The sequence below is a fragment of the Leptospira hartskeerlii genome (assembly GCF_002811475.1).
GTDB classification, from domain to species: Bacteria; Spirochaetota; Leptospiria; order Leptospirales; family Leptospiraceae; genus Leptospira_B; species Leptospira_B hartskeerlii.
Map to the genome: position 1 here is coordinate 1 of NZ_NPDL01000006.1, position 57,671 is coordinate 57,671.

Here is a 57,671-nt window from a genome sequence, read left to right on the forward strand (position 1 = left end):
TTTACGAAAGACTATGATGAAGTAGTTTAACAATGACCTTACTTCGTCTAACTATCGGCTTGGCGTTGCGCTTCGAGTTCGCTTCGCGACTCTCGCTCCAGGCTTCGCCACATTTCGCTTTGTCACTCGCCTTGCAAAGCAAGTCTCGCGCCAAGTCCTTCGGACGCGCGAAACGTCTGCTAGGCTTGGTCGTTAGACGAAATTGGGCAAATAAATTACCTTCAAAGCATGGGAGAAACAATATATATCCGATTGACAGATATATCTGTAATACGAATATATGGGTAAATGATCAAATCTTTCGGAGATAAAGAAACTGAAAAGATCTTTCACCAAGAATTTTCAAAGAAAATACCTCCAGAAATACAGAGTAGGGCATTAGTCAAACTTCTCATTTTAGAAAATGCTGAAAGAGAAGAGGATTTAAAGAGTCCTCCGGCTAATCGATTTGAACATTTAAAAGGAAACTTAAAGAATTATTGTTCAATCAGGATAAATGACCAGTGGAGAATTACATTCAAATTCTCTGAGGGAAATTGCTTTGATGTATCTATAGTTGATTATCATTGAGAGGGCTTATTATGAAAACGAAGAGAATTCCTACACCAACAGTCTCTCAAATCCTCCGAGAAGAGTTTTTGGATCCATTAGAGGTAACACCATATAGACTTGCAAAAGAGCTACATGTTTCAACCTCTACAGTGTTGGAGATTTTGCACGATAAGCGTAAAATCACAGTAGATATGTCTTTAAGATTAGCTAAGTTTTTTGGTATGTCAGATAAATTTTGGATCAATCTCCAGAATGATTTAGAAATAAGAAAACAGAAAGAAAAACTAAAACTCAAATTAGATAATATCCAAACACTTCAAAGAACTGGCTAAGTTCCTTGCCCAACTTCGCATAACTATCGCCTCAGCCGCTACGCTTCGAGCTGCTTCGCACTCTCGCTCCGGCCTGACGGCACATTTGCTTCTGTCACTTCGTTTGCATGAGCAAACTCGTGCCATCGCAAACGTCGGCTAGGCTTGGTCGTTAGGCGAAAAGCCTTAAAATCTTCATTACATTTGAAAAAATTCTATTAGAGTAATAAGGTAATGTACGTTTATAAGTATCGTGGAATTAATGCTAATACCAATAAAATTTTAACTAACAAAGTTCTATGGTTTTCACAAGCAAAAGACTTTAATGATCCATTTGATTGTCGAATCATATCAATATATAGCGGGAGTCAAGAAGAATGGATTTCATTATTGGTTAAGTATGGAGTAAATCGTAATGAAGCAATTTCATTGGCAAAAAAATTAGAAAATAGAAATTTAACGGACGAAGATTTAAAGACAGAATTACTCCATTATCATGCGGGCTTAACAGAAGATATTAATAGAATTTTCTGTCTTTCAAAAAGGCCTGATAGCATTTTAATGTGGAGTCATTACTCGCAAGATCACAAAGGATTATGCTTTGCATTTAATGTTGAATTGGTTAGCAATTCAAAGGGAATTAAAGTCTTACCTAACCAGTTGAATCTCCCAGATAACTTAAAATTTCTAAATGAATTTGTTCCCTTTTTTGATGTGATTTATCAAGAAGATATGCCCCCTACGCATAATGGTTTAAAATCTTCGGGTGAAGCAATAATTCCATTTATAAAAACTAAATATAAAGACTGGGAATATGAAGAAGAAGTAAGGTTACATCTTATTTCAAATTGGCTGCCCGGTAATGCTCTGAATTACGAGGATAGTTCATTTGCAGGTGTAATTTTTGGCATGAAAATGGATGCCAAAGAAGAACGTAAGATATACGAACTGATTAAAAATAACTTCTCTACTAAGAAATGGTTTAAGAAATGTTATCCTCATCCTACAAAATATGAGGTAGTTATTAATGATATTCCCGACATTGATGAGTATTTGAAGCAGAAAGGAGTATAACTTTTTTACATCAGGCTCAGCCGCTGCGCTTCGGGCTTGCTACGCAACCCTCGCTCCGGCCTCCGGCACATTCGCTTCCATCACTGCACTTGCTTACGCAAGTTCGTGCTGTCGCAAACGTCGGCTAGGCTTGGTCGTTATCCGAACATCCGATAGATTTTTTCTTTTTTATTTAGGGTTAAATATTATTTATATAGAGCCATGTGAAATTTTCTGTCGGTTGGGTCCGCTCCTGAGATAATCTGGTGCCGAGCATTTAGGTTTCATCCTGATAATTAGTTTGCAGGTAATGATTCCGACTGGTGCCGTATTCGGAGCGGGGATTTGGCATCTGAAAGAAGGATGCTACAGTAATGACAATTTACTGAATTAGGGAATTGCAAAGAATTGAATGCACCGTGTTTGGATCAGACGTCGGATAACTTCCGGTGCCTCCGCGCCGCTCGGGGCTTGCTTCGCAACCCGCTCGCTTGGGCTTCGCCACATTTGCTTCTGTCACTTTGTTTGCATGCGCAAACTCGTGCCATTGCAAACGTCGGCTAGGCTTGGTCGTTAGGCGAACAGCTCTGCATGACGCTCCTTTAGGCCCTCGCGGGCTTCCGTGCCCGCCTTTATCCACGAGTTTTTAATTATTGAATATGCATAAAAATATGTATAATTATATGTATTGACAAAGATTTGATCACCGTCTATTTTCTATATAGATGGAGTTTGAATGGGATCCTACAAAGAATGAAGAAAATTTGCGGAAACACGGAATTGATTTCTTTGAGGCTCAACGAGCATTCTTGGACCCAAACAGGGTTATTACTTTAGATGTTACCCATTCCTCTGAATTTGAAAAGAGATATTATTGTTTTGGTCTCATTGATTCGCATGTTTCTACAGTAAGATTTACTGTTAGAAATAATAAGATCCGAATCTTTGGAGCAGGTTATTGGAGACAAGGTAAGAAAGTTTATGAAAAAGAAAATAAAATACACTGATGCGCCAGTATCTATATCATCTTCTATTAAATCTTCTACAGTAGTTGATGATTTTCTACCGCCTCCGAGCAAGCTCGTTTTGAAAGAGGACAATTCCAGAATAACTATAGTCTTAAGTAAAAAGAGCATTTCTTTCTTTAAAAAGGAATCTAAAAGATCTGGTGTTCCTTATCAAACTATGATTAAAAAGGTTTTGGATTTATATACAGAGCATTATACTCATAAATAATTCTTAACGCCATCCATGGCTCAATTTTGTTGTATTAGCTGCAGAGCCGTCGCCTAACTATCGGCTTGGCGTTACGCTTCGGGACGCTTATGCGCCCTCGCTCCAGGCTCCGCCAAATTTCGCTTTGTCACTCGCCTTGCAAAAGCAAGTCTTGCGCCAAGTCCTTCGGACTCGCGAAACGTCGCCAATCCTTGGTCGTTATACGCCATGCCTAAATGATTTTCAAAATTGAGAACTCAAAATGACAAAAGATGACTTCAAAGTAGATCTACTGAGTCTAGATGAGCATTATATAGTATCGAAGTGGGTGACGGAAAGAATTCCTCACATTTTCAACGGAAATATAGAAGAGTATATGAAGTGGAAAATCACATTATCGCACTTACTTGAGATTGACAGTAAGGAAATAATTTTCACAGGGAGTAGCTGTCTTGGTTTTAGTATGAATCCGAATAAAAATTTCAAAGACTTTGATCAGAAGTCAGACGTTGATATTGCAATAATATCGCACTATCATTTTGATATGTCTTGGTTTACGTTAAGACATTTAGGTACAAAATTTTATGATCTAAATTACGTAGAAAAAGCTTCTTTAGACGACCATAAGAATAGATTAATTTATTGGGGTACTATTGCTACAGATAAAATTTTGCAATTATTACCATTTAGTAAACAATGGATGGAAGCAGTTTCGAAGTTACAAAACTTAATGCCTATTGACGGAAAAGAAATCAACTTTAGAATTTATAACGATTTTGATTCTTTTAAATCATATAATATAAATACCATTCGAAAGTTAAAAGATATTGTGCTTCAAGGAATGTAAAATGAAAGATTATTTAAGCACTACACATAGGAAAGTAGCCTGGTTTAAAAATTCGCATGAGAAATCAGAACTGGATATGAAGCCTCCTTATCAGCGAAACCCCGTTTGGGTCAATAGGCAAAAAAGTTTTCTTATTGATTCTATTCTTAGAGGATATCCGATCCCGGAAATCTACATGCAAGAAATTGTTAATGAAAAGGGAGAGATGAAATTTATTGTAATCGATGGACAACAGAGAATCCGCGCAATTTTGGATTTTCTTTATGATTCGTTTGAAATTGACGAAGTTGATTCTCCTGAATGGGCTAATCTTAAATTTAGTGAACTTAAGGCGGAAGAGAAGAAAAGAATATATGAATATAATTTCATAGTAAGAGTCATCCCTGATATCGAAGATACCGAAATTAGATCTATATTTCAAAGATTAAACAGAAATGTGATTTCTCTTAATAAACAAGAACTTCGTCAATCTACTTATTGGGGGCCTTTCATTCAAACAATGAATTCCATCGCTGAATTTGAAATTTGGGGGGAATTAGGAATATTTACATCGAACGATATTAGAAGGATGCTTGATGTTGAATTTATTAGCGAGTTAGCAATTGCGGTAATGCACGGTGTTCAAAATAAAAAGGAGACATTGGATAAGTATTATTCAATCTATGAATCAGAATTTGAGGAGAAGGATAGCGTAAAAAATCTCTTTAATATATTGTTAGGTGAGGTAAGACAAGTATTACCGAATATATCTAATACTAGATGGAGCAAAAAAACAGATTTTTATACTCTATTCGTTTATTTCTCCAAAAACATAAAACAATTTCCGTTGCCTCGAGAAAAACGAGACAATTTGAATTCATTATTAATTTCCTTTGGAAATTACATTGATACTGAAGTTTCTGCTGATGAAGATAATAAATTAGATAGTAGCATAAGCATATTGGATTCCATTAAGCTTTATGCATCGAATGTACGGGCATCCTCCGATTTGGGATCAAGAAAGAGGAGAGAGGAGGCATTTGCCAACGTTGTTTCTACTATTTTTTCATAGGCACGGCGTATAACTATCGGTGCGTCCGCGCCGCTCGGGGCTCACTTCGTGACCCGCTCGCTTCGGCCTCCGGCACTACACTTGCACGCGCAAGTTCGTGCTATTGCGAACGTCGCCAAGCCTTGGTCGTTAGCTGAACATCGAGCACAACAGTTGTTCTTTTTTAGAAAATCTTCTATTTCAGTTGTTTTTAGGTCTTTTAAAAGATAAAATACTTGCAATTAATATAGTTATTACTATTGTTATAACATGGATACTTCATCAGTAAAAAAGACAACAATTCGGGCAATCGGGAATTCCGCTGGTGCTACAATTCCTAAGGTGCTTCTGGAAAAGTATAATTTCCATGAAGGTGATACTGTCTTTCTTTTGGAAACTGAAGCTGGCATTCTCTTATCTCCATACGATCCTGATTTTGAAGAGGCTATGGAAATTTACCAAGAAGGTTCTAAAAAGTACCGTAATGCTCTAAGAGAATTGGCTAAATGAAGAAAGAGCCTAGATGGTTAAATAAGAAAATCGTCGGAGCAATTCATTTAGATCAAGTTAAACAGCATGGTGGATCTCAGGGAATCCGAGACCAAGGACTTCTGGAATCGGCTCTTGATCGTCCAAAGAATAAATGGGCATATGACTCTTCTTCTAATATTTTTGATTTAGCTGCTTCACTATGTATAGGAATAGCAAAGAATCATCCGTTCATTGATGGAAATAAACGTGTAGCTTACATGGCTATGTATGTATTTCTTGGATTAAATAGATATAGTATAGAAGTATCAGAAGAAGAAGTCGTTTCGATTATGCTTCGAGTTGCAGAAGGAAGCATAGATGAAATCAATTTATCAACTTGGTTAAAAGATAGCTCACATCCTCGCAAGTAGGTGCTCGACGTCGGCTAACTTTCGCCTCAGCTGCTGCGCTTCGGGCTGCTCCGCACCCTCGCTCCGGCCTCCGTCACTTTGTTTGCATGTGCAAACTCGTGCCGTTGCGAACGTCGGCTAGGTTTGGTCGTTAGGCGACATTTCTGCATAAAATTTTGTAAATAGGAAAAAATAATGTTCAAAAACTTAACTGATTTTTCTTTCCAACGTAATTGGAAAGAAGCTCTTATTTTCTACATAGTATGGTTATTAATTATAGTAATATCCTCTGGATTAATTTCTGGTATAGGGATAGGACTATTAAGTATAGTAGGTCTAAAGTTTTTGCCAGACGAGAGCTTTCAACTAGGAGCAAAGATTGGGAACATAGTCGCTGTAGTAGGTTGTCTTTTTATATCATTTATTATCCTGAAGAAGAAAAACCTTCAAACTCATATAGGTTTTATATTGGTTGGCCTCCTTGCAGGTCTTTTGGCGGTCTTTATAGGTGGATTTGGGGGATTAATTCCATGCTCGTATTTAAGCACGTTACCCATCAGCAAGGGAAGTGACCAAGTTTAATTTATCAAGTGCAGAAACGCCGCCTAACTATCGCCTCAGCCGCAGCGCTGCGGGACCGCTTCGCGACCCTCGCTCCAGGCTCCGCCACATTCGCTTCTGTCACTGCGCTTGCTTGCGCAAGCTCGTGCCGTTGCAAACGTCGGAGCACCTCGGTCGTTATGCGTAAAGCTCGCTAAAACTTACATTGATAAAGTGAAATTGATACAATTCTGATTTTCAATGCACAAGAGCAGGACATTGTGGCATTGAATGCAGAAAGAAAGATCGATATTGAACACACTTCCTCCTAACCTAGTAGAAGTTAATAGTTTATTCTCTGAAAATTGTAATATAAAAATTAAAGACTATCAGATAGAAAAGGAAAGCTCTGATTATAATGCCGCTCTCTTTAATTTAGATAAGAAACAAGTTATCTTTAGATTAGCGAAAATCACGCCTAAAAAAATTGGTATGTTTGTTACTCTTTGGAAAAGAAATAGAAAAGGAATTACGAGTCCCTTTCATAAAGGAGATAATATCGACTTAGTTATAGTTGAAGTTAGAAAAGCTAACCAAATTGGGCACTTTGTTTTTAGCCAAGCAATTCTTATTGAAAAGGGCATTATCACTTCGAATAAAGAAGGCAAAAGGGGATTTAGGATATATCCTCCGTGGGAATTACCTTCTAATAATCAAGCTGCTGCATCCCAGCTTTGGCAATCACACTATTTCTTTGAGCGTTCAAAAGTGAATAGAGATGATAGTTTACGTCTCAAAGAATTGATTAATCTCTAATTTTAATAAAGCGAGCCTTCGCATAACTATCGGCTTGGCGTTACACTTCGAGCTCGCTTCGGCCTTGCGGCACATTCGCTTCCATCACTGCACTTGCTTTCGCAAACGTCGGAACACCTTGGTCGTTAGACGACATCAAATAAAAATAAGAGTAATAAAAATGGACGTATTTAAAATCATATTAATACTTTTTATAAAGTTCTTTATTATAGAAAATATATCAGCTGAATCCCAATTTAATGGTAATTACTCATCGGAACCTTACAATGAAAACTCGAGAATAAGATTAGAAATCGATGATGATCGGGCAACGATTAAGTTCTATCAAATTCAGCAGCTTAATACTTGCTACGAGAGTATAAGTAAAAAATCAGCTGTGCTTACTTTTTCAGAGAATAAAGCGCTAAAGAGTTTGAATTCAGGCGAATGTCCGCAAAATTCATTCTTTGATACTTGCGAAATTAGTTCTTCTGATTTTCTTTATCTAGGGGAAAGAAAATTAATTTGCTCAATTCGAAATAATCAAAAACAAATAATTTTATATTCTACAAACCGAAATCGTTTAGTTGGAAAGTCGGCAGTAATAGGACATGTAGACGGGATATTGGTTGGTGGTAGAAATGCCGTTGTAAAAGAAGCAGTTAAATTTCGTGAAGAACCTTCTATTCTTAGCAAGAATATCACAATTATAAGAAAACTTGAAAGTTGTTGCTCAAAATCTGAGGATGAAAAATTTACATCTCTCCAAAAAGATTGGAATATTGTTGTAATTGCTAGGACAAAAGAAAGAGAGAAAATAGAGAAATGGGAAAATTATTGGTATTTTGTAGCAGTTTATGAATCGGAATTTTCTCAAGTGTATGGATGGGTTTTTGGCCAATTCATTAAAATAGAAGGAAAGTAGGATAGCTCATTCAATCTTGGTTATATTGACGTCGCATAACTATTGCCTCAGCCGCAGCGCTTCGGGATCGCTAAAGCGACCCTCGCTCGGCCTACAGCACATTCGCTTCTGTCACTTCGTTTGCATTGGCAAATTCGTGCCGTCGCATTACGGCCGAAATAAACCTCTATCTTGAATAACCTCAATCGAACCCTTTGGAGAACAACACATGATCGTCGAAGCACAAGTAACAATCAACGCCCCTATTACAAAAGTCTGGGCTACAATGACTAATATCGAGAACACGGCAGGGATCATCAGTGGGATCCAGAGGATCGAGGTGGTTGAACGACCCGCCGACGGACTCGTCGGACTTAAGTGGCGAGAGACACGTATGCTGTTTGGGAAGCCGGCCACGATAGAAAAGTGGATCACGGAGGAAAAGGAAAATGCGTTTTACACGACTCGGGCAGAAGACGGTGGTTTTGTGTTCCTTACTACAAATCGTATTTCAATGGGCAGCGCTGGTATCACATTGAAAGGTATTCATCAGACTCTACCACAAGGAATTGCTGCGCGGCTGAAAGCGTTGCCACTGGTCTTATTCAAGACTACAATCAAGAAGGCGATCATGCAAGACCTCAATGATATCAAGTCAGCCGTTGAACGTCCGTAAATAACAAATAATGGTCGAGTTTTGATTGCTCCCAACATAAGGCCGGGAACGGAACGTCGGAACACCTTGGTCGTTAATCGAAATAAAGTCAGTTAAATGTATTTGCTTGCGAAATATAAAATAGTAAGAGTTTGCAGTTGTTTGCTAATACTTACAGGATGTTACTCATACTTTTCCGTTGAGCAAACAAATTTAAGATTCCCAAAGACATTCGACAAGAATCAGGTCGAGAAGAAGAATATTGCTCTCATTGGTTTCAATCAATATGAATACTTTCAAGACTACTTTGATGTTGTTCATAAGCCAAAAAATGCCGTTGTTCTGCCTGGACGTCGCTATTATTACCCATCCAGATTTTTATATAGGGTTCCAGTAGCTTTCAAAGAAAGATATCTTATGAGAAACTTTGGGGTAGGAAAGGATTTGTCATTATTCCCGATAAGCGGGTATTACGATGAATCTTTGAACTATTACTTAATGAAAAATTATCTAATGATGGAAAAGGAGTTTTTAAATAAAACGCAACAAGAATCTTTTTATCAATCTTCAGAATTTTATGATCAATATGGTCGGTTCTATAATCGGGGAGTGGATTGTTATATTCTTGCAATTAATTATTCTCCTTTTCAGGCGACGGATTTAATAGGAGTCTCTACGATAGTTGGTTCGTATTTCACATCTCTATTTTCATTAAATTATCTGCCGATAGTCGACCACCAATATTCGAACTCCAAATTTCTAATTTATAACAAATATTTCGTATTGATTGATGAATTTGAAATTGAAAAGCGATACTTCGTCTTTCATACTTTTTGGGAAAAGAGCGGATACGATTGTTCAATTAAAGACAATACTCCAAACGCATTTGCTCGAAAACAGCCGGAATGTCTTTGGTCAAATAATATTTTATTAGGAATGGACTTTGCTATTCAATCATTACTAGATAATATGAAGTTAGTTGACTGACTTTACTTCTGCTACTCTTCGGGCTTACTTTGTTTGTAAAACAAACTCGTGCCGTTACAAACGTCAGAACGCCTTGATCGTTAGACGTCACAAATCGATCGATACTGTCGATAAGAGGATTTACTATGCGATTTATTTCAGTATTATTAATCGCGGTATTAACTACTAGCTGCACAATTAAGATGAATAATGAAATATTAAAGAAAGATGAACGAATAAAAGACTATCTTACAAAGAAAAACAGGTCAGGCGATTATCCGGGGATACAATATATCGTTACTTCTTCAAATTCAATACTGTATAATTTTAACATTGGATTGGCTGACATAAAAGAAAAACGACCAATAAGCGAGTCGACTACAATGATGATATATTCAATGACTAAAACATTCACAGCGGCTGCTGTACTTAAATTAGTTGATGAAAATAAACTCTCTATAGACGATTCCGTTGAAAAATATCTTCCAGAAATTCCATACGGAAATCAGTTAACAATACGTCATTTATTATGCCAAACGTCGGGAATCCCAAATCCTATTCCATTGAAATGGGCTCACTTGGTTGAGGAAGATTCTAGTTATAATGAAGACGCTACATTAAAATTGATTTTGGCTAAGTATCCGAAATTAGATTTCGCTCCTGGAAAGAAATACTCTTATTCAAATATATCTTATTGGATTCTCGGTAAAATAATTGAAGTAGTTTCAGGAATGTCCTATAAGGAATACATGAAATCCCAAATTTTTGCAAAACTAGATTTGCCTAAAAATGATGTTGATTTTGTTATATCGCTGGAATCAAACCATGCCAAAGGTTATCTGAAGAGAATTTCTTTTATGAATCTACTTAAGATATTTGTAATGGATGCAAAATATTTTGGAGATTACGAGGATAGTTGGCTGCATATCAAAAATCATTATTTAAACGGATCCGCTTTTGGTGGAATAGTTTCTTCAGCACAATCGGTGAGTGTTTTTCTCCAAGATCAATTAAAGACTGATTCTGTGTTATTCTCAAAAAAAACAAAAGAATTATTTTACGAACAACAAAAAGACAATGACGGCAAGTTAATTGAAATGGCGCTTGGGTGGCATATTGGGATTATTGATTCTAATAAATTCTATTATAAAGAAGGTGGTGGTGGCGGTTTCCACGGGGAGATGAGAATTTATCCTTCAAAGGGGATTGCTACCGTGGTAATAGCTAATAACACCGAATTTAATGCACGTGCATTTTTGGATGTAGTCGATAGAGAAGTTTTTGAGAAATAATGACAAGTCGCATGAGCATCGCCTCGGCCCTCTACATTCGAAGTCATTTCGCGCTCTAGTTCGGGGCCTATGGCTGTCACTTCGGTAGCATACACGGCTTGTGGCCGCCGTTGACGTCCCCAATGCTCGGCCGTGGAGCGGCATTGAATATCGAAAAATAATTCTTTATTACCTTTAAACTTGAGCTAAAAGGTTCTTGTCTGAAATTGCCTATCAAAATAAAATGGCATAAAAGTTCTTTACTCGTTCTGTTTTAATTGCATAGCCCGTAACGACCTAATTTACTATCATACAGATTATTTAATTTACCTGTATAGAACGAGGATAAAATTCATGTCATCTAAATTGTTTGTAGGCGGACTTAGTTGGTCAACAACTGATCAAACCTTACGTCAAGTATTTGAAGCTCATGGCGCTATTCAAGAAGCCAATATCGTAGTTGATCGCGAAACAGGAAGATCTAGAGGCTTCGGCTTTGTCACTTTTGCTGATCAAGAATCCGCAAAGGCAGCTATTTCAGAACTTAATGGTAAAGAAGTAGATGGACGAAACATCACAGTTTCGATTGCCGAAGAAAGATCAAGATCTGACCGTAATCGAAATAACGATAGGAAGTTTCAACGCGATCGTTGGTAGACTTTTTTCTATACTAATAATTTGATTAATTCTCTTGCACTGTTATATGCAAGCTGCAAGAGAATTAATTTGTAAAACATTTCTTCATTTCGCATAAACAATTGCTTTTCTTGTAAAAGCCTTCATTGCTTGCTCAGCGTTTAAGACTTCTCCAGCACATTTTCTATTTTCACTCGCCGCCGACCGTTATGCAGAAGATATTTGGACCTGCAACTAATCTATGAATTTACTAGCTTCACATATCGATTCTCTTGAAAAAATCCAAATTGGAAACTCTGAGCAATGGATTGCTATTAGATCAAAGAAAGTAGAAAATCCAATTTTATTGTTTTTACACGGCGGTCCCGGAACTGCTCAGATCTTCTTTTCTCGAAAGCCTCAGAAAGAATTGGAAGATCATTTTATAGTAGTAAATTGGGATCAAAGAGGGGCAGGAAAATCATTTAATAGTCATGTCCGAAAATCGGACATGACTATAGACACTTTCTTACATGATGCACAAGAGCTAATTGAATATCTAATCAAGAGATTTAGTAAGAAGAAGATTTTCTTAGTAGGGCATTCCTGGGGGAGTATTCTTGGCATAAAACTATCTGCCGCAAGACCCGATTTAATATTCGCATATATTGGAATTGGCCAAATAGTGGATATGAAAGAAGGCGAAACAATATCATACAATTATACTCTTCAAGAAGCTATAAAATCTAAAAATAATAAAGCAATTAGGGAATTAAGAAAGATTGGGCTACCACCATATCAGGATTTAAACTCTGCGGGAATTCAGCGAAAATGGTTATCGGCATTCAAAGGAACGATGCGAAAAGGAAATATATATAAGACAATCTTCATGAATATGACTTTGTCCGATGTTAGCATTTCATATATTATTCAATTTGTTAAAGGGATAATCTTTTCATTGGAAAACTTAGAAAGTGAACAGATGAATATAAATATTATGCAGGAAAACCCGAGACTTGATGTGCCGGTATATTTCTGCGAAGGTAGATATGACTATACGGTTCCTTTTGAGCTTGTGGAAGAATATATGAAAATATTAGAAGCTCCACAAAAAAAGATAATCTGGTTCGAGAATTCTGGTCACCTTCCGAATTTCGAGGAAGTGAAAAAGTTTAACGATTTTTGTATATCGTTGCTATAAATATTGCAGAAGTAATGCGAATTCCTTTGTGACACTTGCTTGCTCTATTGCAAATGTCAGGCCATTATGCGAAATTCTGTTCGACCTTATTCATCATTCTTTCTATTTTTGATCATCATATGAAAGATTATATTAAGTCATTATTCTTGTTCTTTTTCTTAAGTTATTTTATCTCTTGGGTGATCTGGCTACCTTTATATTTACCAAAATTTGGAATCAATTCTTTACCCATCTTTCCTTTTCATCATGCATTTGGTGCAATTGGACCGGCTTCTGCGGCATTTATTGTTAGTAAAATTGATCAAGGAACTTTAGGTATAAAAAATTTGTTTTCAAAAATGTTCAGATGGGAATTCGATCTCATCTGGTATATTGTCGCTCTATTCAGCCCATTTATTCTTCTTGCACTGTCTGTTCTTGCGAGATATTTCATATCATCCGAGATAAAATTGGCAGGGATTGGCGTAAGTAGAGAGTTCCCAAATTTTAACTTCGCTTTATTCTTTTTTTATAATGTTATTACATTTGGTTTCGGAGAAGAGATCGGTTGGAGGGGGTATGCTTTGCCGAAATTACAGAAACATTTCCAAGCATTTACTTCAACTATGATTTTGACCTTGGGCTGGGCTGTTTGGCATATTCCTCTTTTTTTCTATCGTCCTGGTTATATTGAGATGGGATTCTTCGGCATTATTGGTTGGGTAATGTCTTTGTTTACCGGAGCAATTCTTTTGACGTGGCTTTTTAATTCTACGCGTGGAAGTATACTCATTGTCGCTATATTTCATGGTACAATAGACATTGTCTTTACTTCTAACTCTATCGACACAATCATTATGAATATTACCGGTTTCCTTCTGGTTGTATTTGCTATTTGTATCCTTCTGTTTAATGACTTGAAAAATCTGTCTCAAGTGGATCGCCAAACAGATTAAGTGGATCCAGACGTGATTTCAACTAATCGTTTACGCTCCCGCGATGATCTCGATTGAAACTTCAAAATATCGGAGAACTTTGATTGTTAGGCGAAAGAAAAAGCAAAAGTATATTATTATTTGGAGCGTTTTTTAGCATATTCGCCCTACTAGGTATTTCAATAGATATTATAGTAGGAAGTTTTAATGGGGGTGGTTTATTGAAGTTATCTCAAACTGCTGTCGATAGATTTAATGAACTGCATTCAAATACAGTTTTGGGCCTATATAATCTCGATTTATTGAATATAATTATTCAAATATTATTAATTCCTTCTTACTTCGCATTATTCTTTGCCCAGAGAGGAAGGGATTTTGCTTTTAGTTTATTCGCTTTTGTTCTTTTCACTTTTGGAACAAGTATCATGGTATCAGCTAATGTTGCATTGTCGATGTTGGAATTGAGTGAAAAATATTTTAATACGAATAACGAATCTCAACGGTTATTGTATTCAGCAGCCGGAGAGGCACTGCTTGCGCAAGGAAAACATGGAAGTCCCTCTGTATTCCTGGGTTTCTTTATTCCTACATTAGCAAATGTACTAATGTCAATAGTTATGTTGAAAAGCAAAGTATTTGGAAAGTTAAATGCATGGATAGGAATAGTTGGTAGCGTATTCATGTTAATTTATATCATCCTGATTAACTTTAACTTTGGTATTAAGAATGTAGCGGTGTTTCTTGCTATGCCGGGAGGTTTATTGTTAATGTTATGGATGTTGCTATATACAATTCGACTATTTAAGCTATCAGTATAAACGCTTTTCCTATCAGCTAACTTTTTGCTTCCGCTACTTTCGTAATTTTTATTCCAACCCAAAATTACCAGTCTTGATTTGTAGTGTCCCAATTTCTCGGAGCCAACCAAAGTGCTTCTGCGATTGCCATTAATCTTTTTGAGTCAGATTTAAAAATAGCAGTCATGACCTTAAAGGCTCTTGACATCTTCTGCAGTCGCCAGCTCACCACTGTATAGTTTTCTCCGATTTTCGGACGCTCTATAATCTTACCTCGTATTTTGCTTAATACGATTAACTGAGGCTCATCTAATACAGCCGAAAATCCACCGGGACAGTCCAAAGCACCCCAAATCGCCGCGTCTCTAACAAGGCCATTCTCCGATGCAACCGTTTCGTCTGGAAGCCAATGTCCTGCCATAAGATTTTCAAATCCTATTTGTTCGGGAGCTGGGCCGACAAATATTCTCATTCCATCGCTTATTTCTCGCTTTGGACCGCATACAAAACATGTTGGAAATGGATGAGTTGTAAATCCCGGATAAAAGGCTGAGATCTTTTTTGTATCGTCCAAATCGGGAACTAAAGGTAATTTATATTCAGGAAAATCCTCGTACGTAATTGATTTCAGTGTTGCTAGAACTTTCTTCGAGTCGTCGTAGATTGCTCCTCGTTGTCCTTTTTCGGATTCTATAATAATGGATGTCTCAACAGGAGTTGGATTTAATAAACGTATTTCAGCTGCATTTGTTCTTACTGCTTCAACCAAAATGCCCGCAGTAAAACCACCGTTACCTGTTTTTGGTGGACCACAGAATCTTTGGGACAATACTGTATTATCAACTTTCATATTTCTTTCTCCGATTTAATATTTTGCTTTAGCTTAATAAAAGGTAAAAGTATAGGAACTGCTCGTTTATATTGCAGATACTTCTCTCCAAATATATGGACCAAATCTCTTTCTTCGAAGAATGTTCCTATAATGATGTAAAGTGTCAGGCCTGAAGAGAGAATGAGATGGCCTATATTCATAACCGGCGTACTCCATAGAACCAAAATTATTCCGAGCATCATTGGATGGCGCACTAACTTATAAAGTGAAGGTGTAACGAACTCCGCAGCGTGTGGTTCGGTTTTTATAAGATAATTCCAGGCTTGCTTTAGTCCAAAAAGTTCAAAGTGATCAATCAAAAAAGTAGAGACAACTGCCAAGAGGATCCCTATTAAAAAAATGAAATGGATCACATACATCCAGAAGTTAGTTTTAATATTCCAAATCTCAAAATTGATCGGTTGCCATAGACATGAAAGTGCGATCAAAGTAATACTAGATATGAGAACGTAAAAACTTCTCTCGATCGGCAAGGGTATTATTCGACTAAAATATTTTTTGAAACCAGCCCTAGCCATAACGCTATGCGGGATCCCAAACATTGCTATTAAAGCAATATCTAAATAAATCGACCATACTAACTCGATCTGAAATTCGATTGCAATGACCTTCAAGAATTGAGTGGCATCAAGTAATCTGAGAATAAAAACCGTCATAGCAAAAAGGTAGATCATATAAGAAATCAAAGCGAATATTATATAAGTGATCCGTTTGAGCGTATTATCTGAAGACAAATTCACCTCCAAAATGCTTGGCATTCAAAGCATTCTAAAAATTCTCAATTAAGCTAAAAAACGGTTAACCGTCATTGTAAAGAATAAATTATAGAAACTTTCTCGTTGATTGAGAATATTGCTTGGTATTCAAAGTAATATTTTGATATATAAAACTGTTCAGTATGAGCAGTTAAGGAGAATGGAAAAAGAATGAAACAAGACAGACTGTTAGTCTTAATTACGGTATTACGAGATCAAATTTTAGACGAAGTGAAAAAAGATTATTTACGTTTCGGACTGACGAATATTACCCCTGCGATGGGTGCTGTTCTTTGTGCTCTCAAAAGCGATCGTCCGCAATCTATGAAAGAAATAGCAAAACAGATTTTTAGAGACCAGTCTAGCGTTACCCCGTTAGTACAAAAGCTGATCGATTTAAATCTTGCGATTCAAGAGCGCTCATCCATCGACGCAAGAGAGTCCCAGGTTAGACTAACGACTTCCGGAAAAAATACACGTTTGAAAATAATTCGTGCGGGCAGAAAAATGAATGCACGTTTATATCGAGGAATGTCAGCAGTTGATAGGAAGAATCTGATTTCGTTGTTGGCTCAATTAAAAAAATAAGTAATCATCATATACTGCCTATTAGTCTAGGGCAGCTCAATATCTCTTTTAAAAACTTCCAGTCTCGACCTTTCCTGCACGCTTATAATTCGCAATAATGACTCCATTCGGAGAGATTTGGCTTTCAGTCACTTTGAACATTGCTGGGATTGCACCATCTACAAATAATTTTTTCCCACTGCCCAATGTTAGAGGGTATATTTTTAGCCAGAACTCATCAACTAAATCATGTTTCATGAGTGTCTGAACGAGGTTTGCACTTCCGTAAACGTGTAAGTCTGGTCCTTCTTCTTGCTTGAGTTTGCGGATTTTTTCTACAATGTCTCCGCTTAAAAATACGGAGGGCTTCCATTCACTAGAAGTCAGAGTATTCGAGGCAACGTATTTCGTTGCTTTCATTACTGGAGGCCAAAAGTCAGAATGTTTCGGCCAGTAGGGTGCCCAAATATCAAAGGTCTTGCGTCCTAATAGCAGATCAAATGGTACGTTCATCTGCTTCTCCATGACTGTTCCAGTAAGATCATCAAAAATCGGAACCTGCCATCCGCCATATGCAAAGCCGTTACTAGTATCTTCTTCAGGCCCGCCTGGGGCTTGTATGACTCCATCGAGAGTTAGGAATTCGAGTACAATAATTTTTCTCATAGCGAAGTTCCTTGTATAGTTTATTGCGCGCAATTTTAAGAAGAAAATTCTTACAAGTCAATATCATTTAGCAACGATCTTCTGTTGTCTTCGTCACGAATATCTTACTGATCGGGACACAAATTTTGTTATGCGGATAGGCCTAGTATGTATAGGATCGGACAAACTTAGTGTTGGAGGTCATCAATGAAACGAGTTACAGGTATCGGTGGGATCTTTTTCAGTGCTAAGGATCCTGCAAAATTAGGTTCCTGGTACAAAACTCATTTGGGCATAGATGTCCAGAGTTGGGGTGGCGCAGCATTTCGTTGGGCTGATGCTTCGGGTAATCCTACAAATGGTACGACTGCTTGGTCAGTTGGAGATGGTTCTTATTTCGCACCGAGTAATTCTACCTTTATGGTTAACTATCGAGTAGAGGATCTACATGGGCTCTTGAAAGTTCTTCGAGAAGAAGGTTGTCAAGTGTTGGAGAAGGTGGAAGAATCCGAATATGGAATATTCGGCTGGGTTATGGATCCGGAAGGAAACAAGGTTGAGCTATGGCAGCCACCGGCAGGTCAATAACTATATCATAATGAAAAGGCAGCAAGTATTCAACCAAATATATGCTGCCTTTGATAGTAAGTTCGAACTACAAACTAAGTCGAGTTAATTAGCCTCAGTATACTTTCTAAAGTTATCAAGTATTGCCTGCCAACCACCTCTTTGCATCTCAACTGGATTTTGTGATTCAGGATCGAAACTTACCGTTACAAGAGTTATATTATCTTTATTCTCAAAGTTGACCGTTGCCTTCCTGCCATCTCCCATCGTATAACTAAAATTTTCCTGATCGACGACTGTGTCGTAAATTGCTTCAAACTCGAAGCCAAAACTCCCATCTTTAGCTTCCATTCTCGCGCTATACTTACCGCCTGGTCTCATGTCATTCTTTGCCCAAGGACATTGCCAATCGTCGGTTGCAAAATTCCATTTGATAATATGCTGAGGGTCAGTGTAGTAGTCCCAGACTTTCTTAGTGTCTGCTGCAATCGTAGATTGAATGGTGATTTGTTTTGAGTCCATTTTAGGGAATCTAACAGATTTCGTACTGTATAGGAAAGCATTTTCGGCATCATTTAATGTCGTTTTGTTGAAAAATCGATTATGGACTTGTGAGCGAATAACCTCAATGATAACCTTAGACAAAGTAAGAAAACTTGCATTAGCTCTTCCCGAAGCAAAAGAAGAACCTCATTTCGAAAAGATTTCTTTCAGAGTGAGTAAGAAAATTTTTGCAACAGTTGATCAGGAGAATAAGAAGATTGTTCTTAAGTTTGATCAGAACGACCAGGACTTTTTCTCCGCAGCATCGAAGGGTTCCGTTTATCCGATAGAAAATAAATGGGGGCAGCAGGGATGGACTTGCGTTGAAATGAAATCAACCGATTTGGCTTTATTCAAAGATATGTTAGTCGTTTCTTATTGTGGTGTTGCCCCAAAAAGACTTGTAGAAGTGGTCCGGCAAAATTCACAATATCTTAAAAAGAATAAATTCAACTTATAAGAGTTACATGAGCATCGAAACTATTTCGAATAATAATTCATATATGGATAAGACAAAAAGCGCATTCAAATCGATTGACGAGTACATCAAAACTTTTCCGAAAGAGGTTCAGTCCATTCTTCAGGAACTTAGAAAAGTGATCCAAGAGGAGGCTCCGGAAGCAAGTGGGAAGATCAGTTATCAGATCCCGACTTTCTATCTAAACGGGAATCTGGTACATTTTGCTGCTTATAAAAACCATATCGGTTTTTATCCTGGGGCAAGCGGCATCTCTAAATTTAAGAAAGAAATTGATAAATATAAAAATGCAAAGGGTTCCGTTCAATTTCCGATCGATCAACCATTACCTTTTGATCTGGTCCGTAAGATTGTAAAATTCAGAGTTGGCGAATTTAAGAAGAAGGTCCCTAAAAAAACAAAAAAGAAATAATTTCCAAGATCCGTCGGTGTTGAGTGGTCGTCTTTGTGACAATTTTGATCATCGCAGAATCGATTTAAAATTCTTGAATTTTTCCACTGAAGATTCCAAAATTGCCCTCTCATTTGGAGGAAATATAGAATGGGATCTGAAAATGTTTCGAAAGGCCAGCTTTGGACCGGTCGAGTACTTAGCGGGTTAGTTATACTTTTTCTGCTCTTTGATGGAGTAATAAAATTTTTCTTAGACAAACTTCCGCCGGAAGCTCAAGCAGAAGGAGCTAAACTTGGCTATCCACCTGAAGTAATGCCTTACTTGGGAACTGTTCTGATCGTAAGCACTTTGTTATATGCTTTTCCTAGAACTGCAGTGCTAGGAGCGACCTTGCTCACTGGTTATTTAGGTGGCGCTGTTGCTACGCATGTTCGTGTCTTAAATCCTTTAGGCTCTCATATTCTATTTCCGATTTATTTGGGAATTATTCTATGGGCTGGCTTGTATCTCAGATTTCCTAAACTGAGAGAAATCACTCCTTTACAGAAATAAATTGAGAAGTCACGATGTAGATAATCTATGAAATGAAAAATTTGCATCGTGACTGTTCTACCGATTTGAAGTATAAATCCTTAATATTCTATTTTCTATTCTTATGTGTTGGTTGTGGTACAACGATACAAGTTGTCCAAGATCCTTTTAGAGATATTATAGTCGTCAAAATGGATATGGATCATGAAGCTAAGGTGGACAACCCGAACAAAAGTGTTTATTCTTACGGCGGTCAATATGCTAAAGAAATTAAGAACGGGGTGATTTCCCAGATCACTTTAATTATTAGGATCCAGGGTTCTGAAACTCTTGCCGCTCTTGGACCTGAGGCTTACATAAAAATTGATCGTAAATCTACGAAACTATTTTTATCCGACTCTAATTATTCAACAAATCAAGTGACTGTTCGCACTCAGGTTCCAGCAAATATGGGACCCGGGATCGGTTTCGGATATGGCTACAGTGCTGTTCCTGCGACTAGTACCAGAACTTCTACCTTAACTACTAATATTCTTTCCGGTAAATTGACTTTTACGAAAGAAATGGAGAACGATATTCTTTCTGCGAAATCACTTCAATATAGATTGTATAGCGCGAATGACGCGATCGATCTATTTGTTTCCGACTCACAACTCGAAATTATCCAAAAGTTTATTAAGAATAGGGGAGAAGTCCAAAAATAAGTTTTTACTTTTGAGAGAATGCCGAGAAGAAATACATCGCTGGTTTATCGTATAATTGATACAACTTTAAGAATATTTCTACTTCTAAAGATATTTTTCCGGATTCTACTTTAGAAATGAAACTTTGACTGGTTCCGATCTTTTGGGCGACCTCTGATTGGCTCAGTCCCGCTTCGATCCTTGCCTGTTTCAGGGACTTTACGAATTTTTTCTTTTGTCGCTCCGTTACTTTCAAGGATCTGCCTGGTTTACCAACTTAGTGATAAATCTAGGATTTTTGCGATTCTAATTTTGATCTTCCTCCGGAATCTTCATTTTCGTTAATATTGCCCTCCGATTTATTCCAAGTTCTCCTTAAAATTTCTTGCCTCAATCTTCCTTTCTTTTTTAACTCCATTACATACAAATCCTAAAACTTTTGGTCCTGAACTATGACCCAAGAATTAGAACTTAGGCTTTTGCCTGAGATCGCCGAACAATCGGATCTGCTCACAGAATATATTTCCAAATCCAAAAAGATCTCTTTGTCGGATATAAAACATATCGAGGTCTTAAATCATTCTATCGACGCTAGACAAAAAACTGTCTTCGTCAATCTCAAAGTTCGAGTTTATATTAACGAAGAATTTGTCGCGGAGCAGATCCATCTACCTGACTATCCGAATGTCGGAAATTCAAAAGAAGTGATCGTTATCGGTGCGGGACCTGCTGGTCTATTCTCCGCATTAGAATTGATCCAATCCGGTTTAAGACCTATCGTTCTGGAAAGAGGAAAGGATGTTAAATCAAGACCGAAAGATCTTCAGAATATCAATGCGCATCATATCGTAGATGAGGATTCCAATTATTGTTTTGGGGAAGGTGGAGCGGGTACTTATTCCGACGGTAAACTTTATACTAGGTCCAAAAAAAGAGGGAATGTCCGTCGTATTTTAGAATTGCTTGTAGGTTTTGGAGCAAATTCTAATATTCTAATAGAGGCTCATCCTCATATAGGGACCAACAAACTTCCAAGCATTGTTCGCAAAATGAGGGAAACGATCCAAGAAAGAGGTGGAGAAGTTCATTTCAACCAAAGAGTGACTGATCTCATCTTAGAAGGAAATTCTATAAAAGGTGTTATCACGAAGAATGGGGATCGTTTTCTTTCCGACAAAGTGATTTTGGCAACAGGGCATTCTGCTAGGGATATATTCGAATTATTACATCATAAAGGAATAGAGATCCATTTAAAACCGCTCGCAGTTGGAGTCAGGGTAGAACATAAACAATCCTTAATAGACTCCATTCAATACAGCTGCGCGGATAGAGGACCTTATCTTCCCCCTTCTCCTTATAGTATCGTAAAACAGATCCAGGGAAGAGGAGTGTATTCTTTTTGTATGTGTCCCGGAGGAGTGATCGCAGCCTGTGCTACAAAACCAGGGGAGATTGTGACTAACGGATGGTCTTCTTCCAAAAGAGCGAGACCAACGGCGAATTCAGGGATTGTTGTCGAACTTCGGCAAGAGGATTTTCTTCCTTTCCAAAAGTTTGGACCTTTGGCTGCGATGGAATTCCAAAGAGAGATAGAACAAAAGGCTTGGATTGCCGGAGGAAAAACCCAGACTGCTCCGGCTACAAGACTTGCTGATTTTGTAGAAGGTAAAATTTCTTCCGATCTTCCTAAAACTTCTTATCCACCTGGGATTATTTCAGCGGATCTTTCTAACGTTCTTCCTAAATTTGTAATGAAGGCATTGCAAGATGGATTCAAAGAATTTAATAAATCAATGAAAGGATATCTAACTAACGAAGCTGTGGTTCATGCTCCTGAGACTAGGACTTCTTCTCCTGTTAGTATTCCCAGGGATCCGGAAACTTTGGAACATATTCGTATCAAAGGTTTATATCCTTGCGGAGAAGGAGCCGGATATGCAGGCGGGATCGTATCCGCGGCGATGGATGGGATCAGATGTGCACAGGCCTGCGCGGTTAGTATTTAGAATATTGGGATGTAGGAGCTCCTACAACGGGCAACCCGAGAAGAATTCATGACTCAAAAAAAGAAAGGTATTCAAAAATTCACTAATTCAGATGTGGCTGAAACATTCTCAAACTATTCTCCTGCTGTACGAGAGAAATTATTCCGTTTAAGAGAACTTATATTCGAAACTGCGAAAGAGATCCAAGAAGTAGGCAGGATCGAAGAAGTTCTAAAATGGGGACAACCCAGTTATATCACTCCGGAATCCAAAAGTGGGACTACGATCCGAATAGACGCATTAAAAGGGGAATCGAAAGAATATGCGATCTTCTTTCATTGCCAAACAGATCTGATCTCCAGATTTAGGAAATTATATCCTAAAACATTTCATTTCGAAGGAAATAGAAGTATTATATTTTCTGAAAATACTAAACTTCCGGAAAAAGAATTAAAACAATGTATTTCGTTCGCATTGACTTACCATTCGGACAAAAAGAAAAAGCCAAACTAAGAAATTCGAACTTACTTATGAATCTTTAATGCTATTAATGAAAAGTAATATACTTTGTTTTAGGCCTTTTCTTCAAAACCAAGATTTAAAAACATCCGGAATATTGCTAACTGTTCGAGTAGAATAATCCATAAACACGAGTCCTGTTTTTGCATTACATACAATTTTGCCGTTAATCGGTCCGTCAGTATGGGTCATTCTATAATATAGATCGCAACCTTTTGCGCTAAAATCCCCAGCTCCGATCTCTACTCGGACTTGGTCCCCGAAAAAAGCCTCTGCTTTATATTCTACTACTAGATCTGTAAGAATGATCCCGTATCCGTTTACATCTAGTTCCGAAAATCCTTTCTCTTTGAATAACCTAGCTCTGGATTCATGTAAGAGGGAGACCACCTTATCATGAGCTAAATGCGCTGCAAAATTTGTATCATAAATCCTGATATTTAAGCTAGTGGACCATGCCAATTTTTCGGGTAGATCCAATTGAACTCTTGCCATTATTTATCCTTTTTGAATATACTTCAGTCTTTATAGCCCTTTTCTTTCCGGGCTTCTTCTAATTTTCGGATTACGTCTTCCGCTTCTTCTATTCTCTCTCTTTCTTCTTCCGGTGTCATCGTTTCCGGCTGGGTAGGAAGAGTCAGATTGTCCATTTGTGTATCATCTTTTAAGAAAAAAATCCCATAAGAGATCAGTCCGATAATCAGACCAAAAGCGATACTGATCCTTTGCCCTGCTTCTAATCCGTAAAATAGGACTAAGACGACTAAGAAGGAAAAGTATATAAAGAATATCAAATATACTATAGATCCAAAAATCCCGGTAAAACCAAAGAATATCAGAAATCCCAAGATCAGAAAAGAATTAGAAAGTTTGGAGCTTAATTCTAATCCTCTATTGGTTTCAAATGGGTAAGAGAAAATTTTAGAAATTCCCCAAAGGACACCTACACCTGCACCGAGATAGATCGAGGTAAAAAGTAATGCGTATAAAGTCCCGAAAAACAAGTCCGGTAGAATGACCCGAGTTAACATATTCAGAATGGATCCGCCTAAGAACACATACTGTAATCCCAGAGCTTTAAAAGAAAGATGTGCGAAAAAATATCCGATCAGGATCGGGATAGAAGTTTGGATAAATAGGGTCGGATATCCGGGGAAGGGCGTTTTCTTTTGAAGTTCTTCTTTAGGAGAACGAAAGAAGCTCCAAAAATTTTGAAAAAAGGATGAGATCAGTTTCATTCGGGTCCCGCAAATATTTACAAGGACCCGACCTAATGCAAGCGATTTAAAAACTAACCGAGTGCAGTGATATTACTCGTATAATCCATCATAGTGCTGAATTTTACGGGAACTCTTTCGTATTCCAAAACTTCGGTCAGGGTCCTGAATTTATTTTGACCCGCTCCGATCTCTATATCGTTCCCGGTGAATTGAAGAGGATGTTCATATCCACATGCATGAGCCACGGATAATAATTCTTTTCTAAATCCTTTGATATAATTTGCAGCCCGTTTTGCTTTTAACTCTACATCCAAACCGCCTTGTAACCATTTACTTTGTGTGGCCACACCGGCAGGGCAATGTCCGGTATGACATTTTTGGGCTTGGATACAACCTATAGACATCATAGTCTCTCTTGCTACATGGATGAGATCGCAACCCATAGCGAATGCAACTATGGCCCTATCAGGAAAGCCTAATTTTCCACTTCCGATCCATACCACTCTGTCTGCGATCTCGTACTTTTGAAAAAGCTTATATACTCTTGCAAATCCCACCTTAAAAGGAAGAGAAACGTGATCGGTAAACGTTAAAGGTGCCGCTCCTGTTCCTCCTTCTCCTCCATCGATCGTGATGAAATCGGGTCCGTGTCCTGTTTCTTTCATCCGACTCGCCAGTTCCTCCCAAAATTTAGATTCTCCCACTGCACTTTTGATCCCGACCGGAAGTCCGGAGACGGATGCTAATTTTTCTATAAATTCGATCAGACTTTTTACGTCGTCAAATTCAGTATGTGCGTTAGGCGAAATACAATCTTGCCCGGGTTTGATCCCTCTAATTTCTGCGATCTCTTTGGTGACTTTTGCTCCAGGCAAGATCCCTCCTTTTCCAGGTTTTGCCCCTTGAGAAAGTTTGATCTCTATCGCTCTTACGTTCGGATTCGCATCCAAACGTTTTAGAAAGGAATCCAAAGAAAATTTACCTTTTTCGTCTCTTGCGCCGAAATATCCTGTGCCTAATTGCCACACAACATCCGCGCCGAAGTTATGATAAGGGGAAAGTCCACCTTCTCCTGTATTATGATAGCAACGCGCTATCTTTGCTCCCTTGTTTAAGGAAGATACTGCTCTTTCTCCCAGAGACCCGTAAGACATAGCTGAGATATTGACTATTGATGCAGGTCTATATAATTTTTTTCTGTTCCTGAATTCTCCCATTACTTTGAGAGAAGGGATCATGGAACTATCACCTTCTATAAACTTTGCTTTGCTGTCGGAGAATGGGAATGCGGAATGTTTGATGATAGGGTAGCCGGCGTCGTATAATAATTCGGTAGTTCCAAAGCCGAAATTATTGTTTTGCATCTTTGCTGTTGCGTAAACCCAGGATCTTTCCGCCCTGTTAAAAGGCATTTCCTCCTTATCATTTGCCACCCAGTATTGTCGTAGTTCCGGTCCTATTTTTTCGAATAGATATCTGATATGACCTACGATTGGAAAGTTATGTTTGATCGTATGTTTTTTCTGGAATATATCATGGATAAAAACGCAGAGTAAAAAAAGGAAAACAATCCCCGACCAGAAAAGCCAAGCGTGCTCATCTATTAAGTTTAGATATTCTGTAAATAGTTCTTCGGACATGCGCCGAAGTATAGCCGACAGGCAAGAAATTGCAAATTAGTTTTTAGTGATCTGGATTCTATACTTTGTGTGATGCGACAATTGCAGAAAACAATCAAACATTTAAGACGAATTCTTTTTTAAATTCTTTCCTTGCGATCATTCGAATTCCGGAAAATTTTTTACCATCCTGGATTACGAAACTATTACTCTTCACCCAGTCTCCGGTATTGATAATATTCATTTTAGGGATACATAAAAAGTCATGGGTATGCCCGGAGATCAAGACCTTCTTATCTTGGTGGGTTAGCTTGGAAAGTTTTTGGTAATAGTGTAATGTCTCTTCTACAGTGCTTGGATCTTGTCTATTTAGATGTTTATGGTAGAAGTTTTCGGAAAATTTGAACATCGCGGGAAATGCGGATGCGAATACATGAAGTATCCTCAAGACCAGAATGGAACCCATCCAAGTAAATTTATTATATTGGCCTTGGTGACCATGGATGGCGATCAGAGTTTCATTCTCCGCCTTCTCACAGATAATCCAACCTCGTTCGATTAGATAATGTTCTACCTTCGGAGTCAACCTCATCAAATAGGAAGTAGTGTCGTGGTTTCCCACTACATAATATTTTTTGCCGTTCCCGGAGGATAGCCTGTCGAGGCGTTCAAAAAGTTTATTAAATCTTTTTTTGCCTTTAACTCTTTGTAACCTTCTATCCGCGCTAAAAAACCAGTTTTCGATAATATCCCCGATAAGGTACAGATTATCAAACCGGACTTCTTTTTTATTCAAATGATCTAGAAGTTGGAATAACTCTTTGTGCTTATGAGATTTGATCTTCTTATTCAGAAGATAATGGATGTCCGAAATGAAAAACGCATCGTAAAGTCTTCCTCTTCGAAATTTCATCTAGTAGAATAATACCTTACTTCCATAAGACGAAATCCCACAAGATTGTCAACGGATTCGAGACTCCGATCGACTCTCTAAAAAATTTCTGAGATGAAAAAACGATTACATTTTTCAGGTCGGAGGCCTGTGGTCCCACTCTAGATTTAGAATAATAATGCAGGAGATAAGTACGCTCACTGCCATTGCGAATAATAGACCTCCGTCATCATCCACCACTATCCCTAAAAATAAAATATGAGATAATACCGCTCCTATCATCAGTCCAAAACCGACTAAGGCTCCCACAAATCTAGACGGTGGAAAAATTAGAAGTGCCGCAACGATAAACTCGACCGAGCCTGTGCCGATCCTTCCCCAGGGTTCTATTCCTAAAGTGGAAAAGATGTGAACCGACTCATCTTGTCCTGTGAATTTAAAAAATAAGGTCTGCAAAAATACAAGAGCCGAAAAAACGGAAAGTATCGTGGACAATCGATTCTTTAATGTTTGGGTCAAAACCGGCATAAAATCTCCTTTATCTTGGATTCGATCCTTTCTCAGATTCGTTACGTCGAATGGAGATTTATCTGAATAATTCATCTATTTGGGTTTTATATTTATCCGAGACAACGTTCCTCTTCACCTTCATAGTCATGGTCAATTCGTCTCCAGGTTCGAATTTTTTCGGAAGGAGGTAGAAATTGGATACTTTTTCGAAATTTTTAAATCCATTTTTAGCGGATACTCTCTCTTTAATTTCTTTTTTGAACAATTCTCTGACGTCCGGATCGGAATTCGGGTCTGCGATTTCTTGTAATAATCTGGATTTCCAATCGCGCAACTGTTTGTCTAACGCTTCCCAATCCGGGACTAAAAGTGCACTTAACGTTTTTTGGTCGTGACCCACTATCATTGCCTGTAGGATCAATTCGCTTTGAGTGAGAGCGAATTCGATCGGCTCCGGTTCTAAATTTTCTCCACCTAAAAGTACGATTGTGTCCTTGGCTCTTCCGGCGTATTTTAATTCTCCTTGAGAGGTCCAAAGAAGAAGGTCCCCTGAATTTAACCATCCGTCTTTCATGGTCTCAGCAGTTTTTTCAGGATCTAAATAGTACCCCTGCATGATATGACCACCCTTATGCCAAGCAATCCCTTTCACTCCAGGTTCGTGGATTTCTTCTCCTTTCTCATCTAAGATCTTGATCTCTACGCCTGGGATACATTTTCCCAAAGTGCCGACAGTGATCCTATCTAGCCTTCTTCTCGTGGAAGCTCCGCTCGTTTCAGTCATTCCGTATCCTTCTAAGATCGGAATACCGATAGAGTTGAAAAATCTGTCTATGTATTCCGGAAGAGCTCCTGCTCCGGAGATCGCAAATTTCAATTTTCCACCCAGACTTTTTCGTATTTTAGAAAAAAGTAATTGAGCTAATATATTCGGAACAAACCAGAAGAATGTACCGAATAGTCCGCTCATTCTATGAAAAAACTCTCCAAAGAAAGACCTAGGTTTTAATGAGAGCTCCAGGCCCAAAAGTCTGCTCTTATATTTATAGTAAGAATTTGCGACTGATTGGAAACTTTTGAAAATAAATTTAGCTACAGGAGAAGCGTCTTTCAATTTGTCTTGGACTTTATTATAAAAACTTTCCCAAACTCTAGGAACGGAAAGAAGGAAAGTCGGTTTAATGTCCTGCAAATCTTGTCCCAAACTGGAAATGGAAGTAAATGCCTCAGAGGCCCCCGCTCGAATACATCCGGTCTCAATTAATCTTTCTGCAATATGCCAAGGGGGAAGATAAGCCATGGTCCTATCTTCCGGAGTGATCCTCACATCATCTAAAGCCAAAGACATATTCACGTTAAACACTATGTTCCTATGAGAAAGCATGACTCCCTTAGGACGACCTGTCGTCCCTGAAGTATAAACGATTGTGGCAAGATCGGACTCTTGGATGGATTCTCCTCTTGAATGAAATTCTAGTTCTCCTTTTTCTTGGATCCATCTGTCTCCTAAAGAGATCAGATCGTCTAGATGCAAAAGTTTGAATGGATGTCTCTGCTCTGAATGATGAGAAGATTCGAATAGAATAACTGTTTTTAAATGAGGAAACGAAGCAAATGAAGAACTGATCTTACGGACCACTTCAGAATTTCCTGCAAAACAAACTTCTGCCTTTGAGTGGTTTAAAATATAGATCAGGTCTTCGAGTGTGGAGTCGGTCCCTCTAGGCACATCCACGCTTCCGATATTCGTAATCCCCATACTCGCCCAAATCCAACGGTGCCCGGAATCGGCGATCAATCCAACATTCTCTCCTTTTTTAACTCCTATAGAAATAAGACCCAGACCGATCCTAGTCACTATATCTCCTAGCTCTTTAAAATTTACGGATTTATAAGTTTTACCATCCGGTTTAAAGAATTGAGCAGGATGTTCCTTGAAAGTATCCATAGAAGACTTCAAGGTCCAATACAATGTCTGAGAATTTAGAAAGGGGAGTTTGAGAGGTTCCATGCGGGGACCGATTTTAATCCCGACTAGGCCGAGGGTCCAGGAAAAATTAAATTTTCATGATTTTCCCGAATATCTTTCTCGAACGATTGTTTCGGAAAGGGTCAATGACGTATATGGTTTCTACCGAATGCCTTAGAATCGTATAGATTTTTATCAGCTAATCCCAATAATTCTTGGTAAGAATGGATTTCACGATCCGTATTACTGGAAACACCTATAGAAACGGTAACTCTTGTGAAGGTACTCTCTGAATGAGGTATCCCCATATCTTCGACCGTCTGTAACATGTTCAAAGCAACTACTATGGCGCCTTCAACAGGAGTGTCCGGAAGAATGACGGAGAATTCTTCTCCTCCGTATCTTGCGATCATATCGGAAGAACGATTTAAACATTCTTTTAATGCTTGGGCTACTTGGCAGAGCACTTGGTCCCCTTTTAAATGACCATAGGTATCGTTATACGCCTTGAAGAAGTCCACATCTATCATTAAAAGAGAAAGTGGTCTTTCCGTCCTTACGGATCGGTTCCATTCTCTCTCCAATTCTTGATCGAAAAATCTTCTGTTTGCCACTCCGGTCAGAGGGTCCATTAAAGAAAGCTCAAATAGTTTATCTGCTCTTTCCTTATATTCTTCTTTTTCTTTCTGGAAAGTGTTGATCCGATCTACTAATCCCAAAGAAAGAAGAATAACGTTACTTAAAACACCGATCTTCAACATTCCGGAAGCGATCTCTTCAGAATCAAAAAAACCGAGTCTATTCAGAGAGAAAATGAATACTCCTAACAAACTGAAAATCCATGCGCTTAAGAAGATCCTAGCCTTTCGATCCTTTCGGACACTCTGGATTAGAGATATGATCATCAATACCAGGATCTCTAAAATAGGAAGGATCGCGGTAAATGGCATTAGATATCTTAAAGCTACAAATACGGGTAGAATGGTAAGAATAGACCAAACAATCGTGAGTCCTCGGATGAATACATGTAGGATCGGATAAGTGTCCCTGGTTTGTAGATATTCTTCTGCGAATAAGCCCAAAAATATCATTGCGATACAGGTCGCCATGATAAAAGAAGAATTCACAAATTTAGGAGAATTTGGAGCTAAGAACCAGAAACCATATCCGGAACTCATGACCAAGAAGTAGGTTACCGCAAATATTAAAATTACATAATATATATACGTTTTTTCTCGGATCCCTAAAAAGAGGAAGAAGTTATAAAATACCATCACTCCGAGGGCGCCAAAATAGATCCCGTCTACGAGTAACGAGATCCTAGAAGACCGTTCCAGATTAGACTTGGTAACTAGGTGAAGAGGGAGGGTGAGGGAACCTTCCGACTTTATTCGGATGAAAACTTCGATACTTCCCTTATCTTCTAACGTTAAAGGAAATACGAAATATCTCTCTGCGATCGGTCTTTCCTTAAAGGGAAGCATGTCCCCGGTGTGGAATTCACCTTCTCTCCCTTTAGAATCTTTCCAATATACATCCACATAATCTATATGAGGATATTCTAAGGTAAGAAAACGTTCTTCTGAAAGAGATTCTTCAGCCTCAACGGAGAATTTAAGCCAATAAGGAGAAGAATCATAACCGAAGTTTGGCATTCTGTCCGTATTCTTCTTGAATTCAACTTCAGAATCGGCAGCGGAGATATCCTCCCAGGTAAGGGTTCCTTCCGTATCTTTATAATAGGAAATCTCTTCCCTAAGAGGGATTTTCCCTGCAGAATGAGAATCTAAACGAAGCACAGGACCCTGTTCCGGAAGAGGATCTGCAAATAAAGAATAGGGGAGGGCGAGAGAAATCAATACCGCCCATAAAACAAGAGGAAGGCGATTCCGAGTTCTGGATGTTTTAATTCTTTCGAATGTCTCGGAATCTTTTGGCATACTGAAAATATTCTTACCTACCTAGAGATGTCAAAAAACTTTCGCGGAAACGATACGATTTTGACGGTTCTTCTAGATAAAATATAACTTTAGAACTTCAGGAAACCTAAAAATTTATCGGAAAGTAATATTTAGTCGGGATCTTTTTTGAACTCTTTTCTATTTACAAATAAAAATTGAGTTTCACTTCTCTTGCCGGAGAGAGTTTTGCCCATCACCACCATCGCGGGATAAGTAGTTTTCTTGAATTCAGGAATTCTAATGATATATTCAGTATTCGACTTTCTTTGAATGATACCTTCTTTTCCGCTGATCTTGATAACCACAGACTTAGGGTCTAAACCTTCCACTATTACAGGAAAACTATCTCCAGGCTTGACCCAAGAACCGTCCGGAACTCCTAACTGGATCTTAATAGGTGGAGAAGCACTTAGAATAGAATTGAATCTGGACTGAGACATTCCCCAAGTCACCAGGGATCTATGGATTGTATATGCGTAAGTGCCAGGGACATTCTTCCCAGGGTTTACTGTGAAAGCCATTCTATAACCTGCGGCCTTTGCTTCTTCTATTACTCGTACATCGAATAATCCGAATGGGTAAGCGAGGTCTTGGATCTTCCTACCGGTTTTTGCCTCAAGAGTTGCTTTGGAATCTTTGAGCTGGCTTCTGATCTCCGCTCTAGACATCGCAGGTAATTTAGGATGATAAACAGTATGAGAGCCTATATCCAAAACTCCACTATCCAATGCCTCTTTCAACCCCGCCCAGCTCAAATAGAATTTATATCTAGGATTAGAGATTACGGTTGGATAAATAAAAACGGAGGCTCTCATTCCATATTTTTTTAAAAGAGGGACGAGTACATCTTTGTGAGTTAAAGAACCATCATCAAAAGTTAAAAGAATAGGACGAGCAGGGAAATCAGAACCTGCCTTTCCTTGCTGGTATTGATAGAATTGGTCCAAACTAATGGTTTGATAACCAATAGATTTAAGATACTTGAACTGTTCTTCTAAAAGGCTTGGATCTAAATTGTATCCACCCATTGGATCTTGGTTTCCAACCAGGTGATGGTAACATAAAACAGGGATCCCTTTCCCATGACCTAATTCCGCATTTGAACTTTGATTTTTAGAATCGTATTCTGTCTTAGGAGGAAGGTCTGAGACTCCAGGAAGAGAATTCTCGTATTTCTTGGAAGCAGTCTCTTTTTCTTTCTCTTTGATCTCCTGCTTTTCCTTTTTAGAAACCTTGGTTTTCCCTTTTTTCCTACGTTGTACTCGTTTGGATTTCGGGGAAGAGGCTTCCGCAGAAGCCACAGATTCTTCTTTTTCTTTTTTGACCTTCGCTTCTATCTTAGGAGAAGTTTCCGATCTAGGAATTTCTCTTTTAGGAGCAGAAGGTTTAGGAGTTTCTTCTTCCTCTTGTTGATTCGTTTTGGATTTTCCGTCCGAACTTAAAAATTCACTGACTGGTCCTGCAGAAAGTACGGAAGAAGTGAAAATACTGAGAGAAAGTAGAATGGAAAAGCGGCTGATTTGTTTATACATGGACGATCAGTTCCAAGATTCTTTCTGGCAGGTGACGCGCAACTTTTTACTAAAAATAGCGGTGCTGTAAAATAGTGGAAAGATTTGTCTTTAGGAAGGGATTTCGGGAGAATCTCTCCTGAAATTTATTGACAAGGCCCGTCTTTCGGAAAGATCGACGGGCAGGAAGTTTATTTTTTTCCTTTTTCTTTAATCAAACGTTTCAGAACAGACTCAGAATGACCGCTGAGTTTGATAACAGCAGCTTTGTTCGGTTTCTTTTTTTCCAGTTCTAACAGAATGGTAGAAAAACGGAACTTTCTACGAATATGGTTCACAGCTGGAATGGAAGTTTTGAAAAGTCTAGCCAACTCATGATCCGCATTTCCTTCCTGATTGAGGTCGTAAAACTTGGAAAGTTTAGCATCGTCCCAAATGATCTTCTCATCCGTCTTATAGTAGTTATGGTATTCTAGACGACGGCTGTTTCTTTCATAAGAGCCTTTGTTTCTTTTCTCTCTCCAGAAAGGATGCCTATTCCTTGCATATTTTATGTCATCTATTGTATAACCGGATTTATTTAACCATTCTGTGGTAATACTGGACTTCTTTGGCCCTTCTAGTTTTGATTTGATGGAAAATTCAATGTACTGCTCTGGCGTTTTCGCAGAGAGGAGTTTCTTTTTTTCCTTTTCGTAATCCATATCCTTGCCTTGCGATTTCTAATGCACCGTCAGGTGTTATTTTATTTTTTAGTCGGTGGATAGTGTTCCTTACCTGGACCATTACCGAAACTCTTTTTCAAATTGCGGTAGGAAAAAACAAAAAGCTCCTTCGTCTGGTCTGGGCTATGCAAAAGAGATTCGCAAAACCTCCTTTAAAGTATACTAAGCAACTTCGAGACTCAGATGCTCTTCCAAAGTTTGTCCCTCGAAGGACTACAGGAAGCAGTTAGCATGACCTCGTCCTCATACAGAAATATCACATGCTAGAAAGTTTGCGCACGATTCATTATTATTAATCGAAGTCTGAAACATTTACATCTTTCTGTCTCAGTTCCGACGAATAATAACGTGCCGTTCTTCTTGTATCTAACATCTATTAGACTTCGGTTTTTCGCTTCGGAAGTAATTCTATCTTTTCTAAAAAAAGAAACCAGCGAAAATGACTTAAGGTCTTACTGTAGGTTAGTCGTCATGTTATTCAGAACTTCAAATAAAGGCAGAATTAGAGTAGTTACGGCTTATTTGTGCCTTTTTTACTTATTCAATTTTTCCGTTAGCGCTCATGAAGAAGGACCGAATCACTCGCATGTGGATCAATGTCGCACAGACAAAGAGAAATATTGTAAGGAAAGTTCCAAAGGAGATATTCTTTCTTGTCTGAAGAAGAATGAGGAAAACCTCTCCGAAGACTGCAGAGAACTGTTACAAGAAGTCAGGGGAAAAGCAAAGCTTAGAATGGAAGCTTGTAGAGAAGATAAGGAAAAGTTCTGCGCCAATCGAGAAACAGCCGTTATCCGTTGCCTCCAAGAGAACAAAAATCTTCTGGGAGAAAAATGTAAGTCCGCATTATTCTCCAGCTCTAAGTAGGAATTTCGAAATCTCGACTCCTTTTCTAACTCTGTATACAAAAGAAATTAAGTATACGAACTTTTATTGTAGGCACTTCGACAATTTGAGGGAAAATCCTTTCGTATACTGTGGGATCCTCTTGTATACAATCGGATCTAATCTTCTCACGTTGTGTATACAAAGAAAATCGAAAGGTTTGTCGAAGTGCCTACAATTGCATTGGAGAAGATTCCATCCTCACTTCCCCAACTTCCGATAATCAACATTATGTCGCATTAGATAAAATCCTTCGGATTGGCGATACGTAAGCCTCTAAGAGCTCCCCTCTCGGATTAAAACTTTGTTTTACCGGTCCGTAATTTCAGAATTTCTGGTAGAACCGATCTAAGATGAGTATAAGAGTCCATAGTTCCTACGATCTTTCGGATTTATCCGAAGCATTATCAACATCCTTGAGAAAAGAGATCTCGAGGCAGGATGGACTATATTCTCCCACGGTAATCATCCCAAATAAGAGTATGGAAACCTGGTTGAACTTGGATCTGGTCCAAAGATTCGGCGTGGTATTCAATATCAGATTTTTGTTCTTGGAAAAGTATTTAGAAGAATTGCTTCTCGAAAAATTTTCTCCAGAAATCGATCCGAAATCTAGGCCGTTCCTCCAAGGAGAATCCAGAAAATTTCAGATCTACGAAGCTTTGCTCCGAGACCAGGAATTTCTTCAAAAGTATCCCATCCTCAAAAATTATCTTTTGCCTTCCGGAAGAAAAACTCCCGACCCAGTGAGACTCTTGGATCTATCAGGACGTTTGGCAAAATATTTTAAGGACTATGAACTTCACAGACAAGACTGGATCCGAAATTGGTTGGGAGAGAAATATTCACTTCTGCGACTGCCGGGAGAAGATATCTGGGAAGAAGTCGCCACCCAGTCTGAAATTTTTTTCTTTCAGAAAGAATTATATTCTTATCTTACAAATTCAGATCCATCCAAAGAAACTTTGATCCAATATTCCATGCGAAATCTTGGCTCCGAGCATAAGGCCAAAAAACATTCTCCAAAGAATATGTATCTATTCGCATTGTCCCAACTTTCGAGTACGTATATTTCTATTTTTCAAAACCTTCTTCCTGAAATCCATTTAGAGGTTTTTCAATTCGGAGTTCCCGATGGAGAACAGGTCGCTGGAACGGAAAGAAATCAGATCTGTAGAAACTGGGCGAACTCATTTCGCTCCTTAAAAAAATCCTGGGAGATCTCAGGAGCAGAATTCCTATATTCCACTAAAAAAGAAAAACATACAAAGACAGTTCTGTCAGAATTCAAAGAATATCTTGGACGATCAGACTATAAAGCAGCATCTCGACTTCTTCCGGATGAGAGCTTACAAATTTTAGAAGCGCCCGGAAAGGTTCGAGAAGTAGAAGCGTTATTCCATCATATTCTTTCCATCTTATCCGAATCTAAAGAAACCAAATTAACCGATTTTGGGATATTCTGTTCCGACCTTTCGGAGTATAGACCGGCATTAGAGTTCGTATTCGAAGGCGGGATCCAGGCAAAACTTTCGGAGAAGTCAGGTAGTTCTATAAAGACATTACCTTATAGCATAAGAGATGTTATCGCTTCGGAAACAAGTGCTTATATCAGCGGAATACTTTCTTTGTTCGCCCTACTCTCTAAAGAAAGATCAAGAGCGGATATTTTTAAACTACTTAAGAACCCATGCTTCCAATCTAAATGGGAAGTAGAACCATCATGGGTAGAAGAATGGGCAAAGTTCTCCGAAGATTTGGAATTATACCAAGACGATTCTTTGATAGACGACCAACCTCTTGCTTTTTCTTTCCGAAAAGGATTTTTAAGGTTAGCCGCCGGAAATATATTATCTGCAGAAGAAGAGGAAGATCTTCCCATCTCCCCTTTCGATTCCGGATCTGGCTCCTTAGTGTCTACATGGATAGGGATTTGGAAACGTGTATCTTTCTTGTTGGAAGAATTTTCCTCTTTGGTTTCGGACCCAAAAGTTTCTGGCGAAAAAATTTTGGATTCACTATCGGATCTGCTAAGAGAATTATTTTCCTCTCCTTCTTCTAATCCGATAGAAGTGGAATTGGAAAAAAATATTATAGATTCATTATATGAATTGAGAGCCGTGGATTGGGACCCTAAAGGTTTCGGAGATAGGCTTAAATTTTTAGAGTCATTTTTCAAACAAACAGGCGGAGAGATCCAAGTCAGAAAAGGCCAATATCTAACCGGAGGAATTACCGTATCTTCTTTGCAACCAATGCGCCCGATCCCATTCCGACACGTATATATTTTAGGATTGGGAGAAGGTTTATTCCCCGGAACAGACGATACCTCTGCATTTAATCTAAGGCATTTGGCTCCCAGAGAAGGAGATATAAATGTAAGAGGATTAAATCAGTCTTTATTATACGAAACGATCTTATCCGCAAAACAAAGTCTGGTAATATCTTTCGTAGCGGAAGATATTACAAAAGATGAAAGTATTGCCCCTTCTTCTTCCTTACTTTTGCTCGAACAAGCTTTAAAGGAGAATATACTGGCTCCTGAAACTTCCGTTCGGATCAAGATCCCTCTAAACAAACATAGCAAAGAATATTTTATACAAAAAGAAACTTCTACTTCAAAGTTTGCGGAGAAGTTCCGTAAAAATTTCGATCTATCTTCTTCTCTACTCTACGGAAAAGAAGAAGATAAAGAATATTATCGCAAAGTGGTGCTTGGGAACTTTCAACCTAACCCTTCTATTAAAAAAGAAACTACAAATCCGGAAACTTTAGATTGGAATGATCTGGTCCGATTTGCAAAATCCCCTCTTTCCTATCATTTGCAGAGAAGGTTCGGGTTGTACTCGGAAGAGATCTCAGAATCAGATAATGCAACGGAGGAGCCATTTCGGATTTCGGATAATTTTAAATTTATGAAAGAGTTATGGTCTTATTCTATGAAAAAGACCGAAAAGGAACTCCAAAATTCTTTGAGCGGATTATTCTCAATTTGGGAAAAAAGGGGAAATATCCCCAGAGGAATTTACGGAGATGCCGAGTTTTTAACTAAGTCAGAAAGAGTGGGAAAAATTTCAGAGATAGTTTCCGAAATACTATCAAACGCGGAAATTTTGTCCGGAATTACTTTCGGAGAATCTCCTAAGAAAGGGAATATGCTTTCCTTGCCCATTATTCCATTAGAAATTCCGAATGAACATAAGATTAGTATAACCGGTTTAAAGGAAGATGTTTTTCTGAAAAAGGAAGCCGATGGTAGCTTCACTCTTGTTCTTGTATATCCGAACTCAAAGAAAAAATTCAAAAATTTAATTGAGCCTTTTTTGATCCAATCTTTGTTAGATCTTATTCCTTCTATAAATACTCCAAGGTCAGTTACTGCAATTTTCGGCTACGGAGACAAACCGACTATCTTAAATATGAATCGAGAAGGAGGAGAAGTATATCGTAAAAAATTCCTCTCCGATTTGGTGCGGGAATTTTTGGATCAATCTATCTCTTTAGTTTCTCCTGGTATCTGGGAAGACTTTCCGGATAGAACTGAAGTTGATCTAAATGATTCAAAAAGTTTAACTCTGCTTTCTCAAGAATATAGGACTTGGGCACAAGAATCAGTTCAATACGATCCTGAAATTTATTTGGATGAGGTCATTCGACTTCTACCCTATCCTCAAAATTATATAAGCGAAAAGGATTTTTACCTCTGCTTGAAACTGTATCATTCATTGGAGAAAGTTTTTTATGCAGAAAAATAAACTGGAACCGGTGAGCAATTCTTTTGCCGACCAGATCGATATTACTAAAAACGGTTTTATCGGCGCCTCTGCCGGAACAGGAAAAACTCATACAATCGTATTTCTAGTTCTGAAAATACTAAAAGATTTTTTTAAAACATCTCTGGGTTCCGATAAAACTCCTTTCGGTATAGAATCTATATTAGTACTTACTTATACGGATAAGGCTGCGTCAGAACTTAAAGGAAGGATACGCGCAGAATTAAAAAATACAATCCTCAGATTGGAAAAAATAGAATCACCTAATGAAGAAGAATCTAAAGAGCTGGATTATTTTTTAAACCAGGCCTCTCGTTTAGACCAGGCTTATATATCTACCATACATGGATTTGCTCATAAAATCTTAAAAGAATATTCATTGGAATCGGGTAGCTCCGATAATTCGGAACTTATCGAAGAGTTTTCGGCAGTTTCCAAAGCGTTGTATAGAAGGATGCGCAGTGAGTTTGGCGGAAAATACCCTAAGGAGCTTTTACCATTTATACTTTCTCAAGCGAACCGTTTTTATAATGACGGATTCCAAGGAACTACTTGGGAAAATTTTGTATCTAATCTTGCAGTGAAGAAGGTTTCTTCTCCTGATTCTATCCAACTTCTTCCCCGCCCTCAAAAATTTCCGGAGATCAGTTCTCTCCGAAATATATTTTTGGAAATCAATTCTATCTTTCCTAAATTTTTAGAATTTCAAGATTCATTTAAAAAGAAAATTAATGCGAATAAATATAAGGCTCTTTCCGCTCGGCAGCTAGAATTTCAAGACTCACTAAAAAAACTTATAGATTCTTCTCGGCCATTTTCTCCTTTTCCGTTTACGCTGGCCCTAAAAAAGATCCTGGACTTAAAAAGAGGAGAAAGTTCCGGAATAGAATCTATCCTTCTTTCCGACGAAGAATTAAAACCCGCAGCTTCTGAATCCGGATTTCTTTCTTACACATTAGAAAGAGAAAAAATTCGAAAACTTTCTTTAAATTTAAGCGTATTAGAATCCTCTCTTTCTTCTTTTTTGGTTTCTCTAGCGGAAGACATTGCGGAAGATTCGGTAAAGATCAAAGAAGAAGAGAATTCAATCACTTACGGAGATATGATCTTAGGACTTTCTAAATCTTTAGAAAAAAATCCCGAGTTAGTTTCAGAATTAAAGAAACGTTTTCGCTTCGGGATTATAGACGAATTTCAAGATACTGACCCGGACCAATATAATATTTTTAGAATATTATTCTTAGAAAGATCTTCAGGGGAAGGCACGGAAGGAAGACTTTTCCTGATCGGAGATGCAAAACAGTCCATTTACGGTTTTAGAGGTGCGGACTTAGGCACTTATTTGGCTGCAAAGAAAGAATTTGATACCGGTGGAAAATTTGCAGATTCTTCTGTCGTTTATCCGGAGCTGGACACAAATCGTAGGTCTTTACCCGAACTCATTTCTTCCTACAACTCTATTTTCGGAAGTGCAAAAGGAGAATGGTTCCCTATTGGAGAAACCGGATTTTTGCCAATAGAATATATAAATGTTAAATCTCCAGAAGTCCCAGGGAAGGCAATTTTATATTCGGATAAAAGTAATCGTGCCGCTTTAAATGCATTCTCCCTTTCGAAGGAAAGCAATGCCGACAGATTGAAGGAGCAATATTCTAAATTTTTAGCGGAAGAAATTCTCCATTTGGTTTCTGAAAAGTCCGAGATCTACATTAAGAAAGAAGGATATTCTTCTCCGGAGAAACTAAGTTGGTCTGATATTTCAGTTTTGGTTCGAGGCGAAAACGATTCTGAATTCCTAAAAAGGCAATTTAAGACAAGAGGGATCCCATATACTTATCCGAAACAAACCGGATTATTCGGATCTCCGGAAGCAATTCGAATTAGAGAGATCCTACAATGTTTAAATGAAGAAGGAAGCAGGGATTCATTTTATAAATTACTAATATCCGATCTGTTCTGTGTTCGCCCTGAAAATCTGCAAGATTATGAAGAATATCCAATTGAGTCCGGAGAAAAAAGACTTTTGGAAACCTGGAGGAAATTCTCTCGTAAAAAAGATTTTCCTGGGTTATTCGGATCTATTTTGACAGAAAGTAGATTAGCTTCTCCTCTTCCGGAAGAATCTAGACAAGATTGGGAAAGAAAGGTCGCGAACTTTAAACAGATATTTTTCTTCTTAGCGGAAAAAGCATCCAAGTCGGATCAGACTTTAGGAGAGCTTATCACTTATTTGGAATCCAAGATGGTATCTAAAGAGGACGAAAAAGATTATTTAGAAAAAGATTCGGAAGAAGACAGAGTAAAAATTTTTACCATCCATTCTTGCAAAGGTTTAGAATTTCCGATCGTATTTTTATTCGGAGGATTTTCTGGCTGGGGCACACAAAAAAAGAAATTCTCCGAATACAGAGAAGGCGAAAAACGTATTATAGATCTAGAAAATAATAAGGCAGAGGATTCCGTTTTTAATACGATTAACGAAGACAAAAGATTGTACTATGTGGCTCTGACTCGGGCAATGTATAAATTTTATTTTCCATTACTTGCAGAGCCCGATCCGAAACGCCCTCTGGAATTATTCAGGAAATCATTTTATGCAGCAGCATCTGAATTTCCTAAAGACTCTTCCGTAGCAAAATTTTGGGAGAATGAAGAAGGAAAATACGAACAGGAATGGATTCGAGATCACAAAACTATCTCCGGGTTAATGAATACTCCAATAAAAGAAGAAGGAGCGGAGATCTTACGTTCTGTTCAGATTTGGCCGGACAAAGCTGAAAAAAGAAAGATTATCCTAGAAAGTTACTCTTCTTTGGATTCATTTTTTACTTCGGAAGGATCCGGATTCCAGGTTTCCGAAACAAGATCATTCAAAACGGACGAAACACCTGAGGAATCTAAGGAAGAAGAGCTCCCTTCCTCCAATAAAATGGGAAATCTACTCCATCAACTTTTAGAAACGGAAGATTTTTCAGTTTATCAAAATGCAAAATCGGCACAGCAAATCCCTGAAAGTAACTTAAAATCATATAAGAATATTCTAAAGTCTTATGGATATGGAAATAGTTCCGAACAATTGGAATTATTTGCGAAAAGAATTTCGGAATTGTTTTGGAATACTCTCAAAACCCCATTATCACATTCGGAAAATAATATCTCACTTTCTGAAATTTCACCTTCTGAAAGAAAACATGAGGTGGATTTCTTTTTGAAAATCCCGGAACAAACAGGGACTTCCGACTTACTAAAAGGAACCTTAGATCTAATATTCCTTTCGGAAGGCAAATATTGGATCTTAGATTGGAAGTCCAACCTTCTCTCCTCTAATTTTGGGGAAGATCCTTATTCGGAAACTCATCTAAAAGAAAAAATACAGGAATCTTATTCTTTGCAAATGGCAATCTATTCCGTAGTTCTGGACGATTGGTTGAGATTCAAATATGGAAAAGAATATGATCCTAAACTTTTAGGCGGGATGTATTTTTTATTCCTTCGAGGAACCGAACCAAATATACCGGGAAGAGGAATTTTTTACCAAGATATTGATCCTGAATTTGTAGAAGTTTCCAAAGAAAAAATAAAAGAGACCTTGGATCTGAAAAATAAAATTTCTGCGGAAAAAGAATGAAAGAAGAATCCCTCGAAACGATTTTAGATCATGAATATGCAGGATTTCTGACAAAGGAATTTGCATCTTACGCTAAAGAAATTCCTTACGAAGTCCTATTTTCCCGAAATCTTTCTTTGATACAAGCATCTAAAACTGGAAATCTTGCCGTACCGTTCTCTGAAAAAAGCGAGATTTCGGATATATTATTTAAAAAACGGGACAATCTATTATATTTTTCTAAAATATTTGGCCAGCTAACATCCATAGAGGAAGGTTTTGGAAATTTACTTAAAACAAGCTCCACGACAAAATCGGAAAAAGTTCAAGAAGTTCTGAACGAACTCATTTCTTCTAATCCTCTCTCTATTAAAAGAGGGGGGAAAGAATATATACTTTGCGGAGAAGGAGAACAAAAGGAAGCATTAGAAAAAGCTCTTAGACATCCATTTTTTGTTCTTACAGGTGGACCAGGTACAGGGAAAACCACAGTGGTTGCTAATGTGATCCGTGGACTTTTACGTTTAGGTTATGATTTAAGGCAGATCGGACTTGCGGCACCTACAGGAAGAGCCGCCCAAAGATTAAAAGAATCTTTAGAAAATACGATCTCGAATCTTCACACAAAAAATAAATTGGATGATTCCATTTCCGAGATCCCAACTTCTACATTACATAGGCTTTTGGAATACAACCCTAGGAAAAGAAGTTATAAATACGGTAAAAATTTTCCACTTCCCTATCGAGTAATCATCCTGGACGAGGTATCCATGGTGGATCTGCATATGATGTACAGATTGATGGAGGCTCTACCCTTCCGTTCCGAAAATTTTAGGTTTATACTCTTAGGGGACCCGAACCAATTACCTAGCGTCGAAGCAGGAGCTGTTTTATCCGACCTGGTTAAAGCCTTAAAGAAACTAAATTCAGAAAATCTAATAGAATTAAAAACAAGTCATAGACAGGAAGAGGAATTTTCCTCAATCTCTAAAGCGGCAAAACTCTGCGTAAAAGAGAATATTTCTTTGTCTGAATTCCAAGAGAATCTTCCGAAACCACTTCATATAGATCCCGTTTTCTCTAATTCCGAAAACGTAGATCTAAAAGGTTTTTATCGGATCCAATTAGATTATAAAAAAGAATGGAAAGAATTTTTAAAAAGAACGGCGGAAGAAAAGATCTTACCTATATTTTCTAAACTTCCCCATCCGAATTCTCCCAAAGAATTAAAAGAATATTTAAATAAAGATCTGAATCGATTTAAGATACTTACAATTCTTAGAAACGGGATTTTCGGAAGTGAATTCATTAATAAAGAATTAACGGAGCTAATCCTTCATTATAAAAAAGGAAATCTAGTTCAGATCGGAACCAGGACGTATTTTTCAGGGCTTCCAATACTCATTACTAAAAACGACAGAGTAAGAGGAGTTTATAACGGAGACACTGGCCTCGTTTTAGAGGTCCAAACGCCAAATGGAGGAAGCGAACTTAGAGCATTATTTTTTATAGAAGGAGAGATCCGAGACTTTGCTTTAGATACTCTTCCTCCTCATGAGCCTGCATTTGCGATTACAGTGCATAAGTCCCAAGGTTCAGAATATGATTCTGTTTTTATTATTTATCCGCCAGACCCGGCTGATCTAAGCTCAGAAGAAGTTTCTCTAGAACTATTTAAAAAGGAAATTTTATATACCGCTATCACTAGAGCAAAACGTTCTGCATTTTTGGTTTCGGAAGAAAAACTTTTGGAATATTCTCTCCGAAACCGTTTTGAAAGATTGACCGGTTTTAAACTAAGCTAAAACTACTTATGATCTCTAGTATAAACTCCGTCCCAAGAAGTTGGAGGTGGAGTTTTTTTATACTCATTGCATCTTTCTACAAGTAGTTGGACAGCTTTATCGTCCTTACCTTTCGCTTTTTCGGATTCCTTAAACTTTTTCACAGCAGGATCCCATTTGCGATCCAAGTACAAGGCTAAACCTTCTTCATACAAACCGATAATTTCCTTTTTGGCGGAGGCAACACCCTTCAATTCTGAGATCGCTTCATATAAGATCACTGGTTCATTTTTACCTTTTACCCGGACTAAATCTAGTTTCCTTGTAAAAATAGAATCCTTAATTTCAGAATGGACTGAATCCGAAACTAAAATGGATACTCCATAATCTTTGCCTGCTGCTTCCAATCGAGCCGCAAGGTTTACTGTATCTCCCATCATCGTATAAGACGCGAGAGCGTCGGTTCCCATAAATCCAACTTTGGCAAGTCCTGTATTCAAACCGATCCTGATCTGCATATCTCTTGCGTCCGGGATATATTTTTGGCCCTTCTTCCAACCGGACCGCAACTCTTCTAGCTTATCCAACATTTTGATAGAAGCGCGAGTTGCTTTTAAACAATGACCTTCTACATCGACCGGCGCGTTAAATATACCTACGATCGCATCTCCGATATACTTATCCAAGACCCCATCGTGTTCTTTTAAGATCAGAGTCATTGCGGAAAGATATTCGTTCAAAAGTTCGGACAATTCCACGGAACTTAACTTTTCACTAATATTAGAAAATCCTGCTACATCCGAGAAGAATGCCGTTACTCTTTTTTCGGTACCTCTTTTGAGAGCTGCAAGATCTTTCATTGCCTCTCCGATCACAACAGGATCGATCATACTTCCCAAGATACCCTTGATCTTCTCCCTTTCTTTGAGACCTGTCACCATTTGGTTGAGTGCAACGGAAAGATTCCCGAATTCGTCATTTCCGCCCTGCTCAAATTCTACGTTTAGATTTCCTTTTCCTACTTGTTCTGCGTTTCGAATGAGGCGTTTGATCTTTTGGACGACAAAGCCGGAAATAAACACGGCTAAGAAGATTGAAAATCCGCAAATTCCTAATGCAGAAAGTACCGCTCTATCTCTGTTGCGTCGGATCGATTCCAAACCTTCCGTTCTATCCACCACGGTTCGGATCACTCCTGAAAAATTGGATGCCAATACAACTGTAGGAAGATCTTCCGAAACTTCTGAAATTAGAGGTGTTGAGTCCAATTTCCAAAGGATTTGTTCTGCTTCCGTTCTACTATTTCCAATGATCCCGTCAGGGAAGAGTGCTTTTAATTTTGTAGTAGGAGTTTCACTTTCTCCCGAATAAATCCATTCTCTGACGGAATTCCAACGTTTTTGGAAAATTTCTTTTCCTTCTTCCGATTGGACCGATCTCCCATAGTCGGAACCGTCCGGTCTGAATCTGAGTAAGATCTGATCTTCTAAAGCGGAGTCTCTGATAGAGCCGAAAGACTCTATATCTAGTTCTTCCTCTTCTTTTGGGGGATTGTTCCTCAGATATGTAGCATACAATAAATTTCTTTTACGGACCAACCCTGCGTATTGGGTATACTGGTTTTTAAAGTCTTTATCTTTGAAAGGAGGAATAGGAGGCTTTTTTTCTTTAAGTGCTTTGAGCCTAGCTTCTAAAATAGGAGGGATTTTAGAAAGTTCGGATAGAATTTCCTGTTCTTCTCTTAAATAATTGGTCCAAGGTCCGAGTGTAGCTCTTCTGGATTCAATAAGTTTTGCTCTTTCAGTAGATGCAGGATTTCTAAAATGAGGAGAATATAAAGCCTGTAACTCTAATCCATTTTGTTGGAAAGAAGTAGGACGTATCTCTCCTAAAACTCCTGCTCCTTCTAAAAGAGAGCTTAACGCAGATTTTAAACCTTCTTCCAAATTCTCTTCCATCGGAGCTTGGTTGAGAGAAGATTCAGAATCGAAAATTTTAGTATCTAATGTAGGTTCGGATGCTTCTCCCGGAATAATACCTGACACTGGAAATGTTTGGATCCTAAATCTACCAGTATCCAATCCTAATTCTTTAATTTTCCTCTTTTTGGAATCCGCAAGTATCGAGACTATATTCTCATCCAAATCGGATCTGAGCTTACGAGCTAAAAGCGATTTTTTACGAAGTTCTTCTTCTGCTGCAGAGATTTCGGTATGATCCGGTTTTTCCTGATTTTCTTTTAGCTCGCCTAGACGTTTTCGGATTTGGTTCGTTTCTCTATCGGCAAATACGAATTTTTTAGCCATTCCTTGTAGGTGGGCAAATTCTTTATCACTGACTACTTCTTCTCCACCATGCTGTAGCTGGGTACGGATATTTTTTTCTAGGATCTGTATTTCGTCTTTGGAAAGATAAGCAGAATAATACGTATCTAAAGTTTTACGTACCGTATTTTTTCCAAGTGCTCCGAACAAACTGGTCTTGATCCCGAAAAACGAGACTTTCTTTTCCTGGACTACGGTTTTAGTCGTTTTATATTTTTTTAATGCTTCTGTTTGTTTGCTGACTCGGTCCCTAAATTCTTCGATCCGGATCAAACTTTGGGAAATATTGTCCAATTCCAGAACGAGAGAAGAGATATATTTTCTGGAAATGGCAGCTTCTCTATCGTAACTATCCGTGAGGATCTCGGTTTGTTGCCTCACATAAATGAAGGAAAGAATCAGAATAGTCAGAACGATTAGACTTCCTGTAAACCAGGCGAGTTTTGCTCGTATCCCGGAATAAAATAGTCTCGGGAGGACTAGAGTAAGATCTAGGATTTTTTGCCCGAAACTCTGCTTGTGAGAAGTCTGTGTACCCATATAATAGTAACAGCACCAGTCGGAATTTTTTCTGGCAAGCCTATAAAATTTGGAAATTTATTTCCGAATGGATTAGAATAATTTCTCGTAACTAGCCGTTCTATAGTCTGCGGTCAGGTAGAAGGTATGGTCACAGGAGGGACAACGATAATTTCCTTTTCCCTGCACTCTCAAGATCTGGAGGCAAGCAGGACATGCCGTAGTACTTTCGTTAGGTTCGAAACTCCGATCTAAATTTTGGCCGGAGACTAGATAATATTTTGCTTCTTCTCTAGTTTTGAAGTATGGGATTTTTTCCCTAAGTCCTAGACGATTCCAATCTCCCATGAGACTTTCCGACAATCCGCAGGCTGCATATTTGGAACTCAAATGAGCGAGAGAAGAATTTTTGAGCGAAAGTAAACCACTCTCGTCCCAAATCTGGAGATCTCTGGCATCCAGTAGAATTTTATGGGGCTCACTTCGAAGTAATGGATCCGTTTTTTCTCGGAAGGTGTTTCCGAGTAAGGAATCCAGTTTGCCTTGTAAATTGACGATCAATTCTTTCACTAGAATAAAAGCCCTTTAAAGTTTCGAATCAGATCGGGTTTTTAAGCAACCTAAAAAACTCAAAAAGATTGGACTTTTCCTCACCTGCGACATTTTTTTTACTTAATGGGACAATGGAATCGTCGAAGCCTTCTCTTCCCTTTGGATTTAAGCTTCATGATCCTCTCTTATTTTCTAGCCCACCTGATCCGTTTCGAATCCGTCGTATTTCTGCAGGAGCCTAACGACTTTTTTATTCCTCTATTCATCGTAGTGGTTTGTCGTTCTCTAGTATTTCTATTTTCGAATATTTACAGATCTATCTGGGCGTACGCTTCCATTCATGACCTGGTGGAAATTATCAAGACCACCATTCTTTCCTCCCTGATCTCGAATACGGCACTCTTATTCTATAACGGATTCGAACATCTTTCCAGAATGATCCCGGTTATAGACACACTTCTTCTTTTAGGATTTTTGTGCATACGGAGTCTTTCCTGGAGATTAGTGAGAGATCAGTACATTCTACGCAAAAAACAGGGAGATGGAATTCCAACACTCATCTTAGGCGCCGGAAAAACGGGAGCTACACTTCTCACAGAGTTAAGAAGGCATAACGATCTGAACCTTCTACCCTTAGGGCTTTTGGATGACGATGAATCCAAGATAGGCGCGCATATCCAAGGTGTCCCGGTTATAGGAAAAATTGACCAAGCAGAGTCTCTGATCCGTTCTTTGGAGATTAAAAAGGTCCTGATCGCGTTCAGCAATCCTGACGGAAAACAGATCGGTAAGCTCATCAAAAGTTTTGAATCGGAGAATGTAGATTTCAAAATTCTCCCTTCTTTGGGCTCGCTTTTTTTTGATCCGCCCAAAGTACAACAATTAAGAGAGATCCGTGTAGAAGATGTACTCGGTCGCCCAGTTGTAGATCTGGAAATAGAATCCATTCGTTCTTATATCGCGGGTAAAACTGTGCTCATCACGGGTGCCGGAGGGTCAATCGGCAGCGAATTATGCAGACAGGTTGCAGTATTCCATCCCTCAAAAATGATCCTTCTCGATTCTGCAGAGACTCCTCTGTACGAGATAGATTATGAACTCAGAAAAGTTTTCAAAGACAGCGGGATCCAATTTAGAGCGGTGATCGCAGATATTAAAAATCCATTGAGGATCGGTTCTGTTTTCGAATCGGATCGTCCCCAAGTAGTATTTCATTCAGCAGCTTACAAACATGTTCCTATGATGGAGATCAATCCATCCGAAGCGGTTTTAAATAATGTACTAGGAACTAAGAACTTAGCGGATATTTCTAGAATTTATGGGACGGAACGTTTTGTTTTAATTTCCACAGACAAAGCAGTCAATCCAGTAAACATAATGGGCGCTTCTAAACGAGTTGCTGAATTGTATTTGCAGGCAATCTCCCAAGGGACCAAAACCAAATTTATCACGGTAAGATTCGGTAACGTGTTAGGTTCTAGCGGTTCAGTCATTCCTAGATTCAGAGAACAGATTAGCAATGGCGGCCCTGTAACTGTGACCCATCCCGATATCATCCGTTATTTTATGACAATTCCGGAAGCTACACAATTGGTTTTGCAAGCAGCAGCCATGGGGGAGAAGGAAGAAATTTTTCTCTTAGAAATGGGAGAACCGATCCGCATCCTAAATCTTGCAGAAGATATGATCCGACTTTCTGGATTCAGGCCTTATACAGATATTCCAATCGTGTTCACCGGGCTAAGACCTGGAGAAAAACTATTCGAAGAACTGCTGTTAGATCTAGAAGGGATCAAAAAAACACATCATCCTAAAATCAGGATTGCAGCCCCCTTAGAGGAAGGAGATCCTAGCAGCTTCCAGGCCAGATTTAACGCATTATTAGAAGCAGCAAAATCGGATCGGGAAGAAGAGATATTCTCTTCTTTTAAAGCGCTCGTGCCTGAATACAAGATACACAAAGAATATATCAGCGAGGAGACCTCGCGTAAGTTGAAAAATGATGGATAGTCCGAATTTAGAAGACATACAGACACTTCGAGAATTCAAAAAACAACTCTTTTCAGTGTACTGGGAAAGGTTCGGCACATTCTATGTACACGTAATGCCTCATCCGGATCTAAAGATCGGAAAAAGAGGACTAGTGGGAGAAGAACCCGAATCAGGTATCATCCTAGTCATCGGGCCCCGCGCCGCAAGAGATATCAAAATAGAAGAAGAATGGGTCTACGCAGAACTACAGTTCGGCTATACCTGGGAGCAAGTCTTCCTGCCTTGGGACGGAATTTTCAGATATTTCGACAAGTCCCAACAAACAGTCACTCAAATGAGAATTTATTTAGGTAAACCGGAACAAACTTCTAAAAAAGAGGAAGTGTCTCCGGCAGAAACCAAGGAAGAAGTTTCCGATTCGGAATCAGGATCTTCAAAACGAAAAGATAATGTAATCCAAGTAGACTTCGGGAGTAAAACAAAGAAATGAGCAAATACAAATGGTTTGTTGCCGGGGACCTAGATGGATTCTTCGGCCTGATGATCGATAACCTCATCCAAATTTTGGTTCTGGTAGCTTTGTGTATTGGCTTTTGCGGAATGCCTCAGGATTTTGTATTCAGAGTCGTAATTCCAGGAGCTGCAATTTCTCTCTTAGTCGGAAATCTTTTCTACGCTTGGCAGGCAAGACAACTCTCACTTGCAGAAAACAGAAGTGATGTAACCGCATTGCCTTATGGGATCAATACTGTTTCCTTATTCGCATTTGTATTTTTTGTAATGTTCCCTGTATATCAAAAGACAAATAGTTATAAGGCGGCTTGGTCTATCGGACTTCTCGCAAGCTTTGTATCCGGTCTCATCGAATTCTTTGGGGCATTTGTTGCCGAAAAGATCCGCAAAGCAACCCCAAGAGCGGCACTTCTATCTGCACTCGCAGGGATCGCACTTACATTTATCTCCATGGACTTTTTAGTCCGTACATTCTTAAATCCGTTAGTTGCATTTGTCCCATTCGGAATTATACTTTTACAATATTTCGGAAGAGTTGTTTTTCCATTTAAGATCCCAGGTGGACTCATTTCAGTAATCGTAGGAACCTTACTTGCATGGTATCTTCCTCATATCACTGGAAAACAAATGATGGATGGAGCTGCATTACACTCCTCTATTGATTTTGGATTTAATTTCCCAGTATGGAGCGGCCTGGATCTATTCGATGCTTGGAGCCAAATCGGAATTAGAGAATATCTATCCGTGATCTTACCAATGGGAATTTTTAACGTAATCGGTTCATTACAGAATATTGAATCTGCAGAAGCAGCCGGAGATAAATATAACACCAGAAATTCTCTAATGATGAACGGTGTAGGAACAATTATAGGTTCTTTATTCGGATCTCCTTTCCCAACTACAATTTATATCGGTCATCCGGGTTGGAAGGCGCTCGGAGCTAGATCAGGTTACTCAAGTCTAAACGGGATTTTCATGACTCTAATCGCATTTTTTGGTTTAGTCAGTTTTGTATGTGCTCTCATTCCTGTAGAAGCGGGAATGGCAATCGTACTTTGGATCGGGATTGTGATCGGTGCACAAGCATTCGAAGCGACTCCTACTAGACATGCACCTGCAGTTGTGCTTGGACTTCTCCCTGCTCTTGCCGGTTGGGGAGTTTTGATGATCCAGAGCGCATTCAATTATGCGGCTCCAATTCTTGCAAAAGCGGTAGAAGGAACAGAGGCAGCTTCTAAAACCCAGAATATCTGGCTTTCCACAGTTCCGCTGGATCAACCTATTTTCCCATATTCTCTTGGTGGACTTTTGAGTTTATCTCAAGGATTTTTACTTTCCTCTATGGTTTGGGCAGCGATCGCAACATTTGTGATCGATAGAGATTTCAAGAAGGCGATCATTGCCAGTTTAATAGGTGCATTTCTGGCCGGAACAGGATTTATACATTCTTATTCACTAGCTGGGAACGCAATTTTGAACTCTTTTCAGCTAAACTTGGGTCCATTTGTTTGGGCATATTTGTTACTTGCGGGACTTTTTCTTTTAGCTTCTTTCTTAAAGAAGGAACCAAGAGCGGTCTAATCATTACCGGAATTTAGAAGACCGGCGGGCACGGAGTTACCGAGGCCTAAAAAACTTCTAAAAAGGAGAACTGTTCGCCTATGGCGCTTTTTCGCAGATTTGGATTATTCGCGCTTACCAATATCGCGGTAATCTTCACGATCGGATTATTACTCAAACTTTCGGGATTGGATGTATATTTAGCCAGATCCGGAGTACCTTACGCAACTACCCTCTTGTTCGCAACGATCTGGGGTATGGGAGGAGCATTCATTTCTTTGCTGCTTTCCAAGTTTATGGTAAAGGCCTCCATGGGAGTCCAAGTTATCGATCCGAGAAACGCATCCGGATGGCAAAGAGATCTTTTAACTAGAGTGCAAAGATTGGCTCAAGGTGCAGGACTACCTATGCCTGAAGTCGGATATTACGAATCACCAGAGATCAACGCATTTGCTACAGGCCCTAGTAGAAATAGCGCATTAGTCGCCGTATCTACCGGACTTTTGAACGGAATGGATAGCGAAGAGTTAGATGGAGTTTTAGGACACGAACTTTCTCACGTAGCCAATGGAGACATGGTAACCATGACATTGGTACAGGGAGTAATCAACTCATTCGTGATTTTCTTCTCTTGGATCGTAAGTAAAGTCATCGTTTCTCAATTGAATCGTAACGATGATAGAGGATCCAGTGGTGGATTTTTTATGGAGTTCATGATCAGACAACTTCTTATGGTGGTCTTCGGACTTTTAGGATCCATAGTAGTTGCTTATGTTTCTAGAGCCAGAGAGTTCCGTGCTGATGCAGGCGGAGCAAAATTGGCTGGAAGATCTAGCATGATCTCTGCTTTAGAAAGATTAAAACTAGCTTTCACAAGAGATCCGATCGATCAAAGAGGAGAAACAATCGCCGCTTTGAAAATTTCCAATAGAGCCGGAGGACTTGCTTCCTTATTTGCAACCCACCCTCCTCTAGAAGAAAGAATTGCTGCTCTTAGAGCAAAAGCATACTAACCTAAATTCGCGGCCTTCTTTTCTGGAGGCCGCTCTTATTCCCATTGAAAAAAGAATTGTTTGTTCCTTTCCCGAAAGTGGAATTGGACTTCGAGCCCATGTCCATAGTTAAAAGCAAAATTCGCACGATCCCGGATTATCCCCGCAAAGGAATCCTATTCAGAGACATCACTTCCCTATTATTAGATCCGGAAGGTTTAGCTCTTACCATAGGAACTTTCGTGGACCGGTACACCGGCAAAGGAATCACTAAAGTCGCCGGAATCGAAGCCAGAGGTTTTATCATTGGTGCACCTCTTGCGTTCCAACTTGGAGTCGGATTTATTCCGATCCGTAAAAAAGGAAAACTCCCTTCCGAAACCGTTTCCCAAGAATACGATCTAGAATACGGAAAAGATGTGATCGAAATACATAAAGATTCCGTATTTCCGGGAGATAGGATCCTACTTATGGATGATCTGATCGCAACAGGCGGGACAATGATCGCTGCAGTACAGTTATTACAAAAACTAGGAGCAGAAGTTCCGGAAGTAGGAGTTATCATCGATCTTCCTGATCTGGGCGGAGCTACAAAATTAAACAAAGACTTAGGTGTAAACGTATTCTCTATTTGTGAATTCGAAGGACATTAAGAATCTTATGCAGATCCTGAAATCCGGTCTGATCTTACTAGCATTCTCCATTCATTTTCCTCTCTTCTCGGAAGAAAGAAGCGATTTCGATCATGTGCGAAAAGCAGTCGTGCAGATCAAGGTCTATTCCCAAGCATTCAGCGCATTTACCCCTTGGGCTACTGACGGAGTTCGTGCAAGTTCAGGCACCGGATTCCTGATCGGTAATAAAAGAATATTAACAAATGCTCATGTAATCTCAAACGCAAAGTACGTTCAGGTACAGAGATACAACCAGACAGAATGGTACAGGGTTAAGATCCTACATGTAGCACACGATTGCGACTTAGCGGTTTTAGAAGCGGAAGATCCGGAATTTTACAAGGATTCCACAGATTTAAGCCTGGGAGAAATCCCTGAACTGAATTCTTCCCTCATCGTTGTAGGATATCCTATCGGAGGAAATAAGGTCTCGGTAACCAGAGGGATCGTTTCCAGAAAAGAACAATCCAAATACGAGCATTCTTCCGTAGACAGTCACTTGGTATTGCAAGTAGATGCTGCGATCAACCCGGGGAATTCCGGAGGACCCGCCATCCAAAATAATAAGGTGGTGGGAGTCGCTTTCCAAGTCGCAACCAAAGGGGAGAATATAGGCTACCTGATCCCTACCAAAGTGATCCACCATTTTCTGAAAGATATAGAAGACGGAAGATACGACGGTTACGTGGAACTTGGGATCGGAACATTCAATTCTTTTAATACTTCTCTCAGGAAAGCCAAAGGTATCCCGGACGGTTTAGAAGGTGTATTTGTAACTAGGATACTTCCAAACGGTTCCGCTGATGGTTATCTGAAAGAGGGAGATTATCTGACCGAGATAGACGGTCTTACAATCGGAAGAAATGGGACCATTACCTTGGACAAGGACGCTAGGGTAGATTTTACGGAAACAGTAGATGATAAATATTCCGGAGAGCCGATCCGATTTAAGGTATTCCGTAACGGCAAACTGATCGATGTGGAATTCAAAGCCAAAAGAATGCCTGATTTCGATTTTATGAGAAACAGGTACGATACACCGTTTGATTATTCCATGATCGGTGGATTATTATTCCAAGAAATGTCTAGAGATCTTCTGGGAGCTTGGAGTAGAAGTGGTAGCACTTCCGGCGGCAGCCAGTTCTTATACAGATACGATTATTTTATAGAAGATGGAATAGGCAGGACCAAAAAAGCGGATGTGGTTCTATACAGAAAATTGGCTCATCCGGTAAATTCATCTTCCGATTATTTCCTGAATCTGGTTTTAGAATCAGTCAACGGAGAAGCGATCAATAGTTTGGCAGACCTGAAAAGAATTATCTCCGAATCCAAGTCTAAATTCTTAAAATTAAAATTTCTGAATATTGATCTTCCATTGATCTTGGATCGAGAGGAAACCCAAAAGGCGGATTCCCAGATCAGAAGCACCTACGGTTTGGAGTAATACGTGAAATCCAAGATCCTTCTAATCATCCTAAGCATTTGTGTTTTCAGTTCCGGATTATCCGCTAAAAAGCCAAAGTCTTCCTCTAAGACCGTTCCAAATGGAGTCGCGTCCCAAGCAAAAGTGGAAGAAGAATACAAAAAGAGTATAGTACAAATAAAGATCTCCTACCAAGAACCTGACTATTTCAATCCTTGGAAAAAGAAAAATCCAAAGGTAAGAAGAGGTGTAGGAATCGTCGTCCCTGGCGAAAAGATCTTACTCCCTGCTCATCTACTTACCCACTCCACGTTAATAGAAGTTAAAAAACATTCTTCTTATGCGGAGACAAAGGCAACTGTAGCGAGACAAGATCCGGAATCCGACCTAGCATTATTAAAAATAGAAGAAGAGAACTTCTTCAAAGATCTGATCCCTTTTGAATTCCAAAAAGAGATAGATTATCCTAGACAGGTTTCCATCTACCAATTGGACAATTCAGGTTCTATCCAATCCGCTTCCGGCGCTTTGATCAGTATGGATCTGGATCAATATCCCCAAGGAATGGTAGAACTTCCTGTATTGGATGTGAACTCTACTGAAACATTAAACGGTAACGGAGAAGTTCTATTAGAAAAAGGAAAAGTAAGCGGAATACTTTTCGACTTCTCCGGAGATAAAAACTCAGGCAGAGCAATTCCTTCTTTTTTGATTAGCAAATTTTTGGGAGATTTTGGTAAAACTGAGATCCCTTTTAAAGGTTTTCGTTATAGACCGATCATGGACAAGGCCACTAAGGATTATTATTCCCTCAAAACAAAAGACCAAGGCATCTTGGTAGCGGAAATCTTACCTGATAGTTCCGCGGATGGAATATTAAAGATCGGTGATGTGGTACTTGAATTCGGCGGCAAAAAGATTGATTCGAAAGGATATTTCCAACATCCAAAATACGGCAAACAGGTTCTATCTTATATAGCTCATTTGGGAGACGAATTCGGGTACCAAATCGGAAAACAAATCCCAGTCAAAATCATCCGATCCGGCAAAGAAGAAGAAGTCCGACTCACTTTAAAACCATTTCCTTATTCTTCTATTCGAATTCCCCATAGAAATCTTGGATCAAAATCCGAATACTATTTCGATGGTGGCTTCTTATTTGTAGAACTTTCAGAAGGTTATCTTTTGGAATGGGGAAAAGATTGGAGATCTAAAGTAGATCGCAAACTTCTATACACTTTCGATTATCATAAGTTCAGCACAGGCGACAAAAAAGAAGGTAAATTCGTATTACTTTCTCAAGTGATTCCGGATGAATCCAATCAGGGTTATCATGAAGTTTCCGGAAGACTAGTAGATCAAGTAAACGGAAAACCAGTTCGATCTATCCAAGACATTTCCAATGAAGTGAAATCTTCCAAGTCTAGATATATTACAATTTTATTAGATGATGGAACGGATATTGTTTTGGATAAGGAAAGTCTAATAGCTGCCAACCAAAGGATCCAAAAAGAATATAGGATCCCTAAGTCCTCAATGGGTCCTCGCTAAAAGGGAACGTTTCTTCTTTTTTACAAACGTTCGTACGAAAAAAGCCCAAAACCAGGGTTCTTCGGAAAGAATTTCCATTTAGTCCAGGTCTAATTCTATAGGAATGAAAGTTTGGAGTGGTTCTACTGAATTCTCTCGTTTTAAAATGGAGATTCTTGCAAATCAAACCTAAACTTCCGCCAGATCGGCAGCCAATATGAGTTTTTCTCCCAAAATTCTTTAGGGTTTTTTCTTTGCCCGTGAGTTGGGTTCGAAAATATGGCAGGTATAGCCGATAAGAGAGGGTTCTTATGAAACGGACCGAATTGGAGAGACGAGAAAGAGATCTCCGCAAAGCGCAAAAAAAACAAGAGGCCCTAGATAAACGCGGAGGCGGAAACGGAGTCGGCGATTTTATCGATCAGCTTTCCGGACTATTCCGTTACGACGCTACTGAGATCTTTAATACAAAAGACGATATCAATATTCTGGAAGTTTTGGAAGAGATGCAAATGATCCTTCCACAGAAAAAATGGGACGATGTTCTTAAAAAAGCGATTAAGAAAACTGGCGTTCTAGAAAAAGACAGAGCCTATAAAGAACTCCTAGAACTTTTAAGCGTAGAAGAAGAGAACGAGGACGAAGAAGAAGAAGTAGGCGTTTAATCGCCTACTTCCCCGAGAAAGATCTTAATGTCTTCTTGGTTTGTTGAAAGTCTGTGGTTTAGCAATATCGATATTCAAAGTTCTACCTTTGAACTCAGTTCCGTTTAGACTATTCTTCGCGTTTTCGGCTTGCTCTTCGCTAGCCATTTCTACGAATCCGAATCCTTTACCTTCAATTACTTTTGCATAAGCTACTTCTCCGTAGTTGGAGAACAGGTCACTGATTTCCTGCTGGCGAACGGAGTAATTAAGATTTCCTACAAAGAGTTTGCGATTCTGCATGCTTTCCTCGAACAAAAAATTTAGGTAGCTTCCGACTCGCAAACGGGAGACCAATTCGCCTTCCATAAGACCGTAACACTCTTTAAGAACAGCGGGATTGATTTGAATGATGGTAAAATCGTAGATAGCAGGGTTTCTAAGAGAAGCAAAGCTCGGATTTCACCGATCTGATTACAATGACACGTGCGGATTTCTGAACAGCGGACCTACAATAACGGCCATTATAATTCTTTTATAAGAAGAATCAAGTCTAAGAAAATTTTTGCAGACTTGTTTGCAAAAAAACAAGGATATGAATCAGGGTCGTAATTACCAGATCAAGTGACGTAAAACTTTAGAAACGAATGCCAATTTTATTAAAAACGAAACTAGAATAATGCCTGTTAGGACCCAATAGGTTCCGCTTGGAATCGTATCGTCTTCTTTTTCCCAAAGAATTAATAAAGGAAGGCTGAATGTAAACATTCTCGAAACATTCTCATAGGTAGCCCAATAGAGAATATAACCTCCCGCATACGCGGTTAATAAAAGAATTCCAAAGCCAATCCTAAATACCAGGCCCTTTTTCCAATCACCTCTGAATAGCAGATAGGTCCCGGATAAAAGAAGAAGTACCAAAGGTAATCTGGAGAATTTTTTGACCAATAGGATAAGATTTAGATCCCCTGAAACTATAGCCTGTTGGAGTTCCCCGAAATATCCTAAAAGTCCTCCGAATGGATCAAAAAAATGGCCTAAACTTCCCGGGGTCCATTCCGGGAATTGTGTCCTTAGATAAATGCTCCAAGCCCCAGGAAGGAGTAAAGAAGAAGCCACCCAGATACTTTTTCTATATTCCTTTTGAAACAATGTCATTAGTCCCAAAGGGAAAAATAAAAAGATTGCCTGTTCTTTTGTGAGTATTGCGAGACCGGCAAATAAGGAGAAGATTATAAACCTTTTTCTAATATAAGACCAGTATGCTAAGATACTTAGGCCCATCATCACCGTGTCGGATACAAGTAAGATATAACTCCCCAGAGCAAATGGAGAAAGTAAATAGAATGCGCTTAAATACTTTTTAGGATCCGGTAATAAGTC

The 57,671-nt window shown here is 38.8% G+C and carries 57 protein-coding genes (1 of these 57 running past the window's edge); 39 read left to right on the forward strand and 18 right to left on the reverse strand.

The features are described from left to right. Positions 1-288 precede the first annotated feature (288 nt). The 19 genes from CH352_RS11825 to CH352_RS11920 all read left to right on the forward strand — a co-directional run bounded on the left by CH352_RS11825 (position 289) and on the right by CH352_RS11920 (position 14,568). Positions 289-570 (forward strand): type II toxin-antitoxin system RelE/ParE family toxin, encoded by a 282-nt coding sequence (locus tag CH352_RS11825; protein ID WP_100708315.1) that lies wholly within the window; start codon positions 289-291, stop codon positions 568-570. An 11-nt stretch (positions 571-581) separates the two neighbouring features. Beyond that, positions 582-884, forward strand: a complete 303-nt coding sequence (locus tag CH352_RS11830) for a HigA family addiction module antitoxin (protein WP_100708317.1) — start codon at positions 582-584, stop codon at positions 882-884. Positions 885-1,097: 213 nt separating this feature from the next. Continuing rightward, positions 1,098-1,937, forward strand: a complete 840-nt coding sequence (locus CH352_RS11835; RefSeq protein WP_100708314.1) for a DUF2971 domain-containing protein — start codon at positions 1,098-1,100, stop codon at positions 1,935-1,937. Between the two features lie 704 nt (positions 1,938-2,641). Beyond that, on the forward strand, positions 2,642-2,923 hold the full coding sequence (locus tag CH352_RS11845; RefSeq protein WP_100733513.1) for a BrnT family toxin: 282 nt from the start codon (positions 2,642-2,644) through the stop codon (positions 2,921-2,923). Further along, positions 2,898-3,152: a CopG family transcriptional regulator gene (locus CH352_RS19170; RefSeq protein ID WP_244283362.1), complete on the forward strand. Its 255-nt coding sequence runs from the start codon at positions 2,898-2,900 to the stop codon at positions 3,150-3,152. Before CH352_RS11845 ends, CH352_RS19170 begins: the two co-directional genes overlap by 26 nt. Positions 3,153-3,393: 241 nt before the next feature. Then, on the forward strand, positions 3,394-3,978 hold the full coding sequence (locus tag CH352_RS11855) for a hypothetical protein (RefSeq protein WP_100707577.1): 585 nt from the start codon (positions 3,394-3,396) through the stop codon (positions 3,976-3,978). Position 3,979: 1 nt separating this feature from the next. Continuing rightward, a complete protein-coding gene (locus CH352_RS11860) occupies positions 3,980-5,029 on the forward strand; it encodes a DUF262 domain-containing protein (RefSeq protein ID WP_100707576.1) in 1,050 nt (349 codons plus the stop codon). A gap of 249 nt (positions 5,030-5,278) precedes the next feature. Beyond that, positions 5,279-5,518 (forward strand): AbrB/MazE/SpoVT family DNA-binding domain-containing protein, encoded by a 240-nt coding sequence (locus CH352_RS11865; RefSeq protein ID WP_100707575.1) that lies wholly within the window; start codon positions 5,279-5,281, stop codon positions 5,516-5,518. Then, positions 5,515-5,910 carry a type II toxin-antitoxin system death-on-curing family toxin gene (locus CH352_RS11870; RefSeq protein WP_100707574.1) on the forward strand — a complete coding sequence of 132 codons (396 nt, stop codon included), beginning with the start codon at positions 5,515-5,517 and terminating at the stop codon, positions 5,908-5,910. The genes CH352_RS11865 and CH352_RS11870 overlap by 4 nt, the downstream gene beginning before the upstream one ends. 174 nt (positions 5,911-6,084) lie before the next feature. Next, positions 6,085-6,471 carry a hypothetical protein gene (locus tag CH352_RS11875; RefSeq protein ID WP_100707573.1) on the forward strand — a complete coding sequence of 129 codons (387 nt, stop codon included), beginning with the start codon at positions 6,085-6,087 and terminating at the stop codon, positions 6,469-6,471. Between the two features lie 249 nt (positions 6,472-6,720). Next, complete coding sequence (locus CH352_RS11880; RefSeq protein WP_100707572.1) at positions 6,721-7,245, forward strand: MepB family protein; 525 nt, start codon at positions 6,721-6,723, stop codon at positions 7,243-7,245. Between the two features lie 160 nt (positions 7,246-7,405). Further along, positions 7,406-8,149, forward strand: coding sequence for a hypothetical protein (locus CH352_RS11885; protein ID WP_125169483.1), 744 nt, complete (start codon positions 7,406-7,408; stop codon positions 8,147-8,149). 208 nt (positions 8,150-8,357) lie between these two features. After that, complete coding sequence (locus CH352_RS11890; protein WP_100707570.1) at positions 8,358-8,804, forward strand: SRPBCC family protein; 447 nt, start codon at positions 8,358-8,360, stop codon at positions 8,802-8,804. Between the two features lie 141 nt (positions 8,805-8,945). Further along, positions 8,946-9,770: an Lp29 family lipoprotein gene (locus CH352_RS11895; RefSeq protein WP_125169482.1), complete on the forward strand. Its 825-nt coding sequence runs from the start codon at positions 8,946-8,948 to the stop codon at positions 9,768-9,770. Positions 9,771-9,895: 125 nt separating this feature from the next. Then, the gene (locus tag CH352_RS11900; RefSeq protein ID WP_100707568.1) at positions 9,896-11,041 is read left to right on the forward strand and encodes a serine hydrolase domain-containing protein; all 1,146 of its coding nucleotides are present in this window, start codon (positions 9,896-9,898) and stop codon (positions 11,039-11,041) included. Positions 11,042-11,374: 333 nt separating this feature from the next. Next, positions 11,375-11,677, forward strand: a complete 303-nt coding sequence (locus CH352_RS11905) for an RNA recognition motif domain-containing protein (RefSeq protein ID WP_100707567.1) — start codon at positions 11,375-11,377, stop codon at positions 11,675-11,677. A gap of 220 nt (positions 11,678-11,897) precedes the next feature. After that, positions 11,898-12,836, forward strand: a complete 939-nt coding sequence (locus tag CH352_RS11910) for an alpha/beta fold hydrolase (protein ID WP_243396380.1) — start codon at positions 11,898-11,900, stop codon at positions 12,834-12,836. A gap of 119 nt (positions 12,837-12,955) precedes the next feature. Further along, positions 12,956-13,771, forward strand: coding sequence for a CPBP family intramembrane glutamic endopeptidase (locus CH352_RS11915; protein WP_100707595.1), 816 nt, complete (start codon positions 12,956-12,958; stop codon positions 13,769-13,771). An 83-nt stretch (positions 13,772-13,854) separates the two neighbouring features. Beyond that, positions 13,855-14,568, forward strand: a complete 714-nt coding sequence (locus CH352_RS11920) for a hypothetical protein (RefSeq protein ID WP_100707566.1) — start codon at positions 13,855-13,857, stop codon at positions 14,566-14,568. 64 nt (positions 14,569-14,632) lie between these two features. Here CH352_RS11920 and CH352_RS11925 read toward each other — a convergent pair whose 3' ends face one another. Continuing rightward, positions 14,633-15,397, reverse strand: a complete 765-nt coding sequence (locus CH352_RS11925) for a hypothetical protein (protein ID WP_100707565.1) — start codon at positions 15,395-15,397, stop codon at positions 14,633-14,635. Then, positions 15,394-16,179, reverse strand: a complete 786-nt coding sequence (locus tag CH352_RS11930) for a methyltransferase family protein (protein WP_243396383.1) — start codon at positions 16,177-16,179, stop codon at positions 15,394-15,396. Before CH352_RS11930 ends, CH352_RS11925 begins: the two co-directional genes overlap by 4 nt. A 186-nt stretch (positions 16,180-16,365) precedes the next feature. On the opposite strand from CH352_RS11930, the gene CH352_RS11935 reads away from it, so the two are divergent. Beyond that, on the forward strand, positions 16,366-16,782 hold the full coding sequence (locus tag CH352_RS11935; RefSeq protein ID WP_100707563.1) for a MarR family winged helix-turn-helix transcriptional regulator: 417 nt from the start codon (positions 16,366-16,368) through the stop codon (positions 16,780-16,782). A 48-nt stretch (positions 16,783-16,830) separates the two neighbouring features. Here the strand turns inward: CH352_RS11935 and CH352_RS11940 are convergent, their stop codons facing one another. Then, on the reverse strand, positions 16,831-17,427 hold the full coding sequence (locus CH352_RS11940) for a dihydrofolate reductase family protein (protein ID WP_100707562.1): 597 nt from the start codon (positions 17,425-17,427) through the stop codon (positions 16,831-16,833). A gap of 186 nt (positions 17,428-17,613) precedes the next feature. On the opposite strand from CH352_RS11940, the gene CH352_RS11945 reads away from it, so the two are divergent. Further along, positions 17,614-17,994: a VOC family protein gene (locus CH352_RS11945; protein WP_100707561.1), complete on the forward strand. Its 381-nt coding sequence runs from the start codon at positions 17,614-17,616 to the stop codon at positions 17,992-17,994. An 84-nt stretch (positions 17,995-18,078) separates the two neighbouring features. On the opposite strand, the gene CH352_RS11950 is transcribed toward CH352_RS11945, so the two are convergent. Beyond that, positions 18,079-18,495 carry an SRPBCC family protein gene (locus CH352_RS11950; RefSeq protein WP_100707560.1) on the reverse strand — a complete coding sequence of 139 codons (417 nt, stop codon included), beginning with the start codon at positions 18,493-18,495 and terminating at the stop codon, positions 18,079-18,081. Positions 18,496-18,601: 106 nt separating this feature from the next. Between CH352_RS11950 and CH352_RS11955 the strand changes: the two genes are divergently transcribed. From CH352_RS11955 to CH352_RS11970, 4 genes are all read left to right on the forward strand, one after another. Continuing rightward, positions 18,602-18,976, forward strand: a complete 375-nt coding sequence (locus CH352_RS11955; RefSeq protein WP_100707559.1) for an MmcQ/YjbR family DNA-binding protein — start codon at positions 18,602-18,604, stop codon at positions 18,974-18,976. Between the two features lie 43 nt (positions 18,977-19,019). Continuing rightward, positions 19,020-19,406 carry an iron chaperone gene (locus tag CH352_RS11960; RefSeq protein WP_100707558.1) on the forward strand — a complete coding sequence of 129 codons (387 nt, stop codon included), beginning with the start codon at positions 19,020-19,022 and terminating at the stop codon, positions 19,404-19,406. Between the two features lie 129 nt (positions 19,407-19,535). Then, the gene (locus CH352_RS11965) at positions 19,536-19,940 is read left to right on the forward strand and encodes a DoxX family protein (protein WP_100707557.1); all 405 of its coding nucleotides are present in this window, start codon (positions 19,536-19,538) and stop codon (positions 19,938-19,940) included. Positions 19,941-19,972: 32 nt separating this feature from the next. Further along, positions 19,973-20,623, forward strand: a complete 651-nt coding sequence (locus CH352_RS11970) for a hypothetical protein (RefSeq protein ID WP_243396378.1) — start codon at positions 19,973-19,975, stop codon at positions 20,621-20,623. Between the two features lie 4 nt (positions 20,624-20,627). On the opposite strand, the gene CH352_RS11975 is transcribed toward CH352_RS11970, so the two are convergent. Further along, entirely contained in the window at positions 20,628-20,858 is a 231-nt protein-coding gene (locus CH352_RS11975; protein WP_100707555.1) for a helix-turn-helix domain-containing protein, read from the reverse strand. 196 nt (positions 20,859-21,054) lie between these two features. Between CH352_RS11975 and CH352_RS11980 the strand changes: the two genes are divergently transcribed. Both CH352_RS11980 and CH352_RS11985 read left to right on the forward strand, forming a co-directional pair. Continuing rightward, complete coding sequence (locus CH352_RS11980) at positions 21,055-22,608, forward strand: NAD(P)/FAD-dependent oxidoreductase (protein ID WP_100707554.1); 1,554 nt, start codon at positions 21,055-21,057, stop codon at positions 22,606-22,608. A 48-nt stretch (positions 22,609-22,656) separates the two neighbouring features. Continuing rightward, the gene (locus tag CH352_RS11985) at positions 22,657-23,100 is read left to right on the forward strand and encodes a DUF1801 domain-containing protein (protein ID WP_100707553.1); all 444 of its coding nucleotides are present in this window, start codon (positions 22,657-22,659) and stop codon (positions 23,098-23,100) included. A 72-nt stretch (positions 23,101-23,172) separates the two neighbouring features. Here CH352_RS11985 and CH352_RS11990 read toward each other — a convergent pair whose 3' ends face one another. The 9 genes from CH352_RS11990 to CH352_RS12030 form a co-directional block, all read right to left on the reverse strand. Then, positions 23,173-23,601, reverse strand: coding sequence for an acyl-CoA thioesterase (locus CH352_RS11990; RefSeq protein WP_100707552.1), 429 nt, complete (start codon positions 23,599-23,601; stop codon positions 23,173-23,175). A 23-nt stretch (positions 23,602-23,624) separates the two neighbouring features. Next, on the reverse strand, positions 23,625-24,344 hold the full coding sequence (locus CH352_RS11995; RefSeq protein ID WP_100707551.1) for a hypothetical protein: 720 nt from the start codon (positions 24,342-24,344) through the stop codon (positions 23,625-23,627). 53 nt (positions 24,345-24,397) lie between these two features. Then, positions 24,398-25,966 carry an FMN-binding glutamate synthase family protein gene (locus CH352_RS12000; RefSeq protein ID WP_100707550.1) on the reverse strand — a complete coding sequence of 523 codons (1,569 nt, stop codon included), beginning with the start codon at positions 25,964-25,966 and terminating at the stop codon, positions 24,398-24,400. Between the two features lie 94 nt (positions 25,967-26,060). Next, a complete protein-coding gene (locus CH352_RS12005; protein WP_100707549.1) occupies positions 26,061-26,858 on the reverse strand; it encodes a UDP-2,3-diacylglucosamine diphosphatase in 798 nt (265 codons plus the stop codon). A gap of 114 nt (positions 26,859-26,972) precedes the next feature. After that, the gene (locus CH352_RS12010; protein ID WP_207766708.1) at positions 26,973-27,365 is read right to left on the reverse strand and encodes a DoxX family protein; all 393 of its coding nucleotides are present in this window, start codon (positions 27,363-27,365) and stop codon (positions 26,973-26,975) included. Between the two features lie 58 nt (positions 27,366-27,423). Continuing rightward, a complete protein-coding gene (locus tag CH352_RS12015; protein ID WP_100707547.1) occupies positions 27,424-29,358 on the reverse strand; it encodes an AMP-dependent synthetase/ligase in 1,935 nt (644 codons plus the stop codon). Positions 29,359-29,459: 101 nt separating this feature from the next. Then, on the reverse strand, positions 29,460-31,256 hold the full coding sequence (locus CH352_RS12020; RefSeq protein ID WP_100707546.1) for a sensor domain-containing diguanylate cyclase: 1,797 nt from the start codon (positions 31,254-31,256) through the stop codon (positions 29,460-29,462). Between the two features lie 131 nt (positions 31,257-31,387). Beyond that, complete coding sequence (locus tag CH352_RS12025; protein WP_100707545.1) at positions 31,388-32,809, reverse strand: polysaccharide deacetylase family protein; 1,422 nt, start codon at positions 32,807-32,809, stop codon at positions 31,388-31,390. A 170-nt stretch (positions 32,810-32,979) separates the two neighbouring features. Next, positions 32,980-33,492 (reverse strand): LB099 family protein, encoded by a 513-nt coding sequence (locus CH352_RS12030; protein WP_100707544.1) that lies wholly within the window; start codon positions 33,490-33,492, stop codon positions 32,980-32,982. 492 nt (positions 33,493-33,984) lie between these two features. Between CH352_RS12030 and CH352_RS12035 the strand changes: the two genes are divergently transcribed. The 4 genes from CH352_RS12035 (at position 33,985) to recD (ending at position 43,583) form a co-directional block, all read left to right on the forward strand. Then, positions 33,985-34,380, forward strand: a complete 396-nt coding sequence (locus CH352_RS12035; RefSeq protein WP_100707543.1) for a hypothetical protein — start codon at positions 33,985-33,987, stop codon at positions 34,378-34,380. 371 nt (positions 34,381-34,751) lie between these two features. After that, positions 34,752-38,153 carry an exodeoxyribonuclease V subunit gamma gene (locus CH352_RS12040; RefSeq protein WP_100707542.1) on the forward strand — a complete coding sequence of 1,134 codons (3,402 nt, stop codon included), beginning with the start codon at positions 34,752-34,754 and terminating at the stop codon, positions 38,151-38,153. Continuing rightward, a complete protein-coding gene (locus CH352_RS12045) occupies positions 38,140-41,799 on the forward strand; it encodes a UvrD-helicase domain-containing protein (RefSeq protein ID WP_100707541.1) in 3,660 nt (1,219 codons plus the stop codon). Before CH352_RS12040 ends, CH352_RS12045 begins: the two co-directional genes overlap by 14 nt. Continuing rightward, entirely contained in the window at positions 41,796-43,583 is a 1,788-nt protein-coding gene (gene recD / locus CH352_RS12050; RefSeq protein WP_100707540.1) for an exodeoxyribonuclease V subunit alpha, read from the forward strand. The genes CH352_RS12045 and recD overlap by 4 nt, the downstream gene beginning before the upstream one ends. A 2-nt stretch (positions 43,584-43,585) precedes the next feature. Here the strand turns inward: recD and CH352_RS12055 are convergent, their stop codons facing one another. Beyond that, positions 43,586-46,426, reverse strand: a complete 2,841-nt coding sequence (locus tag CH352_RS12055; protein ID WP_100707539.1) for an adenylate/guanylate cyclase domain-containing protein — start codon at positions 46,424-46,426, stop codon at positions 43,586-43,588. A 72-nt stretch (positions 46,427-46,498) separates the two neighbouring features. Beyond that, positions 46,499-46,975: an STAS domain-containing protein gene (locus CH352_RS12060; protein WP_100707538.1), complete on the reverse strand. Its 477-nt coding sequence runs from the start codon at positions 46,973-46,975 to the stop codon at positions 46,499-46,501. Positions 46,976-47,080: 105 nt separating this feature from the next. Between CH352_RS12060 and CH352_RS12065 the strand changes: the two genes are divergently transcribed. From CH352_RS12065 to CH352_RS12105, 8 genes are all read left to right on the forward strand, one after another. Next, a complete protein-coding gene (locus tag CH352_RS12065; RefSeq protein WP_100707537.1) occupies positions 47,081-48,967 on the forward strand; it encodes a polysaccharide biosynthesis protein in 1,887 nt (628 codons plus the stop codon). After that, positions 48,960-49,439, forward strand: a complete 480-nt coding sequence (locus tag CH352_RS12070; RefSeq protein ID WP_100707594.1) for a ClpXP protease specificity-enhancing factor SspB — start codon at positions 48,960-48,962, stop codon at positions 49,437-49,439. The genes CH352_RS12065 and CH352_RS12070 overlap by 8 nt, the downstream gene beginning before the upstream one ends. Continuing rightward, a complete protein-coding gene (locus CH352_RS12075) occupies positions 49,436-51,043 on the forward strand; it encodes a permease (protein WP_100707536.1) in 1,608 nt (535 codons plus the stop codon). Before CH352_RS12070 ends, CH352_RS12075 begins: the two co-directional genes overlap by 4 nt. An 80-nt stretch (positions 51,044-51,123) precedes the next feature. Then, on the forward strand, positions 51,124-52,035 hold the full coding sequence (htpX, locus tag CH352_RS12080) for a protease HtpX (RefSeq protein ID WP_100707535.1): 912 nt from the start codon (positions 51,124-51,126) through the stop codon (positions 52,033-52,035). A 98-nt stretch (positions 52,036-52,133) separates the two neighbouring features. Continuing rightward, complete coding sequence (locus CH352_RS12085) at positions 52,134-52,667, forward strand: adenine phosphoribosyltransferase (protein ID WP_010514444.1); 534 nt, start codon at positions 52,134-52,136, stop codon at positions 52,665-52,667. A 7-nt stretch (positions 52,668-52,674) separates the two neighbouring features. Further along, entirely contained in the window at positions 52,675-54,135 is a 1,461-nt protein-coding gene (locus CH352_RS12090) for a S1C family serine protease (RefSeq protein ID WP_100707534.1), read from the forward strand. Between the two features lie 3 nt (positions 54,136-54,138). Continuing rightward, on the forward strand, positions 54,139-55,665 hold the full coding sequence (locus CH352_RS12095; RefSeq protein ID WP_100707533.1) for a S1C family serine protease: 1,527 nt from the start codon (positions 54,139-54,141) through the stop codon (positions 55,663-55,665). 290 nt (positions 55,666-55,955) lie between these two features. Beyond that, positions 55,956-56,309: an LB_289 family protein gene (locus tag CH352_RS12105; RefSeq protein ID WP_100707531.1), complete on the forward strand. Its 354-nt coding sequence runs from the start codon at positions 55,956-55,958 to the stop codon at positions 56,307-56,309. A 24-nt stretch (positions 56,310-56,333) separates the two neighbouring features. Here the strand turns inward: CH352_RS12105 and CH352_RS12110 are convergent, their stop codons facing one another. Both CH352_RS12110 and CH352_RS12115 read right to left on the reverse strand, forming a co-directional pair. Then, positions 56,334-56,591 carry an RNA recognition motif domain-containing protein gene (locus CH352_RS12110; protein WP_008589002.1) on the reverse strand — a complete coding sequence of 86 codons (258 nt, stop codon included), beginning with the start codon at positions 56,589-56,591 and terminating at the stop codon, positions 56,334-56,336. Positions 56,592-56,900: 309 nt separating this feature from the next. Further along, positions 56,901-57,671, reverse strand: the 3' portion of a protein-coding gene (locus CH352_RS12115; protein ID WP_100707530.1) for an AZOBR_p60025 family cell surface glycopolymer formation protein. It continues 468 nt past the right edge of the window; only the last 771 of its 1,239 coding nucleotides appear in the window; its start codon lies beyond the right edge, outside the window — the gene reads right to left on this strand; it ends in the stop codon at positions 56,901-56,903.

Coding starts and splice junctions, on each gene's coding strand:
- CH352_RS11825 (WP_100708315.1), top strand. CDS start 289: ATGATCAAATCTTTCGGAGATAAAGAAACTGAAAAGATCTTTCACCAA.
- CH352_RS11830 (WP_100708317.1), top strand. CDS start 582: ATGAAAACGAAGAGAATTCCTACACCAACAGTCTCTCAAATCCTCCGA.
- CH352_RS11835 (WP_100708314.1), top strand. CDS start 1,098: ATGTACGTTTATAAGTATCGTGGAATTAATGCTAATACCAATAAAATT.
- CH352_RS11845 (WP_100733513.1), top strand. CDS start 2,642: ATGGAGTTTGAATGGGATCCTACAAAGAATGAAGAAAATTTGCGGAAA.
- CH352_RS19170 (WP_244283362.1), top strand. CDS start 2,898: ATGAAAAAGAAAATAAAATACACTGATGCGCCAGTATCTATATCATCT.
- CH352_RS11855 (WP_100707577.1), top strand. CDS start 3,394: ATGACAAAAGATGACTTCAAAGTAGATCTACTGAGTCTAGATGAGCAT.
- CH352_RS11860 (WP_100707576.1), top strand. CDS start 3,980: ATGAAAGATTATTTAAGCACTACACATAGGAAAGTAGCCTGGTTTAAA.
- CH352_RS11865 (WP_100707575.1), top strand. CDS start 5,279: ATGGATACTTCATCAGTAAAAAAGACAACAATTCGGGCAATCGGGAAT.
- CH352_RS11870 (WP_100707574.1), top strand. CDS start 5,515: ATGAAGAAAGAGCCTAGATGGTTAAATAAGAAAATCGTCGGAGCAATT.
- CH352_RS11875 (WP_100707573.1), top strand. CDS start 6,085: ATGTTCAAAAACTTAACTGATTTTTCTTTCCAACGTAATTGGAAAGAA.
- CH352_RS11880 (WP_100707572.1), top strand. CDS start 6,721: ATGCAGAAAGAAAGATCGATATTGAACACACTTCCTCCTAACCTAGTA.
- CH352_RS11885 (WP_125169483.1), top strand. CDS start 7,406: ATGGACGTATTTAAAATCATATTAATACTTTTTATAAAGTTCTTTATT.
- CH352_RS11890 (WP_100707570.1), top strand. CDS start 8,358: ATGATCGTCGAAGCACAAGTAACAATCAACGCCCCTATTACAAAAGTC.
- CH352_RS11900 (WP_100707568.1), top strand. CDS start 9,896: ATGCGATTTATTTCAGTATTATTAATCGCGGTATTAACTACTAGCTGC.
- CH352_RS11905 (WP_100707567.1), top strand. CDS start 11,375: ATGTCATCTAAATTGTTTGTAGGCGGACTTAGTTGGTCAACAACTGAT.
- CH352_RS11910 (WP_243396380.1), top strand. CDS start 11,898: ATGAATTTACTAGCTTCACATATCGATTCTCTTGAAAAAATCCAAATT.
- CH352_RS11915 (WP_100707595.1), top strand. CDS start 12,956: ATGAAAGATTATATTAAGTCATTATTCTTGTTCTTTTTCTTAAGTTAT.
- CH352_RS11925 (WP_100707565.1), bottom strand. CDS start 15,397: ATGAAAGTTGATAATACAGTATTGTCCCAAAGATTCTGTGGTCCACCA.
- CH352_RS11935 (WP_100707563.1), top strand. CDS start 16,366: ATGAAACAAGACAGACTGTTAGTCTTAATTACGGTATTACGAGATCAA.
- CH352_RS11940 (WP_100707562.1), bottom strand. CDS start 17,427: ATGAGAAAAATTATTGTACTCGAATTCCTAACTCTCGATGGAGTCATA.
- CH352_RS11945 (WP_100707561.1), top strand. CDS start 17,614: ATGAAACGAGTTACAGGTATCGGTGGGATCTTTTTCAGTGCTAAGGAT.
- CH352_RS11950 (WP_100707560.1), bottom strand. CDS start 18,495: ATGGACTCAAAACAAATCACCATTCAATCTACGATTGCAGCAGACACT.
- CH352_RS11955 (WP_100707559.1), top strand. CDS start 18,602: ATGATAACCTTAGACAAAGTAAGAAAACTTGCATTAGCTCTTCCCGAA.
- CH352_RS11960 (WP_100707558.1), top strand. CDS start 19,020: ATGGATAAGACAAAAAGCGCATTCAAATCGATTGACGAGTACATCAAA.
- CH352_RS11965 (WP_100707557.1), top strand. CDS start 19,536: ATGGGATCTGAAAATGTTTCGAAAGGCCAGCTTTGGACCGGTCGAGTA.
- CH352_RS11970 (WP_243396378.1), top strand. CDS start 19,973: ATGAAAAATTTGCATCGTGACTGTTCTACCGATTTGAAGTATAAATCC.
- CH352_RS11980 (WP_100707554.1), top strand. CDS start 21,055: ATGACCCAAGAATTAGAACTTAGGCTTTTGCCTGAGATCGCCGAACAA.
- CH352_RS11985 (WP_100707553.1), top strand. CDS start 22,657: ATGACTCAAAAAAAGAAAGGTATTCAAAAATTCACTAATTCAGATGTG.
- CH352_RS11990 (WP_100707552.1), bottom strand. CDS start 23,601: ATGGCAAGAGTTCAATTGGATCTACCCGAAAAATTGGCATGGTCCACT.
- CH352_RS11995 (WP_100707551.1), bottom strand. CDS start 24,344: ATGAAACTGATCTCATCCTTTTTTCAAAATTTTTGGAGCTTCTTTCGT.
- CH352_RS12000 (WP_100707550.1), bottom strand. CDS start 25,966: ATGTCCGAAGAACTATTTACAGAATATCTAAACTTAATAGATGAGCAC.
- CH352_RS12005 (WP_100707549.1), bottom strand. CDS start 26,858: ATGAAATTTCGAAGAGGAAGACTTTACGATGCGTTTTTCATTTCGGAC.
- CH352_RS12010 (WP_207766708.1), bottom strand. CDS start 27,365: ATGCCGGTTTTGACCCAAACATTAAAGAATCGATTGTCCACGATACTT.
- CH352_RS12015 (WP_100707547.1), bottom strand. CDS start 29,358: ATGGAACCTCTCAAACTCCCCTTTCTAAATTCTCAGACATTGTATTGG.
- CH352_RS12020 (WP_100707546.1), bottom strand. CDS start 31,256: ATGCCAAAAGATTCCGAGACATTCGAAAGAATTAAAACATCCAGAACT.
- CH352_RS12025 (WP_100707545.1), bottom strand. CDS start 32,809: ATGTATAAACAAATCAGCCGCTTTTCCATTCTACTTTCTCTCAGTATT.
- CH352_RS12030 (WP_100707544.1), bottom strand. CDS start 33,492: ATGGATTACGAAAAGGAAAAAAAGAAACTCCTCTCTGCGAAAACGCCA.
- CH352_RS12035 (WP_100707543.1), top strand. CDS start 33,985: ATGTTATTCAGAACTTCAAATAAAGGCAGAATTAGAGTAGTTACGGCT.
- CH352_RS12040 (WP_100707542.1), top strand. CDS start 34,752: ATGAGTATAAGAGTCCATAGTTCCTACGATCTTTCGGATTTATCCGAA.
- CH352_RS12045 (WP_100707541.1), top strand. CDS start 38,140: ATGCAGAAAAATAAACTGGAACCGGTGAGCAATTCTTTTGCCGACCAG.
- recD (WP_100707540.1), top strand. CDS start 41,796: ATGAAAGAAGAATCCCTCGAAACGATTTTAGATCATGAATATGCAGGA.
- CH352_RS12055 (WP_100707539.1), bottom strand. CDS start 46,426: ATGGGTACACAGACTTCTCACAAGCAGAGTTTCGGGCAAAAAATCCTA.
- CH352_RS12065 (WP_100707537.1), top strand. CDS start 47,081: ATGGGACAATGGAATCGTCGAAGCCTTCTCTTCCCTTTGGATTTAAGC.
- CH352_RS12070 (WP_100707594.1), top strand. CDS start 48,960: ATGGATAGTCCGAATTTAGAAGACATACAGACACTTCGAGAATTCAAA.
- CH352_RS12075 (WP_100707536.1), top strand. CDS start 49,436: ATGAGCAAATACAAATGGTTTGTTGCCGGGGACCTAGATGGATTCTTC.
- htpX (WP_100707535.1), top strand. CDS start 51,124: ATGGCGCTTTTTCGCAGATTTGGATTATTCGCGCTTACCAATATCGCG.
- CH352_RS12085 (WP_010514444.1), top strand. CDS start 52,134: ATGTCCATAGTTAAAAGCAAAATTCGCACGATCCCGGATTATCCCCGC.
- CH352_RS12090 (WP_100707534.1), top strand. CDS start 52,675: ATGCAGATCCTGAAATCCGGTCTGATCTTACTAGCATTCTCCATTCAT.
- CH352_RS12105 (WP_100707531.1), top strand. CDS start 55,956: ATGAAACGGACCGAATTGGAGAGACGAGAAAGAGATCTCCGCAAAGCG.
- CH352_RS12110 (WP_008589002.1), bottom strand. CDS start 56,591: ATGCAGAATCGCAAACTCTTTGTAGGAAATCTTAATTACTCCGTTCGC.